We start from the raw sequence: 57671 nt of genomic DNA, 5'->3' as shown, positions 1-57671 counted from the left end.
CTCTCCATCGAGCACTCCATCGCGCGGCGGAGGTTGGGCAGCTCGCTGTCGACCCGGGCGGCCGCCTCCGCCTGCCGGGGGCTGAACCAGTCGAGCTCGCACCAGGTGGCGAGCCCCAGGTACCAGTCCCGGTGCCTGCGGCGCAGCCGCTCCGCGTCCCCGGTCGCCCGCAGCCACTCGGCGCCGTACTCCCGCACGGTGTCCAGCAGCCGGTAGCGGCTGCCGACGGGGGAGTCCTCGCGCAGCACCACGGACTGCGCCAGCAGTTCGTCCAGCACGTCCAGCACGGAGTCGGCCGGCAGTCCCGGACCGCTGCAGATGTACTCGACGGCCTCCAGGTCGAACTGCCCGGCGAACACCGAGAGCCGCGCCCACAGCAGCCGCTGCTCGGGAGCGCACAGCTCATGGCTCCAGCCGATGGCCGTACGCAGCGTCTGGTGGCGGGGGAGCGCGCTCGGACTGCCTCCGGTCAGCAGCCGGAAGCGGTCGTCGAGACGGTGCAGCACCTGCTCCATCGTCAGGGCCCGCAGCCGTCCCGCGGCCAGCTCCAGGGCCAGCGGGATGCCGTCGAGACGGCGGCAGAGCTCGCGCGCGGTCTCCCGGTCGGCGCCCGTCAGTACGAACCCGGGGCGCACCGCCGCGGCGCGCCGGGCGAAGAGCTCCAGGGCGTCGTCGTCGTTCATCGGCATCAGCGGGTAGGTGAGTTCGCCGTCGACCCGCAGGGGGCGGCGCCCGGCGGCGAGGACTTGGAGGCGGGGCGCCCGGCGGAGCAGCTCCCGTACGAGACCGGCGCACGCGTCGGCGAGGTGCTCGAAGCCGTCGATCACGAGCAGCAGTCGGCGCCCCGCGCAGTGCTCGACCAGGACGGCGCGCGGCGGCCTGCCCGTGTGGTCGGTGAGGCCCAGGGCGTCGACCAGGGCGTGTTCGAGCAGCTCCGGGTCCTGGACGGCCGACAGCTCCGCCAGCCAGACACCATGGCAGTACCGTTTCTCCATCAGGGCGGCCGCCCTGGTCACGAAGCGGGACTTGCCGACCCCGGCGACCCCGGCCACGGTGACGAGCCTCGACTCCCGCAGCAGCGGCTCGATCCCGGTCAGTTCGTCGTCGCGTCCCACGAAGGCGTTCAGCTCCGCCGGGAGATTTCCGCGTACGGGGGCGGGCTCCGCGTCGTCGGGCACGGGGGAGGGGCGCTGAGGGCGTCGCATGAAACACGCAGAGTACTGGCACATAAGCTCTCCGTACAATCTCCCCGCCCCCAGGACCCGCGCCCCGCGCCCGTAATGCGGTACGGGGTGCGACGCCCGGCGCGATAGGCTCGGGTGACGACGATCGGCAGGGGTGGCAGCACGCACCGGCCGAGCCGTGACAGGCAGACACCGGCCGGGAGAGGTCCCGGCCGATGCGGGCGACGAGCAGAGAGCGGTGCACTGTGTCCGGTGGAGAGGTGGCCGGCATCCTGGTGGCTGTCTTCTGGGCGATCCTGGTGTCCTTCCTCGCCGTGGTACTGGTGAGACTGGCCCAGACGCTCAGGGCGACCACCGCGCTGGTGGCGGACGTGACGGAGCAGGCGGTCCCGCTGCTCGCCGACGCCTCCGCGACGCTGCGCTCCGCGCAGACCCAGCTGGACAAGGTCGACGCCATCGCGAGCGACGTCCAGGAGGTCACCTCCAACGCCTCGGCGCTCTCCACCACCGTCGCGTCGACGTTCGGCGGCCCGCTCGTGAAGGTGGCCGCGTTCGGCTACGGGGTGCGGCAGGCGATCGGCCGCCGCACCGCCGCGGAGCCCGAACCGGCCCGCCGGACCTCCCGCCGCACCGTGATCGTCGGCCGTACCGTGCCGTCCGCCCGCGACAGGAAGCGGAACGGCCGCAGCTCCCGTGGACAGAAGGACTGAACCAGCGATGTTCCGCCGTACGTTCTGGTTCACCGCCGGCGCAGCCGCCGGTGTCTGGGCCACCACCAAGGTCAACCGCAAGATCCGCCAGCTGACCCCCGAGAGCCTCGCGGCGCAGGCCGCCGACAAGGCGCTCGAAGCGGGTCACAAGCTGAAGGACTTCGCCCTCGACGTCCGCGAGGGCATGGTCAGGCGCGAGGCCGAACTGGGCGGCGCCCTCGGTATCGAGGCACCCGCCGAACCCGAACCGGCCCTCCACCGCACACTCCCCTACAACCCGAACAACCGGAATGAGGACTACTGATGGAGTCGGCTGAAATTCGCCGCCGCTGGCTGAGCTTCTTCGAGGAGCGCGGTCACACCGTCGTGCCTTCGGCGTCGCTCATCGCGGACGACCCGACTCTGCTGCTGGTCCCCGCGGGCATGGTTCCCTTCAAGCCCTACTTCCTCGGCGAGGTCAAGCCGCCCGCTCCGCGCGTCACCAGCGTGCAGAAGTGCGTGCGTACGCCGGACATCGAAGAGGTCGGCAAGACCACCCGGCACGGCACGTTCTTCCAGATGTGCGGCAACTTCTCCTTCGGGGACTACTTCAAGGAAGGGGCCATCCAGTTCGCCTGGGAGGCCCTCACCAACTCCGTGGCGGACGGCGGCTTCGGCCTCGACCCGGAGCGCCTCTGGATCACGGTCTACCTGGACGACGACGAGGCCGAGCAGATCTGGCGCGAGAAGATCGGCGTCCCGGCCGAGCGCATCCAGCGCCTGGGCAAGAAGGACAACTTCTGGTCCATGGGCGTCCCCGGCCCCTGCGGCCCGTGTTCCGAGATCAACTACGACCGCGGCCCGGAGTTCGGCGTCGAGGGCGGCCCCGCCGTCAACGACGAGCGGTACGTGGAGATCTGGAACCTCGTCTTCATGCAGTACGAGCGGGGCGCCGGCGACGGCAAGGAGGACTTCCCGATCCTCGGTGACCTGCCCTCGAAGAACATCGACACGGGCCTCGGTCTCGAGCGCCTCGCCATGATCCTCCAGGGCGTACAGAACATGTACGAGACCGACACCCTGCGCGTCGTCATGGACAAGGCCACCGAGCTCACCGGCGTCCGCTACGGCGCCGAGCAGGGCTCCGACGTCTCCCTGCGGGTCGTCGCCGACCACATCCGCACGTCGGTCATGCTCATCGGCGACGGCGTCACCCCCGGCAACGAGGGCCGTGGCTACGTCCTGCGCCGCATCATGCGCCGCGCCATCCGCAACATGCGGCTCATGGGCGCCACCGGCCCGGTCGTCCGCGACCTCGTCGACGTCGTCGTCGACACCATGGGGCAGCAGTACCCGGAGCTGATCACCGACCGCAAGCGCATCGAGACGGTCGCCCTCGCCGAGGAAGCCGCCTTCCTCAAGGCCCTCAAGGGCGGCACGAACATCCTCGACACCGCCGTCACCGAGACCAAGGCCGCCGGCGGCAAGGTCCTCGCCGGCGACAAGGCGTTCCTGCTCCACGACACCTGGGGCTTCCCGATCGACCTCACGCTGGAGATGGCCGCCGAACAGGGCCTCTCCGTCGACGAGGACGGCTTCCGCCGCCTGATGAAGGAGCAGCGGGAGCGCGCCAAGGCCGACGCCAAGGCCAAGAAGACCGGGCACGCCGACCTGTCCGCCTACCGTGAGGTCGCCGACAACTCCGGCGTCACCGAGTTCACCGGCTACACCGCCACCCAGGGCGAGTCGACCATCGTCGGACTGCTCGTCGACGGCCTGCCCTCGCCGGCCGCCACCGAGGGCGACGAGGTCGAGGTCGTCCTCGACCGCACCCCGTTCTACGCCGAGGGCGGCGGCCAGCTCGCCGACCAGGGGCGCATCCGGCTCGACACCGGCGCCGTCATCCAGGTCCGCGACGTGCAGCAGCCCGTTCCCGGCGTCTCGGTGCACAAGGGCTCGGTCCAGGTCGGCGAGGTGACGGTCGGCTCCTCCGCCCTCGCCGTCATCGACGTCACCCGCCGCCGTGCCATCGCCCGCGCCCACAGCGCCACGCACCTCACGCACCAGGCGCTGCGTGACGCGCTCGGCCCCACGGCCGCCCAGGCCGGTTCGGAGAACTCGCCGGGCCGCTTCCGCTTCGACTTCGGCTCGCCCGCCGCCGTACCCGGCACGGTCCTCACCGACGTCGAGCAGAAGATCAACGAGGTCCTCTCGCGGGAGCTCGACGTCCAGGCCGAGGTCATGTCCATCGACGACGCCAAGAAGCAGGGCGCCATCGCCGAGTTCGGCGAGAAGTACGGCGAGCGGGTCCGCGTCGTCACCATCGGCGACTTCTCCAAGGAGCTGTGCGGCGGGACCCACGTCCACAACACCTCCCAGCTGGGCCTGGTGAAGCTGCTCGGTGAGTCCTCCATCGGCTCGGGTGTCCGCCGTATCGAGGCCCTGGTCGGCGTGGACGCGTACAACTTCCTCGCCAAGGAGCACACGGTCGTCGCCCAGCTCCAGGAGCTGCTCAAGGGCCGCCCCGAGGAGCTCCCCGAGAAGATCTCCGGCATGCTCGGCAAGCTGAAGGACGCCGAGAAGGAGATCGAGAAGTTCCGCGCGGAGAAGGTCCTCCAGGCCGCCGCCGGGCTCGTGGAGTCCGCCAAGGACGTACGCGGCGTCGCCCTGGTCACCGGAGAGGTGCCGTCCGGCACCTCGGCCGACGACCTGCGCAAGCTGGTCCTCGACGTGCGCGGGCGCATCCAGGGCGGCCGGCCGGCCGTCGTGGCCCTGTTCACCACGGCCAACGGCCGCCCGCTGACCGTCATCGCCACCAACGAGGCGGCCCGCGAGCGCGGCCTCAAGGCCGGTGAGCTGGTGCGCGCCGCCGCCAAGACCCTCGGTGGCGGCGGCGGCGGCAAGCCGGACGTCGCCCAGGGCGGCGGCCAGAACCCGGACGCCATCGGTGACGCCGTCGCCGCTGTCGAACGCCTCGTCACCGAGACGGCGTGACGCCGGACATGTCGCAGATGCGCCGTGGACGCCGACTCGCCATCGACGTCGGTGACGCCCGGATCGGGGTCGCCTCGTGCGACCCCGACGGGATCCTCGCCACGCCGGTGGAGACCGTGCCGGGACGCGACGTCCCGGCCGCCCACCGGCGGCTCGGCCTGATCGTCGAGGAGTACGAGCCGATCGAGGTCATCGTCGGCCTGCCCCGTTCGCTGGGCGGCGGCGAAGGCCCGGCGGCCGCCAAGGTCCGTGCCTTCGCGCAGGTCTTCGCCCGCGCCATCGCACCGATTCCTGTACGTCTTCTGGACGAGAGGATGACCACAGTGACGGCCACTCAGGGGCTGCGCGCTTCGGGCGTGAAGTCCAAGAAGGGCCGGTCTGTCATCGACCAGGCTGCCGCTGTGGTGATCCTCCAGAACGCTCTGGAGTCCGAACGGGCGTCAGGCACCCCCCCGGGCGAGGGCGTCGAAGTGGTTGTCTGATCGCGATACGGTAACGTTCCGCGCGATGCGCCGGTGTTCGAACAGACACCGCACAGCAAAGCGAAGAGACGGAGCGTTCGTCTCGCGGCTCAAGGGGATCGATGACTGAGTATGGCCGGGGCCCCGGCTCCGAACCGTGGCATCCCGAGGACCCCTTGTACGGGGACCAGGGATGGGCAGGCCGGCAGGCCGCCCACGGCCAGGGCCAGTACGAAGGCCAGCAGCAGCCCTATGCGCAGGACCCGTACGCCCAGCAGGGCTACCAGCAGGACCCGTACCAGCAGCAGCACCAGCAGCCGTACGGTGCGCAGCAGGACCCGTACCAGCAGCAGGACCCCTACGCCCAGCAGCCGCAGCACGCCCCGCACGACCCGTATGACCAGCAGGACCCGTACGCCCAGCAGCCGCACCAGCAGCCGCAGTACGACGGCGGCTGGGACACCGGCCAGCAGGCGGCGATGCCGTACGGGGCGCAGCAGCCCCGGTACGACAACAACCCCGGCTACGGCGAACAGGCGGACCCCTACGGCACCCCCGAGGCCTACCCCCCGCCGCAGCCCCCGGGCCACCGCGAGGAGCCCGCGCGTCAGCAGGGCCAGGACTGGGACCCGGACGTGCCGGAGGAGGAGACGCATCCTTTCTTCACGGGCGCCGACGAACCGGCCGACACCCGTGACTCGCGCTCCCGGTCCCGTTCCCGGGACGAGGACGACGAGTACGACGACGACCCACGCGAGTCCCGCCGGGGCGGCGGCGAGCGCCGGGGCAAGGGCAAGAAGAAGAACCGCAACGGCTGCGCCTGCCTGGGCGTCGCGGCGGTCCTGGTCGGTGGCCTCGGCGGGGTGGCCTACGTCGGGTACTCGTACTACCAGAGCCAGTTCGGCGAGGCGCCGGACTACGCGGGGTCGGGCACGGGGTCGGTCGAGGTGGAGATCCCCGAGGGGGCTCTCGGCAACGAGATCGCGAACATCCTGAAGAAGGCGGGCGTCGTCAAGTCCGTCGATGCCTTCGTCTCGGCGCAGAACGGGAATCCCAAGGGAGGGTCCCTGCAGGCGGGTGTCTATCTCCTGAAGAAGGAGATGTCCGCCGACAGTGCCATCGAGTTGATGCTGGACCCGAAGAGCCAGAATGCGCTGGTCATTCCTGAGGGAACGAGCAGTTCCGATATCTACGCGAAGATCGATAAAAGGCTCCAGCTGAAGACCGGCACCACAGCGGGGATCGCGAAGACGAAGGCCGAGAGTCTCGGCCTGCCCGAATGGGCGGATGACGATCCCAAGATCAAGGATCCGCTGGAAGGGTTCCTTTTCCCCGCTGCTTACGCGGTCCCCAAGGGTTCGAAGCCCGAGGACGTGCTGAAGAAGATGGTGACCCGGGCGAACAAGGAATACGGGAAGCTCGATCTCGAGCAGAACGCGAAGAAGATGAATCTGGACTCACCGCTCGACGTCATCACGGTGGCGAGCCTGGTCCAGAAAGAGGGCAAGTACAAGCACGACTTCGACAAGGTCGCGAGGGTGGTCTACAACCGGCTCAAGCCGGACAACCTCGAAACCGTCGGCAGGCTCGAATTCGACTCGACGATCAATTACATCCGCGCCGAGAGCACGCTGGATGTGGGTGCCGTCGACGACCTGCGAAAGATCGACGACCCGTACAACACGTACAGCATCAAGGGACTCCCGCTCGGCCCGATCTCCAATCCGGGCGCGGATGCGCTGCACTCGGCGATGAATCCCACGCCCGGCCCCTGGTACTACTTCGTGTCCGTCACCGAGGACAAGACCGTGTTCGCGGTGACGAACAAGGAACACGAGCGCAACCGCGAGAAGTACGAAGAGAACAAGGCAGACCAGTGAGTACACCCCGCAGGGCCGCCGTACTCGGCTCGCCCATCGCCCACTCCCTCTCCCCGGCCCTGCACCGCGCCGCGTACGCGGCGCTCGGCCTGGAGAACTGGTCTTACGAGCGCTTCGACGTCGACGAGGCGGCCCTCCCCGGCTTCGTCGAGGGGCTGGACTCCTCCTGGGCGGGGCTCTCCCTGACCATGCCGCTCAAGCGGGCGATCATCCCGCTGCTGGACAGCGTCAGCGATACGGCGGCTTCGGTCGAGGCGGTCAACACGGTCGTGTTCACCGAGGACGGCCGCCGCCTCGGTGACAACACGGACATCCCCGGGATGGTCGCCGCCCTGCACGAACGCGGGGTCGAGAAGGTCGAGTCCGCCGCCGTCCTGGGCGCCGGTGCCACGGCCTCCTCGGCGCTGGCCGCGCTCTCGGTGGTCTGCACCGGACCGGTCACCGCCTACGTGCGCAGCGCGGCGCGGGCCGACGAGATGCGTGGCTGGGGCGAACGCCTCGGTGTGGACGTCAGGATCGCGGACTGGGCGGAGGCCACAGAGGCCCTGCGCGCCCCCCTGGTGATCGCCACCACCCCGGCCGGCACCACGGACACACTGGCGGACGCGGTCCCCACGGCACCCGGCACCCTGTTCGACGTGCTGTACGAGCCCTGGCCGACGGCTCTCGCCGCACGCTGGTCGGCGGCCGGGGGAGCGGTGGTCGGCGGCCTCGACCTCCTGGTCCACCAGGCGGTTCTCCAGGTCGAACAGATGACCGGACGCGCCGCGCCCCTCGCGGTGATGCGCGCGGCGGGCGAGCAGGCGCTCGCGGCACGGGAAGGCCGGTAGACCCGCCCGGAAACGGGCCCGACACCGTCCGTCTGCTGGACCGGCGGCAGGGCGGCCCTTCCGATCGTGGGAGGATCGGGGGCGGCGGGCCAGGGCCGCGCACCCGGTCGCGCCGTTGCAGTTACAGGCGCGAGCATGAGGAGCACCGTTGAGCAGGTTGCGCTGGCTGACCGCCGGAGAGTCGCACGGCCCCGCACTGGTGGCGACGCTGGAGGGTCTTCCCGCCGGTATCCCCGTCACCACGGAGATGGTGGCGGACGCGCTCGCCAGGCGACGGCTCGGTTACGGGCGCGGCGCCCGGATGAAGTTCGAGCGGGACGAGGTCACCTTCCTCGGCGGGGTCCGGCACGGTCTGACCATGGGCTCGCCCGTCGCCGTCATGGTGGGCAACACCGAGTGGCCCAAGTGGGAGCAGGTCATGTCGGCCGACCCGGTCGACCCCGACGTGCTGGCCGAGCAGGCCCGTAACGCCCCGCTGACCCGTCCCAGGCCCGGCCACGCCGACCTGGCCGGGATGCAGAAGTACGGCTTCGACGAGGCCCGGCCGGTCCTGGAGCGTGCGAGCGCCCGGGAGACCGCGGCCCGTGTCGCCCTCGGCGCCGTCGCCCGCTCCTACCTCAAGGAGACCGCGGGCATCGAGATCGTCTCCCACGTCGTCGAGCTGGCCGCGGCCAAGGCGCCCTACGGCGTCTACCCGAAGCCCTCCGACGTCGAGCGGCTCGACGCCGACCCCGTGCGCTGCCTCGACGCCGACGCGTCGAAGGAGATGGTCGCGGAGATCGACCAGGCCCACAAGGACGGCGACACCCTCGGGGGAGTCGTCGAGGTGCTCGCCTACGGCGTCCCCGTCGGCCTCGGCTCGCACGTCCACTGGGACCGCAGGCTCGACGCCCGCCTCGCCGCCGCGTTGATGGGCATCCAGGCCATCAAGGGCGTCGAGGTCGGCGACGGCTTCGACCTCGCCCGGGTGCCCGGCTCCAAGGCGCACGACGAGATCGTGGCCACCCCGGACGGCATCAGGCGCACCTCCGGCCGTTCCGGCGGCACCGAGGGCGGGCTGACCACCGGTGAGCTGCTCCGGGTCCGCGCAGCGATGAAGCCCATCGCCACCGTGCCCCGCGCGCTCGCCACGGTCGACGTCGTGACCGGCGAGGCGGCCAAGGCCCACCACCAGCGTTCCGACGTGTGCGCCGTGCCGGCCGCCGGGATCGTCGCCGAGGCGATGGTCGCGCTGGTGCTGGCCGACGCGGTGGCGGAGAAGTTCGGCGGGGACAGCGTCGCCGAGACCCACCGCAACGTGCAGTCGTACCTCTCCCACCTCCAGATCCGGTGAGCGGCCCGCTGATCGTCCTGGTCGGACCCATGGGGGTGGGCAAGTCCACCGTGGGTGAGCTGCTCGCCGACCGGCTGGGCACCTCCTACCGCGACACCGACGCGGACGTCGTCGCCACCGCGGGCAAGGCGATTTCGGAGATCTTCTTCGACGACGGCGAGGAGCGGTTCCGCGCGCTGGAACGCCAGGCCGTCCGCGACGCCGTCGACCAGCACACCGGTGTGCTCGCCCTCGGCGGCGGTGCCGTGCTCGACGACGAGACCCGCGCGCTGCTCGCCGGCCGCCCGGTCGTCTACCTGTCGATGGACGTGGACGAGGCCGTCCGCAGGGTCGGGCTGAACACCGCCCGCCCCCTCCTCGCCGTCAACCCGCGACGGCAGTGGCGCGAGCTCATGGACGCCAGGCGCCCCCTCTACGAGGAGGTGGCCGCCGTCACCGTCGCCACCGACGAACGCGCCCCCGAAGAGGTCGCCCAGGCGATCGTCGAGGCGCTGGAACTGCCGGAACGTACAGGCGGACCCGTACCGTCCGACCAGGAGAAGTCACGCATGACCGAGCAGGGCACCACGCGCATCCAGATCGCCGGCACGGCAGGCACCGACCCGTACGAGGTGCTCGTCGGCCGCCAGCTCCTCGGCGAGCTGCCCAACCTCATCGGCGACCGCGCCAAGCGGGTCGCCGTCCTGCACCCCGAGGCACTCGCCGAGACCGGCGAGGCCGTCCGTGAGGACCTCGCCTCGCAGGGCTACGAGGCCATCGCGATCCAGCTGCCGAACGCCGAGGAGGCCAAGACCGTCGAGGTCGCCGCCTACTGCTGGAAGGCGCTCGGACAGACCGGCTTCACCCGCACCGACGTCATCGTCGGCATCGGCGGCGGCGCCACCACCGACGTCGCGGGCTTCGTCGCCGCGTCCTGGCTGCGCGGGGTCCGCTGGATCGCCGTCCCGACGACCGTGCTCGGCATGGTCGACGCGGCGGTCGGCGGCAAGACCGGCATCAACACCGCCGAGGGCAAGAACCTCGTGGGCGCCTTCCACCCGCCGGCCGGGGTGCTCTGCGACCTCGCCGCACTGGACTCGCTGCCGGTCAACGACTACGTCTCCGGCATGGCCGAGATCATCAAGGCCGGCTTCATCGCCGACCCGGTGATCCTCGACCTGGTCGAGTCCGACCCCCAGGGCGCCCGTACGCCCGCCGGGCCGCACACCGCCGAGCTGATCGAGCGTTCCATCCGGGTCAAGGCGGAGGTCGTCTCCAGCGACCTCAAGGAGTCCGGCCTGAGGGAGATCCTCAACTACGGCCACACGCTCGCCCACGCCATCGAGAAGAACGAGCGCTACAAGTGGCGCCACGGCGCGGCCGTCTCGGTCGGCATGGTCTTCGCCGCCGAGCTGGGCCGGCTCGCCGGACGCCTCGACGACGCCACCGCCGACCGGCACCGCGCGGTCCTGGAGTCCGTCGGGCTGCCGCTCACCTACCGCGGTGACCAGTGGCCCAAGCTCCTGGAGAACATGAAGGTCGACAAGAAGTCCCGCGGCGACCTGCTGCGCTTCATCGTCCTGGACGGCATCGGCAAGCCCACCGTGCTGGAGGGCCCCGACCCCGCCATCCTGCTCTCCGCCTACGGGGAGGTCTCGGCGTGACGACCCGCAGGGTCCTCGTGCTCAACGGCCCGAACCTCGGACGCCTCGGCTCCCGCGAGCCCGACGTGTACGGGGCGACGTCCTACGCCGGTCTGGTCGACACCTGCCGGACCCTCGGCAAGGAGCTCGGCTTCGACGTCGACGTCCGGGAGACCAACGACGAGGGCGAGCTGATCCGCTGGCTCCACGAGGCGGCGGACGGTTCGATTCCGGTCGTTCTCAACCCCGGTGCCTTCACGCACTATTCGTACGGGATGCGCGACGCGGCAGCCCAGCGCACCGCCCCGCTCATCGAGGTGCACATCTCGAATCCGTACGCACGGGAGGAATTCCGCCACACCTCGGTGGTCGCCCCGGTGGCCACCGGGACCGTGGCAGGCTTCGGGATCGGCTCCTACCGGCTCGCCCTGCGGGCCCTGGCCGACGAACTGACGGACTGACAGGCCGACCGACACCGGGCACTTCGTGCCTCCCCCGCCCGTTCACAGCGTGGCGGCCGGGGGAGGTACGGTTGCCGTCGACCAGCGCCAGTTGCCTGCACGAGACGGAGTGGCACCGGATGCAGCACGCAGTGGGGGCCCCGCTGCCGCCGCCCCAGGGTCCCGGGAACGGGCCGTGGACGCACCAGGCCCAGCACTCAGGCCACCCCGGACAAGCGGGGCCGCCGCCCCCTCCCATGGCACCGGGGCCGCAGCCCCAGGCGCCCGCGCCCCAGCACGCCCCCGTGCCGCCCTCCCGGGAGACCACGGGGCACATCCAGCTGCCGCCCGGCGGCCCCGTGCCGCTGCCCGCGCCGCCCGCCGAGCCGGGCACCGGCGCCGCGACCCTGGCCGTGCTGCTGATCGGGCCCGCCGGAGCCGGCAAGACGACGGTCGCCAAGCTCTGGGCGGGCCGCCGCCGGGTCCCCACCGCGCACGTCTCCCTGGACGACGTCCGCGAATGGGTCTGCTCCGGCTTCGCCGACCCGCAGGCCGGCTGGAACGACCACTCCGAGGCGCAGTACCGCCTGGCCCGGCGCACCTGCGGCTTCGCCGCCCGTAACTTCCTCGCCAACGGCATCTCCTGCATCCTCGACGACGCCGTCTTCCCCGACCGGCCCGTCGTCGGCCTCGGCGGCTGGAAGCGCCACGTGGGCCCGGGACTGCTGCCCGTGGTCCTCCTGCCCGGCCTGGAGGTCGTCCTGGAGCGCAACGCGGCACGCAGCGGGAACCGCAGACTCTCCGACGAGGAGGTCGCCCGGATCCACGGCCGCATGGCCGGCTGGTACGGCTCCGGGCTGCCGATCATCGACAACTCCACCTACGACGTCGAGACGACCGCCCGGGTCCTCGACGACGTCCTGGCGCGCTCCATAGCCAGCCCGCCCGCCTGGTAGCAGCCGCGGTCCACCGGCCCTTTTCCCGGTCGGGTGCGCTGACCGGGCGGGGCCCGCCGCGCGCTCGTAGGCTCGGAAACATGTCAGAGGTGTACGCCGTCCGACGCGGGCTGCTGCGTGACCGGTACGCCGCCGCCGGATCCGCGGCCGCCCTGGTCTCCCGCCCCGCCAACGTCCGCTATCTCGCGGGCGGGGCCCCGCCCGGCGCCGTGCTGCTGCTCGGCCCCGGCGAGGATGTCCTGCTCTGCCCCCGCGCCCTGACGGGCGACCCCGCCCACGGGCGCCCCGACGAGGCCCTTCGGCTGACCGTCCTGCCCGACGCCGACAGCGACCCGGTCGTCACGGCGGCCGGTCTCGCCGGCGGCCTGGGCGTCGACTCCCTCTCGGTCGAGGAACACGACCTGACGGTCTCGCGCCACCGCGCCATGAGTTCCGTCGCCCCGCGCCTGCGCCTGGGCGACCTCGGCACCACGGTGGAGCAGCTCCGCCTCGTGAAGGACGAGGAGGAGATCGCCTGCCTGCGGATCGCCGCCGAGATCACCGACCAGGCGCTGGGGGAGCTCCTCGAATCCATCCTGGTGGGCCGTACCGAACGCCACCTCGCCCTGGAGCTGGAGCGCCGGCTGGTGGACCACGGCGCCGACGGCCCGGCCTTCGCCACCTCCGTGGGGACCGGCCCCCACTCCGGTCTCGGCCGCCACCGGCCCACCGACCGCAGGGTCGAGGAAGGCGATTTCCTCTCCGTCTGCCTGGGGGCGAACTACCGCGGCTACCGCTGCGAGATCGGCCGGACCTTCGTCATCGGGACCAGCCCCGCGGACTGGCAGATCGAGCTCTACGACCTTGTTTTCGCCGCTCAGAGGGCCGGACGGGAGGCTCTCGTACCCGGCGCCGCCTACCGTGACGTGGACCACGCGGCCCGCCATCTCCTGGACTCGGCGGGTCACTCGGAGTGCCTCCAGCCCAGCACCGGGCACGGGGTCGGGCTCGAAATCGACGAGGACCCGCAGTTGGCACCGGCAGCCATGGGTAAACTGGACGCTTGCGTGCCGGTCACCGTCGAACCGGGGGTCCACCTCCCGGGCCGGGGCGGTGTCCGGATCGATGACACGCTCGTCGTACGCCCCGAGGCGGACGGCGGACCCGAGCTACTCACCATTACGACCAAGGAGCTGCTCGCGCTCTAGGGGAACTCCTCGCGGAGGCTCCGGCGCGCATCCTTTGTCGTCCACCAGCTTCAGTCCAGGAGATTCCGCAACCGTGGCTTCCACGAACGACCTCAAGAACGGCCTGGTGCTCAAGCTCGACGGAGGCCAGCTCTGGTCCGTCGTCGAGTTCCAGCACGTCAAGCCCGGCAAGGGCCCCGCCTTCGTGCGCACCAAGCTCAAGAACGTGCTCTCCGGCAAGGTCGTCGACAAGACGTTCAACGCCGGCGTGAAGGTCGAAACGGCCACCATCGACCGCCGCGACATGCAGTTCTCGTACATGGACGGCGAGTACTTCGTCTTCATGGACATGGACACGTACGACCAGCTGATGGTCGACCGCAAGGCCGTCGGCGACGCCGCCAACTTCCTGATCGAGGGCTTCACCGCCTCCGTAGCCCAGCACGAGGGCGAGGTGCTCTACGTCGAGCTGCCCGCCGCGGTCGAGCTGACGATCCAGCACACCGACCCGGGTGTGCAGGGCGACCGCTCCACCGGTGGCTCCAAGCCCGCCACCCTGGAGACCGGCTACGAGATCGGTGTCCCGCTCTTCATCACCACCGGCGAGAAGATCAAGGTCGACACCCGTACGGGCGACTACCTCGGCCGGGTGAACAGCTAACCGTGGCTGCCCGGAACAAGGCCCGCAAGCGCGCCTTCCAGATCCTTTTCGAGGCCGACCAGCGCGGTGAGTCCGTGCAGACGGTCCTCGCGGACTGGGTACGGCTCTCGCGGACCGACGACCGTCAGCCGCCGGTCGGTGAATTCACGATGGAGCTGGTCGAGGGGTACGCGCAGTACGCGGACCGCATCGACGACCTCATCGTCACCTACGCCGTGGACTGGGAGATCGACCGCATGCCGGTCGTCGACCGGAGCATCCTGCGGCTCGGGGCGTACGAGCTGATCTGGATGGACTCGACGCCGGACGCCGTGGTGATCGACGAGGCGGTCCAGCTCGCCAAGGAGTTCTCCACGGACGACTCCCCGACCTTCGTGAACGGCCTGCTGGCCCGGTTCAAGGACCTCAAGCCGAACCTCCGCCGGGAGCAGTAGCCCCCCGGCGGCATCGAGCCGAACGAAGGGCCCACGGTCGCACGCGACCGTGGGCCCTTCGGCGTACCGGCCCGGCCGGAACACGGAAAACGCCGGACCGGCGGGGCCCGAGGGCCCCGCCGGTCCGGCGTAGGTGTCTGGGTGGGGCGGGTCAGCCCTCGTCGTGGGCGACCGCGCGACGCGCGTCGGCGTCCAGCACGCCCCAGCTGATCAGCTGCTCCGTGAGGACCGAGGGCGACTGGTCGTAGATCACGGCCAGGGTGCGCAGGTCGTCCTGGCGGATGGAGAGCACCTTGCCGTTGTAGTCGCCGCGCTGGCTCTGGATCGTCGCCGCGTAACGCTGCAGCGGTCCGGCCTTCTCCGGCGGCACGTGGGCGAGGCGCTCCAGGTCGAGGACCAGCTTCGGCGGGGGCTCGGCGGCACCGCCGGGGGTCGTGCCGGGCAGGAGCTCCTGCACCGGGACGCCGTAGAAGTCGGCCAGCTCGGCAAGGCGCTGAACGGTCACGGCGCGGTCGCCGCGCTCGTAGGAACCGACCACGACGGCCTTCCAGCGGCCCTGCGACTTCTCCTCCACGCCGTGGAGGGAGAGGCCCTGCTGGGTGCGGATGGCGCGGAGCTTGGCCCCGAGCTGCTTTGCGTATTCGCTGGACATAAGGCTCCCCGGACGCTGGAACATTCTGCGGCTGGGCCGCGTGGCTGGTAACTCACTGTGAGGTTACGCAGCGTTACTTGGCTGCGTCAAGCCGAAAGGTCCGGACTGCGGCCTCCCGGGGGCGGGGCCAGGGCCTCGCACAAGCCCTGGTAACGTGGATGACGCAATTTCGACGTCCTTTAACGTCCGTCCAGTGAGGCGGAGAAGGAGGTCCGTTTCTTATGGACGCACAGCATGACCACACCGGCAATGCGGCACGCCCCGTTCTCGAGGCTCCCGACATCGCCCGGGTACTGACCCGGATCGCCCACGAGATCGTCGAACGCGCCAAGGGCGCCGACGACGTGGTGCTCCTCGGCATCCCGACGCGAGGGGTCTTCCTCGCCCGCCGGCTCGCCGGAAAGCTCGAAGAGATCACCGGCCGGAAGACGCCGGTCGGGTCACTCGACATCACGATGTACCGCGACGATCTGCGGATGCGCCCCGCGCGTGCCCTCGCACGCACGGAGATCCCCGGTGAGGGCATCGAGGGCCGTCTCGTCGTGCTCGTCGACGACGTGCTCTTCTCCGGCCGCACGATCCGCGCCGCACTCGACGCGCTCGGCGACATCGGCCGGCCCCGTGCCGTACAGCTCGCGGTCCTCGTCGACCGGGGACACCGCGAACTCCCGATCCGGGCCGACTACGTCGGCAAGAACCTCCCCACGTCGCTGCGGGAGACGGTCAAGGTCCAGCTCTCCGAGGAGGACGGCCGCGACGCCGTGCTGCTCGGCGTCGAGCAGGCCGTCCCGGCAGGCGAGCAGTAGCCGAGTCACGTCCCGTGCCGCCCCTCCGGGCCGCACGGCTGCTTCCGCACGCCTGCCTGCCTGATCCCTCCACCCTTCACGGAGACTCCCAGATGCTGCGCCCTCCCGGCGACAACCCCAGGTCCCCCCGTCACCTCATCTCGGCCGCAGACCTCACCCGCGACGACGCCGTCCTGATCCTCGACACCGCCGAGGAGATGGCCCGGGTCGCCGACCGGCCGATCAAGAAGCTTCCCACTCTGCGTGGACGAACGGTCGTGAACCTTTTCTTCGAGGACTCGACCCGGACGCGGATCTCCTTCGAGGCCGCCGCCAAGCGCCTCTCCGCCGATGTCATCAACTTCTCCGCGAAGGGCTCGTCCGTCTCCAAGGGCGAGTCGCTCAAGGACACCGCCCTCACCCTGGAGGCCATGGGCGCCGACGCGGTCGTCATCCGGCACGGCGCCTCCGGGGCCCCGTACCGCCTGGCGACCTCGGGCTGGATCGACAGCGCCGTCGTCAACGCCGGCGACGGCACGCACGAGCACCCCACCCAGGCACTGCTGGACGCGTTCACGATGCGCCGCCGGCTGGTCGGGCCCGACGCGGGGATCGGCCGCGACCTCGAAGGCCGCCGGATCACGATCGTCGGCGACATCCTGCACAGCCGTGTGGCCCGCTCCAACGTGCACCTGCTGCACACGCTCGGTGCGCACGTCACCCTGGTGGCCCCGCCCACCCTCGTGCCCGTCGGCGTCGAGCAGTGGCCCTGCGACGTCAGCTACCGCCTCGACGACGTGCTCCCGAAGTCGGACGCGGTCATGATGCTCCGTGTGCAGCGCGAGCGGATGAACGCCGCCTACTTCCCGACCGAGCGCGAGTACTCCCGCCGCTACGGCCTGGACGGCGAGCGCATGGCCCGGATGCCCGAGCACGCCATCGTGATGCACCCCGGCCCGATGGTCCGCGGCATGGAGATCACGGCCGAGGTCGCCGACTCCGACCGCTGCACCGCCGTCGAACAGGTCGCGAACGGCGTCTCCACCCGCATGGCCGTCCTGTACCTGCTGCTGGGCGGTTCCGAGACCGCCCTGCCCTCCGCCTCCGCCCGTACCGAGGAGAACAAGTAACCATGAGCAAGATCCTGATCCGCGGTGCGAAGGTCCTCGGCGGCGAGCCGCAGGACGTCCTCATCGACGGCGAGACGATCACGCGGACCGGCACCGGCATCGAGGCCGGCGACGCCACCGTGATCGAGGCGGCGGGGCAGATCCTGCTGCCCGGCCTCGTCGACCTCCACACCCACCTGCGCGAGCCCGGCCGCGAGGACTCCGAGACCGTCCTCACCGGCACCAAGGCCGCGGCGGTCGGCGGCTTCACCGCCGTGCACGCCATGGCCAACACCTTCCCGGTCGCCGACACCGCCGGCGTCGTCGAGCAGGTCTGGCGGCTCGGCAAGGAGTCCGGCTACTGCGACGTGCAGCCGATCGGCGCCGTCACCGTCGGCCTGGAGGGCAAGCAGCTCGCCGAGCTCGGTGCCATGCACGACTCCGCCGCCGGGGTGAAGGTCTTCTCCGACGACGGCAAGTGCGTCGACGACGCGGTCATCATGCGCCGCGCCCTGGAGTACGTGAAGGCCTTCGACGGCGTCGTCGCCCAGCACGCCCAGGAGCCCCGCCTCACCGAGGGCGCCCAGATGAACGAGGGCATCGTCTCGGCCGAGCTCGGCCTGGGCGGCTGGCCCGCCGTCGCCGAGGAGTCGATCATCGCCCGCGACGTCCTCCTCGCCGCGCACGTCGGCTCCCGGGTGCACATCTGCCACCTGTCGACCGCCGGCTCCGTGGAGATCGTCCGCTGGGCCAAGTCCAAGGGCTGGAACGTCACCGCCGAGGTCACCCCGCACCACCTCCTCCTCACCGACGAGCTCGTACGGACCTACAACCCGGTCTACAAGGTGAACCCGCCGCTGCGCACCGAGGCCGACGTCATGGCCCTGCGCGAGGCCCTCGCCGACGGCACCATCGACTGCGTGGCCACCGACCACGCCCCGCACCCGCACGAGGACAAGGACTGCGAGTGGGCCGCCGCCGCCATGGGCATGGTGGGCCTGGAGACCGCGCTCTCCGTGGTCCAGCAGACGATGGTGGACACCGGTCTCCTCGACTGGGCGGGCGTCGCCGACCGCATGTCGGCCCGCCCCGCGGCCATCGGCCGGCTCGAAGGACACGGCCGGCCCGTCTCGGCGGGTGAGCCCGCCAACCTCACCCTGGTCGATCCGGCATACCGTGGAGCTGTGGACCCCGCGGGCTTCGCCTCCCGCAGCCGCAACACTCCGTACGAGGGTCGCGAGCTGCCCGGCCGAGTGACCCACACCTTCCTGCGGGGCCGTGCCACGGTCGTCGACGGGAAGCTCGCGTGACAACACTCAACCGCCTGTACCAGCTGGCCGCCGAAGAGAAGTCGGCCGAAGTGACGGACTGGTCCGCCCGCATCAGCTGGGTCCTCGGACTGGTCGTCCTCATCGCCTTCGTCTACTGGCTGATGCGCCAGGGATGGAAGTGGCGGGGGAGCCTGCAGTCCGGCCTGCCCGAGCTCGCGACCACCCCCGACGGGTTCGCGGACGGTGAGAAGCTGCTCACACTGACCGGCCGCTACCACGCCTCGACGACCGCGGGCCAGTGGCTCGACCGGATCGTGGCGCACGGCCTCGGCACCCGCAGCAGGGTCGAGATGACCCTCACCGAGCAGGGCCTCGACGTCGTACGCCCCGGGGCAGCCGACTTCTTCGTACCGGCCGCCGCACTGCGCGAGGCCAGGCTGGAGAAGGCGCTCGCCGGCAAGGTCCTGCCCGAGGGCGGCCTGCTGGTCATCACCTGGGCGCTCGGCGACCGGCTGATCGACTCCGGCTTCCGCTCCGACCACGCGGCCGAGCACCCGGCCTGGGTCGACGCCGTCAACCACCTCACCGGCGCAGCAGCCGGTGACCACCTCACCAGCACCACCACCAGCACGACGGAAGGCACCGCACGATGACGATCTCCACCCGGGGAGCAGCACAAGCTCCCGCCGTACTCGTCCTGGAGGACGGCCGCTCCTTCCGCGGCCGCGCCTACGGGGCCGTGGGGGAGACCTTCGGCGAGGCGGTGTTCTCCACCGGCATGACCGGCTACCAGGAGACGCTGACCGACCCCTCGTACCACCGCCAGGTCGTCGTCATGACCGCCCCGCACGTCGGCAACACCGGCGTGAACGACGAGGACCCCGAGTCCGGACGGATCTGGGTCTCCGGCTACGTCGTCCGCGACCCCGCCCGGACCCCCTCCAACTGGCGCTCGCGCCGGTCCCTGGACGAGGAGCTCGCGAGCCAGGGCGTCGTCGGCATCAGCGGCATCGACACCCGCGCGCTCACCCGCCACCTGCGGGAGCGCGGCGCGATGCGCGTCGGCATCTTCTCCGGCAACGCCGTCGAGGACGAGGGCGTGCTCCTCGCCAAGGTGCGCCAGGCCCCCGAGATGAAGGGCGCCGACCTCGCGGCCGAGGTCGCCACCAAGGAGGCGTACGTCGTCCCCGCCGTCGGCACCAAGAAGTTCACCGTCGCCGCGATCGACCTCGGCATCAAGGGCATGACCCCGCACCGCATGGCCGAGCGCGGCATCGAGGTGCACGTCCTGCCCGCCACCGCCACCCTCGACGAGGTGTACGCCGTGCAGCCCGACGGAGTGTTCTTCTCCAACGGCCCCGGCGACCCCTCCACCGCCGACCACCCCGTCGCCCTCATGCGGGGCGTCCTGGAGCGGAAGACCCCGCTCTTCGGCATCTGCTTCGGCAACCAGATCCTGGGCCGCTCGCTCGGCTTCGGCACCTACAAGCTGAAGTACGGCCACCGCGGCATCAACCAGCCCGTGCAGGACCGCACGACCGGAAAGGTCGAGGTCACCGCGCACAACCACGGATTCGCCGTCGACGCCCCGCTCGACAAGGTCTCCGACACGGACTTCGGCCGCGCCGAGGTCTCCCACGTATGCCTGAACGACCAGGTCGTCGAAGGACTGCAGCTGCTCGACCAGCCGGCCTTCAGCGTCCAGTACCACCCCGAAGCAGCCGCGGGCCCGCACGACGCCGCGTACCTCTTCGACCGCTTCGTATCCCTGATGGAGGGCCAGCGTGCCTAAGCGCTCCGATATCCAGTCCGTCCTGGTCATCGGCTCCGGTCCGATCGTCATCGGGCAGGCCGCCGAGTTCGACTACTCCGGCACCCAGGCCTGCCGCGTGCTCAAGGCCGAGGGCCTGCGCGTCATCCTGGTGAACTCCAACCCGGCGACGATCATGACCGACCCGGAGATCGCCGACGCCACGTACGTCGAGCCGATCACCCCCGAGTTCGTCGAGAAGATCATCGCCAAGGAGCGCCCCGACGCGCTGCTCCCGACCCTCGGCGGCCAGACCGCGCTCAACACCGCGATCTCCATGCACGACAACGGTGTGCTGGAGAAGTACGGCGTCGAGCTCATCGGCGCCAACGTCGAGGCCATCAACAAGGGCGAGGACCGCGACCTCTTCAAGGGCGTCGTCGAAGCCGTCAAGGCCAAGATCGGTTACGGCGAGTCCGCCCGCTCCGTCATCTGCCACACCATGGACGACGTCATCGCGGGCGTCGACACCCTCGGCGGCTACCCCGTCGTCGTCCGTCCCTCCTTCACCATGGGCGGCGCCGGCTCCGGCTTCGCCCACGACGAGGAGGAGCTGCGCCGCATCGCCGGACAGGGCCTCACGCTCTCGCCGACCACCGAGGTGCTCCTGGAGGAGTCCATCCTCGGCTGGAAGGAGTACGAGCTGGAGCTGATGCGCGACAAGAACGACAACGTCGTGGTCGTCTGCTCCATCGAGAACTTCGACCCGATGGGCGTCCACACCGGCGACTCCATCACCGTCGCCCCGGCGATGACGCTCACCGACCGTGAGTACCAGCGGCTGCGTGACATCGGCATCGCGATCATCCGCGAGGTCGGCGTCGACACCGGCGGCTGCAACATCCAGTTCGCGATCGACCCGTCCGACGGCCGGATCATCGTGATCGAGATGAACCCGCGCGTCTCCCGCTCCTCGGCGCTCGCCTCCAAGGCCACCGGCTTCCCGATCGCCAAGATCGCCGCCAAGCTGGCCGTCGGATACACGCTCGACGAGATCCCCAACGACATCACCGAGAAGACGCCGGCCTCCTTCGAGCCGTCCCTCGACTACGTCGTGGTCAAGGCCCCGCGCTTCGCCTTCGAGAAGTTCCCGTCCGCCGACTCCACCCTCACCACCACCATGAAGTCGGTGGGCGAGGCCATGGCGATCGGCCGCAACTTCACCGAGGCCCTGCAGAAGGCCCTGCGCTCCCTGGAGAAGAAGGGCTCGCAGTTCGCCTTCACGGGGGAGCCGGGCGACAAGGCCGAGCTGCTCGCCGAGGCGGTCCGCCCCACGGACGGCCGCATCAACACCGTGATGCAGGCGATCCGGGCCGGAGCCACCCAGGAGGAGGTCTTCGACGCCACGAAGATCGACCCCTGGTTCGTCGACCAGATGTTCCTGATCAAGGAGATCGCCGACGAGCTGGCCTCCGCCGAGCGCCTGGACGCCGACCTGATCGCCGAGGCCAAGCGGCACGGCTTCTCCGACGCCCAGATCGGTGAGATCCGCGGGCTGCGCGAGGACGTCGTACGCGAGGTCCGGCACGCCCTCGGTATCCGCCCGGTCTACAAGACGGTCGACACCTGTGCCGCCGAGTTCGCCGCGAAGACGCCGTACTTCTACTCGAGCTACGACGAGGAGAGCGAGGTCGCGCCGCGCACCAAGCCGGCGGTGATCATCCTCGGCTCCGGCCCGAACCGCATCGGCCAGGGCATCGAGTTCGACTACTCGTGCGTCCACGCCTCCTTCGCGCTGAGCGACGCGGGCTACGAGACCGTGATGGTCAACTGCAACCCGGAGACCGTCTCCACGGACTACGACACCTCCGACCGGCTCTACTTCGAGCCGCTCACGCTCGAGGACGTCCTGGAGATCGTGCACGCCGAGTCCCTCGCGGGCCCGATCGCCGGCGTCATCGTCCAGCTCGGCGGCCAGACCCCGCTCGGCCTCTCGCAGGCCCTCAAGGACAACGGCGTCCCGGTCGTGGGCACCTCCCCGGAGGCCATCCACGCCGCCGAGGACCGCGGCGCGTTCGGCCGGGTGCTCGCCGAGGCCGGTCTGCCGGCCCCGAAGCACGGCACCGCCACCACCTTCGCCGAGGCCAAGGCCATCGCCGACGAGATCGGCTACCCCGTCCTCGTACGCCCGTCGTACGTGCTCGGCGGCCGCGGCATGGAGATCGTCTACGACGAGATCCGGCTGTCCTCGTACATCTCCGAGTCCACCGAGATCAGCCCCACCCGGCCGGTCCTGGTCGACCGCTTCCTCGACGACGCCATCGAGATCGACGTCGACGCGCTCTACGACGGCACCGAGCTCTACCTCGGCGGCGTCATGGAGCACATCGAGGAGGCCGGCATCCACTCCGGCGACTCCGCCTGCGCGCTGCCCCCGATCACCCTCGGCGGCTACGACATCAAGCGGCTGCGGGCCTCCACCGAGGGCATCGCCAAGGGCGTCGGCGTCCGCGGACTGATCAACATCCAGTTCGCCCTCTCCGGCGACATCCTGTACGTCCTGGAGGCCAACCCCCGCGCCTCGCGGACCGTCCCCTTCACCTCGAAGGCGACCGCGGTGCCGCTGGCCAAGGCCGCCGCCCGCATCTCGCTCGGCGCCACGATCGCCGAGCTCCGCGCCGAGGGCCTGCTGCCGAGGAACGGCGACGGCGGCACCCTGCCGCTGGACGCGCCGATCTCCGTCAAGGAGGCCGTCATGCCCTGGTCGCGCTTCCGCGACATCCAGGGCCGCGGCGTCGACACGGTCCTCGGCCCGGAGATGCGCTCCACCGGCGAGGTCATGGGTATCGACTCCGTCTTCGGCACGGCGTACGCCAAGTCGCAGGCCGGCGCCTACGGACCGCTGCCCACCAAGGGCCGCGCCTTCATCTCCGTCGCCAACCGTGACAAGCGCACGATGATCTTCCCGGCCCGCGAGCTGGTCGCCCACGGCTTCGAGCTGATGGCCACCTCCGGCACCGCCGAGGTCCTCAAGCGCAACGGCATCAACGCCACGGTCGTGCGCAAGCTCTCCGAGGGCGAGGGCCCGAACGGCGAGCGGACCATCGTCCAGCTGATCCACGACGGCGAGGTCGACCTCATCGTCAACACGCCGTACGGAACGGGCGGCCGGCTCGACGGCTACGAGATCCGCACCGCGGCGGTCGCCCGGTCCGTGCCGTGCCTCACGACGGTCCAGGCGCTCGCCGCCGCCGTCCAGGGCATCGACGCGCTCAACCACGGAGGCGTCGGCGTACGTTCCCTCCAGGAACACGCGGAACATCTGATCGCGGCCCGCGACTAGGAAGCCAGCAGCAGGGGGACACCGGAAACGGTGTCCCCCTCTTCATGAGGACACCGTGATGTACAAACTCTTCTTCCAGCTGGTCTTCAAGCGGATGGACCCCGAGCAGGCCCACCACGCCGCGTTCCGCTGGATCCGCCTCGCCGCCCGCGTCCCCGTGCTGCGCACCTTCGTCGCCGCCGCTCTCGCCCCCCGCCACAAGGAGCTGCGGACCGAGGCCCTCGGCCTGCGGATGCACGGTCCCTTCGGGCTCGCCGCCGGCTTCGACAAGAACGCCGTCGCCATCGACGGCATGTCCATGCTCGGCTTCGACCACATCGAGATCGGCACGGTCACCGGCGAGCCGCAGCCCGGCAACCCGAGGAAGCGGCTGTTCCGCCTCGTCGAGGACCGGGCGCTCATCAACCGCATGGGCTTCAACAACGAGGGCTCCGCGGCCGTGGCCGAGCGCCTCGCCGCCCGTAACCCTGTCTTCCGCACCACGGTCGGCGTCAACATCGGCAAGACCAAGGTCGTGCCGGAGGCCGAGGCCGCCGCCGACTACGTGAAGTCCACCGAGCGGCTCGCCGCCCACGCCGACTACCTCGTCGTGAACGTGTCCTCGCCCAACACGCCCGGCCTGCGCAACCTCCAGGCCACCGAGTCGCTCCGCCCGCTGCTCACCGCGGTGCGCGAGGCCGCCGACCGCACGGTCACCACCCGGCGGGTCCCGCTGCTCGTCAAGATCGCCCCGGACCTCGCGGACGAGGACGTCGACGCGGTCGCCGACCTCGCCGTCGAGCTCGGCCTGGACGGCATCATCGCCACCAACACCACCATCGCCCGCGACGGCCTCGGCCTGAGGTCCGACGCCTCCCTGGTCCAGGAGACCGGAGGACTCTCCGGCGCACCCCTCAAGGAGCGCTCCCTGGAGGTCCTGAGCCGCCTGTACGCCCGTGTGGGGACCCGGATCACCCTGGTGGGCGTCGGGGGCATCGAGAACGCCGAGGACGCCTGGCAGCGCATCCTGGCCGGTGCCACGCTCGTCCAGGGCTACAGCGCCTTCATCTACGAGGGCCCGTTCTACGCCCGCGCGATCCACAAGGGCCTGGCCGCCCGCCTGGCCGCATCCCCGTACGCCACCCTCGCCGAAGCCGTCGGCGCCGAGACACGGAAGGTCATGCAGTGACCCTTGAACCCTTCGGCGCGCGCCTGCGCCACGCCATGGACACCCGCGGGCCGCTCTGCGTCGGTATCGACCCGCACAGCTCCCTGCTCACCTCCTGGGGCCTGAACGACGACGTCGCGGGACTGGAGCGCTTCACGCGTACGGTCGTCGAGGCCCTGGCCGACCGGGTCGCCGTGCTCAAGCCGCAGTCCGCGTTCTTCGAGCGCTTCGGCTCGCGCGGCATTGCCGTCCTGGAGAAGGCCGTGGAGGAGGCCCGCGCGGCCGGCGCCCTCGTGCTGATGGACGCCAAGCGCGGCGACATCGGCTCCACGATGGGGGCCTACGCGGCCACCTACCTCGACAAGGACTCGCCGCTCTTCTCCGACGCGGTCACCGTCTCGCCGTACCTCGGCTTCGGCTCGCTGCGGCCCGCGCTCGACGCCGCCGCGGTCTCCGGTGCCGGTGTCTTCGTGCTCGCCCTCACCTCCAACCCGGAGGGCGCGGAGGTCCAGCGCGCCACCGTGGCGGACGGACGGCCGCTGGCCCAGGTGATGCTCGACCACCTGGCCGCCGAGAACGCGGGTGCGACACCGCTCGGCTCCGTCGGCGCGGTGGTCGGCGCCACGCTCGGGGACACCGGTGTCGATCTGTCGGTCAACGGCCCGCTGCTCGCCCCCGGCATCGGCGCCCAGGGTGCGACGCCGGCGGATCTGCCCCGCGTCTTCGGTGCCGCGGTGCGCAATGTCGTGCCCAGCGTGAGCCGGGGCGTGCTGCGCCACGGACCGGACGCGTCAGGGCTGCGCGAAGCCGCCGGACGGTTCGCGGACGAGGTCCGTACGGCCGTCCCGGAAAGCTGACCATGCCACGTAACTGCCTGTTGACGGAATCCTGACCAAAATTCCGGGTTGTTATGGCCGGAATGTCCGGGTCGGCTCAGGCTGACCAGGACTTTTCGTCTGTTCTCGCTGACTCAGGCGGTCTTGCCCGCTAGTCTCCGTCGAGAGCCAACGAGCACACGTTGTTCGTTGCTCACCAGGTGTGGGGCTACCAGGTTCCTCACCGGTCCGTATCCGACAGATCGACATCCGAGGTGACGTAGGCGTGGCTCTTCCGCCCCTTACCCCTGAACAGCGCGCAGCCGCGCTCGAAAAGGCCGCCGCGGCTCGCCGGGAGCGGGCCGAGGTCAAGAATCGACTCAAGCACTCCGGCGCCTCGCTCCACGAGGTCATCAAGCAGGGCCAGGAGAACGACGTCATCGGCAAGATGAAGGTCTCCGCTCTTCTCGAGTCCCTGCCGGGCGTGGGCAAGGTCCGCGCCAAGCAGATCATGGAGCGTCTCGGCATCTCCGAGAGCCGCCGTGTCCGGGGTCTTGGCTCCAACCAGATCGCATCCTTGGAGCGTGAGTTCGGCGGCAGCGCCGCCTGACGTTCTCAGGCACTCCTGAGAACCTGGATAATCGCCCCATGGCTGCAACATCCCGGGGGACGTCCCCCGTACCCCCGGACGTACGTCCGCGGCTGACCGTGCTCTCCGGCCCCTCAGGGGTCGGCAAGAGCACGGTCGTCGCTCATATGCGCAAGGTTCACCCCGAGGTCTGGCTCTCGGTGTCCGCCACGACCCGTAAGCCACGCCCCGGCGAACGCAACGGCGTCCACTACTTCTTCGTGGACAACGAGGAGTTCGACAAGCTGATCGCCAACGGCGAACTGCTGGAGTGGGCCGAGTTCGCCGGCAACCGGTACGGCACGCCCCGGCAGGCCGTGCTCGACCGCCTGGAGGCGGGCGAGCCGGTGCTGCTGGAGATCGACCTCCAGGGCGCCCGGCTGGTCCGCCAGTCGATGCCCGAGGCGCAGCTCGTCTTCCTGGCTCCGCCGGGCTGGGACGAGCTGGTGCGCCGGCTCACCGGCCGTGGGACGGAGTCGCAGGAAGTGATCGAGCGCCGCCTCGCGGCGGCGAAGGTCGAGCTGGCCGCCGAGGCCGAGTTCGACACGACCCTCGTCAACACCTCGGTCGAGGACGTGGCACGCGAGCTGCTAACGTTGATGCTGCAGGCTTCCGGCCTCCGTGGTACCGACGACTGACCTCAGGTCCTGACCGGTCCGCGGACGCAGAGCATCACCACTGCGGAACCAGCACGATCAAAGATCTCTTTGATCTCTATCCCCTTCGGAAGGCAGAGAGTGTCCTCTTCCATCACCACGCCCGAGGGCATCATCAACCCGCCGATTGATGAGCTCCTCGAGGCCACCGACTCGAAGTACAGCCTTGTGATCTACGCCGCCAAGCGCGCGCGTCAGATCAACGCGTACTACTCGCAGCTCGGCGAAGGCCTCCTCGAGTACGTCGGTCCGCTCGTCGACACCCACGTGCACGAGAAGCCGCTCTCGATCGCGCTCCGCGAGATCAACGCGGGTCTGCTGACCTCCGAGGCCATCGAGGGCCCCGCGCAGTAGGCAGACGGCAGGAAAAGCACCTTCACCACAGGCCCGGCGGTCGGTATCCGCCGGGCCTGTGGTGTGCCCGGCACCGGACCCGCCGGACCGCGCTCCGGGCGGTGAGGCAGCATGGAGGGCGTACGTCATGAGGCCGCACGCGAGTGCGCGGAGACACGAGTGACACGAGTGCGGGGAGACGCAGTGGAGAAGCCGAAGGTCGTCCTGGGGGTCAGCGGGGGCATCGCCGCGTACAAGGCGTGCGAGCTGCTGCGCAGGCTGACCGAGTCCGGGCACGACGTACGGGTCGTCCCGACCGACGCGTCGCTGAACTTCGTCGGGGCGGCCACCTGGTCCGCCCTCTCCGGGAACCCCGTGTCGACCGAGGTCTGGGAGAGCGTGCACGAGGTGCCGCACGTCCGGATCGGCCAGGGCGCCGACCTCGTCGTGGTGGCCCCCGCCACCGCCGACCTGCTCGCCAAGGCCGCCCACGGCCTCGCCGACGACCTCCTCACCAACACCCTGCTCACCGCGCGCTGTCCGGTCGTCTTCGCCCCCGCGATGCACACCGAGATGTGGGAGCACCCCGCCACCCAGGAGAACGTCGCCACCCTGCGCCGCCGCGGCGCCGTCGTCATCGAGCCCGCCGTCGGCAGGCTCACCGGCGTGGACACCGGCAAGGGCCGGCTGCCCGACCCGGGGGAGATCTTCGAGGTCTGCCGCCGCGTCCTGACCCGGGGGCCCGCCGCCCCCGACCTCGCGGGACGGCACGTGGTGATCAGCGCGGGCGGCACCCGTGAGCCGCTGGACCCGGTGCGCTACCTGGGCAACCGCTCCTCCGGAAAGCAGGGGTACGCCCTGGCCCGCACCGCCGTCGCCCGCGGCGCCCGGGTCACGCTGGTCGAGGCCAACACGGGCCTGCCCGACCCTGCGGGCGCGGACGTGGTGCGCGCCGGGACCGCCGTACAGCTGCGCGAGGCCGTGCTGAAGGCGGCGGCCGACGCCGACGTGGTGGTGATGGCCGCGGCGGTCGCCGACTTCCGGCCCGCCGCGTACGCGACGGGGAAGATCAAGAAGAAGGACGGCCAGGAACCGGCCCCCATCACGCTCGTCCGCAACCCCGACATCCTCGCCGAGGTCGCCGCGGACCGCGCCCGGGAGGGGCAGATCGTCGTCGGCTTCGCCGCCGAGACCGACGACGTCCTCGCCAACGGCCGTGAGAAGCTCCGCCGCAAGGGCTGCGATCTGCTCGTGGTGAACGAGGTGGGGGAGCGCAGGACCTTCGGTTCCGAGGAGAACGAAGCGGTCGTGCTCGGGGCCGACGGCGGTGAGACCCCTGTGCCGTACGGGCCCAAGGAAGCGCTTGCCGACACGGTGTGGGACCTGGTGGCGGCTCGATTCGGTTAGATTGCGCAGATCCCCGTTCCGGCGGGAGCAACTCAAGAGATCGGGCCCCATCTCGCCACGGAAGGAGTGATTGTCGTACTGCCGTCAACAGTGCCGCAGGTCACAGACCTCCCAAGGGGCGAGACACGTGCCCCGATCACCGGAAGCGACCGATAAACTGTTGGACGGAATGTGCCGGGCGCAGCTCCCGGAGTTCCATCAATGATCAGCCAGCAGCCGCTGCAACCCCAGGGAGCGATGTGTCCCGCCGTCTCTTCACCTCGGAGTCCGTTACCGAGGGCCACCCCGACAAGATCGCTGACCAGATCAGCGACACGATTCTCGACGCCCTCCTGCGCGAGGACCCCTCCTCGCGCGTCGCCGTCGAGACCTTGATCACCACCGGTCTGGTGCATGTCGCGGGTGAGGTCACGACCAAGGCCTACGCCGACATCCCCAACCTCGTGCGCAACAAGGTGCTGGAGATCGGCTACGACTCCTCCAAGAAGGGCTTCGACGGAGCCTCCTGCGGCGTCTCGGTGTCCATCGGGGCGCAGTCCCCGGACATCGCCCAGGGTGTCGACACCGCGTACGAGAAGCGGGTCGAGGGCGACGAGGACGAGCTCGACAAGCAGGGCGCCGGCGACCAGGGGCTGATGTTCGGCTACGCCTGCGACGAGACGCCCGAGCTGATGCCTCTGCCGATCTACCTCGCGCACCGGCTCTCGCGCCGGCTCTCCGAGGTGCGCAAGAACGGGACCATCCCGTACCTGCGTCCCGACGGCAAGACCCAGGTCACCATCGAGTACGACGGTGACAAGGCCATCCGCCTCGACACGGTCGTCGTCTCCTCGCAGCACGCCTCCGACATCGATCTGGACTCGCTGCTCGCGCCCGACATCCGTGAGTTCGTCGTCGAGCACGTGCTGAACCAGCTCATCGAGGACGGCATCAAGCTGGACACCGAGGGCTACCGCCTGCTGGTCAACCCGACCGGACGCTTCGAGATCGGCGGCCCGATGGGTGACGCCGGTCTCACCGGCCGCAAGATCATCATCGACACCTACGGCGGCATGGCCCGCCACGGCGGCGGCGCCTTCTCCGGCAAGGACCCGTCCAAGGTCGACCGCTCGGCGGCGTACGCCATGCGCTGGGTCGCCAAGAACGTCGTCGCGGCCGGGCTCGCCGCCCGCTGCGAGGTCCAGGTCGCCTACGCGATCGGCAAGGCCGAGCCGGTCGGTCTGTTCGTCGAGACCTTCGGCACCGCCGCGGTCGACACGGAGAAGATCGAGCACGCGATCGGTGAGGTCTTCGACCTCCGCCCGGCCGCGATCATCCGTGACCTCGACCTGCTCCGCCCGATCTACGCCCAGACCGCGGCGTACGGGCACTTCGGCCGTGAGCTCCCCGACTTCACCTGGGAGCGCACCGACCGCGTGGACGCGCTGCGCGCGGCGGCGGGCATCTAGCACCACCGCACGTCCTTCACGCCGGGGCCCGGACACCGTACGAGGTGTCCGGGCCCCGGCGTGTGACAGCGGTTCCGGGCCCCCTGGGCCTGTCAGTGGCGTCTGGTAGGAATGTGGCTGTGAGCAGCGACGACGAGCGGTCCGAGGAGCCCGGGTCCGGGGCGCCGGAGCAGCTTGCGCTCATCCGGGAGTCGGTGCGCCGGGCCCAGGTGCCGCGCGCCAAGCCCCGGACCTGGCGGGGCGCCGCGCTCGCCGAGGAGCTGCCCGTGGCCCGTGTCCTGGTGAACAAGGGCGCGCTCCACCTCGACCAGTACTTCGACTACGCCGTCCCCGAGGAGCTCGACGCCGACGCGCAGCCCGGCGTCCGGGTCCGGGTGCGGTTCGGGGCCGGAGGGCGCCAGGTCCGCGGCGGCCGGCGCGAGGGCGGCGGCCTGATCGACGGCTTCCTGATCGAGCGGCGGGCCTCCTCGGACTACCAGGGCGCCCTTGCTGCCCTCGCCTACGTCGTCTCGCCCGAGCCGGTGCTCGGCCCCGAGCTGCTGGAGCTCTCGCGGGCCGTCGCCGACCGGTACGCCGGCAGCCTCGCCGATGTGCTGCAGCTGGCCGTGCCGCCGAGGAACGGCCGCGCCGAGGGCAAGCCCTCGCCCGAGCCGCTGCCACCGCCGCCCGCCCCCGCGCCCGGGACCTGGGAGCGGTACGCCCAGGGGCCCGGCTTCCTGCGCGCCCTGGCCGAGGGCGGGGCGCCCCGGGCCGTGTGGACGGCGCTGCCGGGACCGCACTGGCCCGAGGAGATCGCCCGCGCCATGGCCGCGACCCTGGCCTCGGGCCGGGGCGCGCTCGTCGTCGTACCCGACGGGCGGAGCGCCGGGCGGGTCGACGCCGAGCTGACGGCGGTGCTGGGGGAGGGGCGCCACACGCTGCTGACCGCCGACTCCGGCCCCGAGAAGCGCTACCGGCAGTGGCTGGCGGTCCGGCGCGGCTCCGTGCGCGCGGTGGTCGGGACCAGGGCCGCGATGTTCGCCCCGGTCGCCGACCTGGGCCTGGTGGCCCTCTGGGACGACGGCGACTCCAGCCACAGCGACGACAACGCCCCCTTCCCGCACGTCAGGGAGGTCCTGGAGCTGCGGGCCGCGCACGGCCGCTGCGCGTTCCTGCTCGGCGGCACGAGCTGCACGGTGGAGGCCGCCCAGCTGGTCGAGAGCGGCTGGGCCCTGCCGCTGCGCGCGGAGCGGGACCAGCTGAGGCTCGCGGCCCCTCTCGTGCGTACGGTCGGCGACGGGGAGCTCGCGCGGGACGGCGCCGCCCGCTCGGCCCGGCTGCCCAGCCTGGCCTGGCAGACCGTGCGGGACGGACTGCGCACCGGCCCCGTGCTCATCCAGGTGCCCCGCCGGGGTTACGCGCCCAGGCTGGCCTGCGAGCGCTGCCGTGAGCCTGCCCGGTGCCGGCACTGCGCGGGGCCGCTCCAGGCGCCGGACCAGCAGGACCTCGACTGCGCCTGGTGCGGGCGGGCCGAGACGGCGTGGAGCTGCCCGGCCTGCGGCGGGGTCCGGCTGCGGGCCCGGATCGTCGGCGCCCGCCGGACCGCGGAGGAGCTGGGGCGGGCGTTCCCCGCCGTCCCGGTGCGGACCTCGGGGCGGGACCATGTGCTGGACTCCGTGCCCGACCAGCCCGCTCTCGTCGTCAGCACCCCCGGCGCGGAGCCGGTGGCCGAGGGCGGTTACGCGGCGGCGCTGCTGCTGGACGGCTGGGCCATGGTCGGCCGGCCCGACCTGCGGGCGGGCGAGGAGGCGCTCCGGCGCTGGACGGCCGCCGCCGCGCTGGTGCGGGGCCAGCCGGAGGGCGGCACCGTGGTGATCGTGGCCGAGCCGACGCTGCGGCCCGTGCAGGCCCTGGTCCGCTGGGACCCGGTCGGCCACGCCCGCCGCGAGCTCGCGGAACGCGCCGAGCTCGGCTTCCCGCCGGTGTCCCGGATGGCCTCGGTCACCGGCCCGCCGGAGGCCGTGGCCGCCTACCTCGCCGGTGCGGAGCTGCCGCCCGAGGCGGAGGTGCTCGGCCCGGTGCCGGTGCCCGGAGCCACTCCCGGCAGGCCCCGCAGACAGGGGGACGCGCCCCCCGGGGAGACCTGGGAGCGCGCGCTGGTCAGGGTCCCGCCGGGGCGGGGAGCGGCGCTGGCGGCCGCCCTGAAGACGGCACAGGCGGCGCGGACCGCGCGGGGCACGGGGGAGCCCGTACGGATCAGGATCGACCCCCCGGACATCGGCTGACGCCGGCGGGAGGGACGGGGCGCGGGGCCGGGGAGTCACCGGAGGCCCGTCCGGCGGCTGGGCGTCCCCGGCCGCCGGATCCTGCCGCACCGGGGGGCCCGGGGCTGTCCGGCGGCCGCGCGGCCGCCGGGCCATCGGGTCCTGCCGCACTGCGGGCCCGGGCCTTCCGGCGGCCGTCGCGGCCCGGGACATCGGGCCCTTCCGCACCGGGCCCGGCCCGGTCAGCCGTCGCGCCGTATGCTCCGGTCATCCGTAGAGCCGCACACTCCGGTCAGCCGTTGCGCGGGCCGGGGAAGGCGCCCGGCCGGTCCGACGGCTGCGGCGGCATCGAGCGGGCCGCGGGCACGGCCGGCAGCACCGAGGAGCCCTGCGCCGCGGGCACCGTACGGTTCGTGTTCTCGGAGGCGGCTTCCGACGACCCTGGCTGCGGGGTCGTACGCCGTGCGCCGTAACGGCGGTGCACCGCCTGCTTGGTGACCCCGAGCGCGGAGCCCACCGCGTCCCACGAGAAGCCCAGCGAGCGGTCGAAGTCCACCGCCGCGGTGACCAGCGTCTCGACACTGTCCCGCAGTTCCTGGGCGAGCCGGACCGTCGGGGCCGGAGCCCTCCCGTAGACGACGAAGCCCGCGGACGGGCCGGAGCGGCGCGGACGGTAGACGTTGCCCAGCTGCGCAGTGAGGGTGCGCAGCGCGTCCACCTGCCGCCGGACCCGCTCGATGTCCCGCACCAACAGGTGCAGACTGGCACGCGCTTGGGCGTCGTGGGTTGCGTGGTCGGCCATGAACAAGCCTCTCGAACCGGCGTTGAAAGGGATCGGGCCGCGCGGCGGCGGCCCACTTCGGTCAATCTCACTTGACCAACGCGTCACCCGGCCATGTGGTCACGCAATAGGGGCGTATGTGCATATGCGCGGGGCGCCCGTGACCCGCGTACGCCCCCCGGCCACGGGCTCGCGGGGCGAGGCGGAGGGAAGACCCTAGACTGGTGTGCTGCTCGCCACGTACGTTCCGGCCCGAGAGGCAGTCCGCCACCCATGAAGCTCGTCTTCGCAGGCACCCCCGAGGTCGCCGTTCCCGCTCTGGACGCCCTGATCGCCTCCGACCGCCACGAGGTGGCCGCCGTGGTGACCCGCCCCGACGCACCGGCCGGGCGGGGACGCCGGCTGGTCGCCAGTCCCGTGGCCGAACGCGCCGAGGAGGCGGGCATCGAGGTGCTCAAGCCCGCCAGGCCGCGTGACGAGGACTTCCTGGCGCGGCTGCGGGAGATCGCCCCGGACTGCTGCCCCGTCGTGGCCTACGGCGCGCTGCTGCCCAAGAGCGCGCTGGACGTGCCGGCCAGGGGCTGGGTCAACCTGCACTTCTCGCTCCTGCCCGCCTGGCGCGGGGCCGCGCCCGTGCAGCACGCGGTCATGGCCGGCGACGAGGTGACCGGCGCCTCCACCTTCCTGATCGAGGAGGGGCTGGACTCGGGCCCGGTCTACGGCGTCCTGACCGAGGAGGTCCGGCCCACCGACACCAGCGGCGATCTGCTCACCCGGCTCGCCTTCGCGGGCGCCGGGCTGCTCGCGGCGACCATGGACGGCATCGAGGACGGCACCCTGCACGCCGTCCCGCAGCCCGCCGAGGGCGTCACCCTCGCCCCCAAGATCACCGTCGAGGACGCCCAGGTGCGGTGGTCGGACCCCGCGCTCCGGGTCGACCGCGTGGTGCGCGGCTGCACCCCCGCCCCTGGGGCCTGGACGCTCTTCCGCGGCGAGCGGCTCAAGCTGGTCCAGGCCGTGCCCGTCCTGGACCGGACCGACCTCGCCCCGGGCGAGCTGTCCGCGGGCAAGAACAACGTGTACGTGGGGACCGGCTCGCACGCCGTGGAGCTCCTCTGGGTCCAGCCGCAGGGCAAGAAGCCGATGCGGGCCGCCGACTGGGCCCGCGGTGTGCGCATCGCCCACGGGGAGCTGCTGGGGCTCTGAGGCCTGGGGGCGGGGTGCGGTCCCGGCGGACGTACGCTGGACGGGTTCGTCCCCTCACCATCAGCGGAGCACCTTTCACGTGAACGACCAGCCGCGTCGCCGTCCCGCCAAGCCCCATCGCCGTCCCCAGAAGGACCCGGTCCGGTTCCTCGCCTTCGAGGTGCTCAGGGCCGTCGACGAGCGCGACGCCTACGCCAACCTCGTCCTGCCCCCGCTGCTGAAGAAGGCGCGCGCCAAGGGCGACTTCGAGGGCAGGGACGCGGCGCTGGCGACCGAGCTGGTCTACGGGACGCTGCGCCGCCAGGGCACCTACGACGCGATCGTCGCGGCCTGTATCGACCGGCCGCTGCGGGAGGTCGACCCGCCGGTGCTCGACGTGCTCAACATGGGCGTCCACCAGCTGCTCGGCACCCGGATCCCGACCCACGCGGCCGTCTCCGCCAGCGTAGAGCTGGCACGGGTGGTGCTGGGCGAGGGCCGCGCCAAGTTCGTCAACGCGGTGCTCCGCAAGGTCTCCGCGCACGACCTCGACGGCTGGGTGGAGCGCGTCGCGCCCGCGTACGACGAGGACGCCGAGGAACACCTCTCCGTCGTCCACTCGCACCCCCGCTGGATCGTCTCCGCCCTCTGGGACGCCCTGGGCGGCGGCCGCGCGGGCATCGAGGACCTGCTGGAGGCCGACAACGAACGGCCCGAGGTGACGCTGGCGGCCCGCCCCGGCCGCTCCACCACCGAGGAGCTGCTTGACGCCCTCGGCGAGGAGAGCGGCCTTCCCGGCCGCTGGTCGCCCTATGCCGTACGGATGGCCGAGGGCGGCGAGCCCGGTGCGCTGGCCGCCGTACGGGACGGCAGCGCCGGTGTGCAGGACGAGGGCAGCCAGCTCGTCGCCGCCGCGCTCGCCGCCGCCCCGGTCGAGGGCGACGACACCCGGTGGCTGGACGGCTGCGCCGGCCCGGGAGGCAAGGCCGCGCTGCTGGCCGCGCTCGCCGCGCAACGCGGCGCGACCCTGCTCGCCGCGGAGAAGCAGCCGCACCGCGCCCGGCTCGTCGAGCGCACGCTGGCCGGCAACCCGGGGCCGTACCAGGTGATCACCGCCGACGGCACCAGGCCGCCGTGGCGTCCCGGTTCCTTCGACCGGGTCCTCATGGACGTACCCTGCTCCGGCCTCGGCGCGCTGCGCAGGCGCCCGGAGTCCCGCTGGCGGCGCCGCGCGGAGGACCTGGAGAGCTTCGCCCCGCTGCAACGGGGGCTGCTGCGCGAGGCGTTGAAGGCCGTACGCGTCGGCGGGGTCGTCGGTTACGCGACCTGCTCCCCGCACCTCGCGGAGACCAGGGTCGTCGTCGAGGACGTGCTCAAGGGGCGCGGCGGTGAGCCGTTCGAGGCCGAGTGGATCGACGCACGCCCCCTGCTGCCCGGGGTCCCCGCGCTGGGCGACGGGCCCGACATCCAGCTCTGGCCGCACCTGCACGGCACGGACGCGATGTACCTGGCCCTGCTGCGACGCACGGCCTGACCCGGAGGCGTACCCGCACGGGCTGACCCCGAGGCGTACCCGCGTGGGCGGACTCCCAGGGGCGGCCCGCGCGGGCGCCGGACCTCAGTACGGGCGGTCGCCCGCGACGGCGACGCGCTCGGCCACCCTGCGGTGCGGGGCGTAGTCGTTCACCGCGTAGTGCTGCGTCGCCCGGTTGTCCCAGAACGCGACGTCCCCCGCGCGCCAGCTGAAGCGCACCTGGTACTCGGGCACATGGGCCTGCTGGAACAGCAGACGCAGCATCCGGTCGCTCTCCTCCTGGTCCCAGCCCACGATCCGGGTGGTGAACGAGGTGTTGACGAAGAGCATCCGGCGTCCGGTGGCCGGATGCGTCCGCACCACCGGGTGCTCGACCGGCGGGAAGCGGTCCTGGAAGGCGATCAGCCGCTCCTCGGGGGTGAACCGCGCGAAGCCCGGCACGAAGTCGTGCACCGCGCGCGCCCCCTCCAGGCGCGCCTTCACCTCCTGCGGAAGGTTGTCGTACGCGGCGGCCATGTCGGCCCACATAGTGTCGCCGCCGTACGGGGGCACCTCGCGCAGCTGGAGGACCGCGCCGAGCGCGGGCCGCTCCCGGAACGTCACATCGGTGTGCCAGACGTTCTCGAAGCTCGGCGCGGCCGAGCGGTCGAAGCGCGCCACCGCAGGATCGTCCCCGACGGCCAGCAGCGGGTTGGTCTCCAGCTCGCCCCAGTTACGGGCGAAGGCCCGCTGCTCGGCCGAACTCGGGTGCTGCCCGCGGAAGAAGAGCACCTTCCACTCCAGCAGCGCCCTGTCGAGCTCCTCGCGCACGGCAGGCGTGAGCGGCCGGGTCAGGTCGACACCGCCGATCTCGGCCCCGATCAGCGGGCCGAGCGGTACGACGTCGAACAGCGTGTAGGGCCGGTCGGGCTGCCCCGGGGCCAGCCTGCGCAGCTCGCGGGGGCCTTCGTACAGCCCGTCCGGAGGCAGCCGGTGGGCGCGCAGCGCGGGGCGGGACTCGATGGAAGCGGTGGGGGACATGGGAGCTCCTGTTCTGCGTGGGGGCGTGCGGGGCCGTCCGCCAGGGACGGGCGGCCCCGTCGGCTCAGCGGGCCGCGTCGCGTACCGCCGCTCCGATCTCGGCGCGCAGTGCGGCGTACTCGGGCAGTCCCCGCAGCCCGTCCGGGTCGTCACTTCCGGTACGGGGCAAGGGGATCGGGACATCCAGAGCGACCGTACCCGGCCCCGCGCTCAGCACGACCGCGCGGGTGCCGAGGAAGACGGCCTCGTCCACGCTGTGCGTCACGAAGACCGAGGTGATCCCGGTCAGGGAGCTCACCGTCCGCAGGTCCTCCTGGAGCCGCTCCCGGGTGAGCGCGTCCAGGGCGGCGAACGGCTCGTCCAGCAGCAGCAGGTCCTTGCCGCCGGCCAGGGCCCGGGCGATGGCCACCCGCTGCTGCTGGCCCCCCGATATCTGCCAGGTCCTGCGCCCGGCGGTGCCGGCCAGTCCGACCCGCTCCAGCAACTCCTCGACGCGCGCGGGGCGTTCGGCCCGGGGGACTCCGGCGTAGCGCAGCGCCAGGGAGATGTTCTCGCCGACCGTACGCCAGGGGAACAGCCGAGGCTGCTGGAAGACGACCCCCGCCTGGCGTCCGGGCTCCGGTGTCCGGCCGTGCACGGTGACCTCGCCGGACGAGGCCTGCTCGAAGCCGGCGATCAGCCGCAGCAGTGTGCTCTTCCCGCTCCCGGACGGGCCGACGAGCACCAGGAACTCGCCGGCCGGGATGTCGAGGGACAGCGGGCCGAGAGCCGTCACGGCGTCCGCCCCCCGCCCGTAGCGGTGGGTCACCTCACGGACGGCCACGGCGGGTGTCACGGTCGCCGTGGCGGCCTCCCCGCCACCGTCCGGGGCGTCCTCCGTGGCGTCGGCCGTACGGTCACTTGGAGACGGCATCGCTGAGTCCTTCCACGTACACGGCCTTCTCCAGGTCGGAGAGTTCCGGGGCGGCCGGGATCTGCTTCTGCCCGGCCAGGAACTCCGCCGCGCTGAGCAGGTTCTGCGCCAGGTCGCCGACCTTGCCCGGGCGGCCGAGCCACTTGTCGTCCGCCTGGTCGGCCGGCTTCAGGAAGATGCCCTGCTTCAGCTGGGCGGCGGCGTCCTCGGGGCTGGTGCCGAGCTGCTTGCCGACGGCCTCCGCCGCGGCCGAGGGGTCGTCATGGATCAGGTCCAGTGCCTGTGCCTGGGCCTTGCGCCAGGCGGTGATGACCTCGGGCCGCTTCTCGATGAACGAGGTGGAGGCCACCCCCAGGTCGAGCGTGGGCTTGCCCGACGCGGCCAGTTCCCGGCTGGTCAGCAGGGTCTTGCCGGTCTTCCCGAGCTCGTCGAGGGTGGGCAGCCAGAGATAGGCGGCGTCGATGTCCCCGCGCGACCAGGCCGCGACGATGTCCTGCGGTTCGAGGTCGAGGAGGTCGACCTTCGACGGGTCCACGCCCGCCTTGTCGAGCGCGGCGAGCAGGCTGTAGTGCGAGGTGGAGCTGAAGGGCGTGGCGACCTTGTGGCCCGCGAGATCCTTGACGTCCTTGATGCCGGACCCGTTACGGGCGACGAGCGCCTCGTTGTCACCGGCGACGTCCAGCACCCAGGTGACCTTGTACGGGATGTTCAGCGGCTCCGACAGACCGCGCGCCACCGGACTGGAGCCGATCGCGGCCAGATCGACCGCGCCCGAGACGAAGGCGGTGTTGACGGTCGCGCCGGAGTCGAACTTGATCCACTTGATCGTGTACTCCGGCAGGGCCTTCTCCAGCAGGCCCTTCTCCTTCACGATCAGGTCGCCGCTGGGGAAGGCCTGGTAGCCGATCCGGATCGTCTTGCCGCCGCCCTGGTCGTCGCCGCCCCCGCCGCCGGTCCCGCAGGCGGTGACGACGACGAGCGCTCCCAGAGCCGCGACGAGCGTGGAGGTGCGGCGCAGACCGCGTGTTCCGGGCATGGGGTGGTCCTTCGTTCGTGGGTCGGAGGGGGAAGCGTCGGGGAGGGGAGCGGGGGGCGAGGAGGACGGGACGGTGGGTACGGGGCGGGCAGGGGTCACGACAGCCCGCGCCAGGGCGCGAGCCGGTTCTCGGCTCCCCGCAGCAGGGCGTCGATCAGCAGGCCGGAGACGCCGATCGCGAAGAGCCCGAGGACGACCACGTCGGACTGGTTGTAGCGCTGGGCGTCCCGGATCATCCCGCCGATGCCGGGCAGCCCGTTGACGGTCTCCGCCGCGACCACCGAGGAGTACGCGATCCCGAACGCCAGCCGTACGCCGACGAGGATCTCCGGCAGCGCGGACGGCAGGACCACGGAGGCCACCACCTGGGAGCGGCGTGCCCCGATGGCCCGTGCGGCCTCCACCAGCGAGGCGGGCGCCGAGGCGACCGCGGAGGCGGTGGCCACGGCCACGGGCGGCATCGCGGCGATCGCCAGCAGCCAGAGTTTGGGCGCCTCGTCGATGCCGAACCAGATGATCAGCAGGCTGAAGTAGGCGAGCGGCGGCAGCGTGCGGAGGAAGGCCACCGCCGGTTCGAACACCACCCGCACCCACGGCAGGGTGCCCATCAGCACCCCGGCCACGAGCCCGGCGAGGACACCGGCGCCCGCGCCGATCGCGATCCGGCGCAGGCTGATGCCCAGATGCTCGATCAGGGTGTGGCCCTGGTAGCCGCGTACCCCGTCATGGGTGCCGGACGTCTGGACGAGCGCGTCCCAGACCGCCGACGGCGGCGGCACCAGCACCGGCGACCACAGCCGCAGGGACGTGACGAGCTGCCAGAGGGCGAGCAGCACGACCAGCGCGAGCAGCCGCAGCCCCACCCTGCGCAGCCGCGCGTTCCTCTCCGGCGAGCGGCGGGGCGGCGGGGGCGCGGGAGCGGGCTCACCGGAGAGCGCGGGGCCGGACGGCTGCTTCTCCGCGGTGGATGTGGTCATGACGGACTCCGTCGACAGGTACGCGGACACCGCGCCGCGGGCAGGGCGGACGGGTCCGGGCAGGGGAGGCGGGGCGCGGACGGGGGTCCGCGGCAACAGGGGAGGGCCGGTCCCCCGGAAGGAACGGCGTGCGCCGCACACGGACGGCAACCGTCCGGTCCGGTGCACGGACAGGGTTCCGGGGAGACCGCCGGCTCACCCGAGGGGCGGCCGGAAGGCGGGCGGACGACGCCGCACAGTTCTGGAAGCGCTCAGCGCTGCCGGGCCAGGCTCAACAGGAGCAGCTGGTCACTCGGCAGAGATCGATGCTGAGGCGCGCCGTCAGGAACTGGTCGCTGGTCACGGGGTTTTTCTAACACAGCCGCCAGGCCGGCACCAGGGGCTGTCCGCGCCCTGGTACGGACCGGGCGGTCCGACAGGAGGAGGCGGAAGCACGGCGCGGACAGGCGCGGACGGGAGCGGACAGGATCGGAGGGCTGAAAAGCCGGGAATGTACGAACCGTAATGATCCCGTGAGGCTTTGAGGCTCACCGAGGCGGGGAAGTGGCGCCCGGCATGGCAGGCTTGGGTCCATGGCCCAGATCAACCCCAGCATCCTGTCCGCCGACTTCGCCCGCCTCGCCGAGGAGGCGAAGGCCGTGGAGGGCGCCGACTGGCTCCATGTCGATGTCATGGACAACCATTTCGTGCCCAACCTGACGCTCGGCGTGCCCATCGTGGAGGCGCTGAGCAAGGCGACGGACACCCCGCTGGACTGCCACCTCATGATCGAGGACGCGGACCGCTGGGCCCCTCAGTACGTCGAGGCGGGCGCGGGCTCCGTCACCTTCCACGCGGAGGCCGCGGCGGCGCCCGTACGGCTGGCACGGGAGATCAGGGCGAAGGGCGCCCGTGCCTCCATGGCCCTCAAGCCCGCGACGCCCATCGAGCCGTACGAGGACCTGCTCCCCGAGCTCGACATGCTGCTGATCATGACGGTGGAGCCGGGCTTCGGCGGTCAGGCGTTCCTCGACATCATGCTGCCGAAGATCCGCCGTACCCGTGAGCTGATCTCCAAGCACGGCCTGGAGCTGTGGCTCCAGGTCGACGGCGGCGTCTCCGCCACCACCATCGAGCGGTGCGCCGAGGCCGGTGCGGACGTGTTCGTCGCCGGCTCCGCGGTGTACGGGGCCGAGGACCCCGCCGAGGCGGTGCGGGCGCTGCGCGCGCAGGCGGACACCGTCACGGCTTCCGCACCCTGGGCATGCGGCCACTGAACAAAGCCGAGATGAACGCGGCCCGACGGGCCTGATCAAGGATCGCCGGATCTGACAGGATGAACGGCGTATCGAGCGTGTGAACAGCAGTGAGGAGATCGCGGTGTCTGGCATCTCGGCGGGTCGGTCAGCCATGCGGATGGGACCCGCGGAGCTGGTGCAGGCGGCGGCCATGGCCCGCCGGTTCTACCTGGAGGGAAAGTCCAAGATCCAGATCGCCGAGGAGTTCGGCGTCAGCCGCTTCAAGGTGGCCCGGGTCCTGGAGACTGCCCTGGAGCGTGATCTCGTACGCATCGAGATCCGGGTACCGGCGGAGCTGGACGCGGAGCGCTCCGACGCGCTCCGGGCCCGCTACGGCCTGCGGCACGCCGTGGTCGTCGAGTCCCCGGCGGAGGAGCAGGACGACGCGGCCGATCCGGAGAACCTGGGTGAGGTGGCGGCCGAGCTGCTCGGCGAGCTGGTGAACGAGGGCGATGTGCTGGGCCTGGCCTGGGGCCGCTCCACCATCCACATGGCGGCGGCCCTCGACCGGCTGCCCCCGTGCACGGTCGTGCAGCTGACCGGCGTCTACGACGCGGGGACGGCCGAGCGCGGCTCGGTCGAGGCGGTCCGCCGCGCCGCGCAGGTGTCCGGCGGCGAAGCCCACCCGATCTACGCCCCGATGCTGCTGCCCGACCCGGCGACGGCGGCCGCGCTGCGCCACCAGACGGGCATCGCCCGCGCCTTCGAGTACTTCGACAAGGTGACGGTCGCCGCGGTCTCCATCGGTTCCTGGGAGCCCGGCATCTCCACCGTCCACGACATGCTCTCGGACGAGGAGCGCGGCCACTACGCCTCGCTCGGTGTGGCGGCGGAGATGTCCGCCCACCTCTTCGACTCCGACGGGCGCCGGGTCGGCCGGGACCTCGGCGAGCGGTGCATCACCGTGGAGGCCGACCGGCTGCGCCGCATCCCCGAGGTGGTCGCCATCGCCGGCGGGCAGCGGAAGGCGGCGGCGATCGGCGCGGTGCTCCGCTCGGGACTGGTCACCAGCCTCGTCACGGACACGGCCGCGGCGGACTACCTCCTGACGGAGTCGGCAGCCGGGCAGCGCCCCGCGCTGGAGCGGGCCGACCCCGACGACTGAGCCCCCGGGCAGGGGTGAGGCCGGGCGCCGGCCTCACCCGCACCCCCGGAGTCAGTCGCCGCCGCCCGAGCCCAGCCGTGCGTGGTCCGGGCTCACGCCGAGGACGGACTCCTCCAGATACGCCCCGGGCTCCGCGTACTGGCTGACCTCCGCGGGGTTGTAGCGGGGGGTCTGCCGCGACCAGTCCAGATTGCCGCGCATCCAGCTGCGCATCCCGTCGAGGTAGGGCACGAGCAGGCCCGCCAGCTCCGGGTACAGGGCGAGCAGCTCGGCCTCCGCCGTGAGGAACCGCTCCGTCTCCCTCGCTATCTCCACGCACACATGTTCGAGAGCCTGGTGCTTCCCGTAGCCGCGGTGGTGCCGGACCAGATGGACGAGATTGTGGATCTCGCCCAGCACCTGCTCCTTCTCGTACGAATAGACGTCGTTCGCCCAGCACACGACGTTGCAGGACGCCTCCAGCGCCGTGATGAAGTCGGCGTCGTTGTGGAGCGACTCGGGCGCGGCGATACCGGCCACGATCTCTATCAGGTCCATGCACACATGGATCGCCCCGGTGTGCCGCCGCTTGGCGATGTACGTCGCCTCCGACGGCACGACCCCGTCGGCGCGGTTCCCCGCCTCCCAGGTGGTGGCCGTCGTCAGGTAGGTCATGAGGTGCCAGGTGAAGCGGGTGCGCCAGTGCGGGGCGGCCCGCGGAACTGTACGTTCCCACAGATCGGTCAGGGCGATCAGCGCCGCGGGGGCGTCCTCGCCCGGGCGCGGGCCGGGAGCCGTGCCCTCGACCACGGCGCGCATCCGCTCCACCACGTCGCGTACGCGGTCGGGGCTGCGGCCCAGGTGCCCGTCGTCCAGCTGGTCGTCGACGAGGAAGAGCCAGACGAACCAGTCGGCGACCAGGTCGAGATCCTCGCTGCCGGCCGTCGGATAGACCATGCCCACGAACGCGCCGAAGTCGGCCTGCTCGAAGCGTGCCCTGGCCGATTCCCGGTGCACCAGACCGGTGCGCCGCGTCCAGGTGTCGAGGTGCTCACGGGTGTGACCCACGTGCGGATTGCTCCGCTGGGGGAACGGGCAGTAGATGTCGGGCAGTTCGCTCTCCACAGGCGGATCCCCATCCTCTCCGGCCAAACGCGTGACAGGTGTTCCGGGCTGGTGGGCGGCATCGCGCCTACCGCGGGGACCTGCGAATTTGAAGCTACCTGACCCTTCGTCACCCGGTCCAGGGATAGTGATCACGAAGGAGCGAATCCCGTTCGGGTAGGGTCCATGGGTAAGGCAGGTTTCCACTTGCCCGGCCCCCGGGCGGTTCCCTTGGAGGAACTGACGAACGCGGGGGTCCATTGCTGTGTCTTCGTGGAAACGACCTGCACCGTTTCGTATGAAAAAATGGGTGTTATGCGTTTTCTTGAGCCCGGCACGGGGCGCTACACGGCCTCCCCCTCGGTCCCCTACGACCTCACGTACGACGACGTCTTCATGGTCCCCGGCCGTTCGGCGGTCGGATCCCGCCAGGCCGTGGATCTCTCCTCGCCGGACGGCAGCGGCACCACCATCCCGCTCGTCGTCGCCAACATGACCGCCATCGCGGGCCGCCGGATGGCCGAGACCATCGCCCGCCGGGGCGGTCTGGTCGTGATCCCGCAGGACATCCCGATCGAGGTCGTCACCGAGGTCATCGGCTGGGTCAAGAAGCGTCATCTGGTGCTCGACACGCCGATCGTGCTGGCCCCCGGGCAGACCGTCGCGGACGCGCTCTCCCTCCTGCACAAGCGGGCCCACGGGGCCGGCGTCGTCGTCGACGCCGAGCACCGGCCGGTCGGTGTCGTCACCGACCACGACCTCACCGGGGTGGACCGCTTCACCCAGCTGTCCGAGGTCATGTCCAAGGACCTGGTCGTCCTCGACGCGGAGATCGACCCGCGCGAGGCGTTCAACACCCTCGACGGCGCCAACCGCAAGCTCGCCCCCGCGGTCGACGCGGACGGCCGGCTCGTCGGCATCCTCACCCGCAAGGCCGCGCTGCGCGCGACGCTCTACACCCCCGCGACGGACGCGGACGGCAAGCTGCGGATCGCGGCCGCCGTCGGCATCAACGGTGACGTGGCGGGCAAGGCCAAGCAGCTCCTCGACGCCGGCGTCGACACCCTCGTCGTGGACACCGCCCACGGCCACCAGGAATCCATGATCAGCGCGGTCGCCGCCGTCCGGGCGCTCGACCCGGGCGTGCCGATCGTCGCGGGCAACGTCGTGGCGGCCGAGGGCGTGCGCGACCTGATCGAGGCGGGCGCCGACATCATCAAGGTCGGCGTGGGCCCCGGCGCGATGTGCACCACCCGCATGATGACCGGCGTCGGCCGGCCGCAGTTCTCCGCCGTGCTGGAGTGCGCCGCCGAGGCGAAGAAGCACGGCAAGCACGTCTGGGCCGACGGTGGTGTCCGGCACCCGCGCGACGTCGCGATGGCGCTCGCCGCCGGCGCGTCCAACGTCATGATCGGTTCCTGGTTCGCCGGTACGTACGAGTCGCCGGGCGACCTCCAGCAGTCCGCCGACGGGCGGTACTACAAGGAGTCGTTCGGGATGGCCTCGGCGCGCGCGGTCAAGAACCGCACCTCGGAGGAGTCCGCCTACGACCGTGCCCGCAAGGCGCTGTTCGAGGAGGGCATCTCCACCTCGCGGATGTTCCTCGACCCCACCCGCCCCGGTGTGGAGGACCTGATCGACTCGATCATCGCCGGTGTCCGCTCCTCCTGCACCTACGCGGGCGCGTCCTCGCTGGAGGAGTTCGCGGAGAAGGCGATCGTCGGCGTGCAGAGCGCCGCCGGTTACGCGGAGGGCAAGCCGCTCCACGCCAGCTGGAGCTGATCCCAGGGGCCCCGGGCGGGCCTGTGACACGGGTGCCTCTTCCCGCCGTTCGTGCGGGGAGAGGCACCTTTCGCATGTGCGCCCGAGGCCATGGACGGGCGGTCCGTTTCGGGGTCGACCACTTCCGGACTCCCCTTCAACCTGATTGAAGGATAAGTAATATGAGCCGCAATCAGCTGCCCGCCCCTCTGCGGTAAGGGATTTCATGTCTTCCTTCTTCACCGACCTGGCCCAGCAGTACATCGACGGTGAGTGGAGGCCGGGGAAGGGGTCCTGGGACATCATCGACTTCAACCCGTACAGCGGGGAGAAGCTCGCCTCGGTCACCGTCGCGACGGCCGACGAGGTCGACCAGGCCTACCGCGCCGCCGAGCGGGCCCAGCCGGGCTGGGCGGACACGAACCCGTACGCCCGGCGTGCGGTGCTGGAGAAGACGCTGCGGGTCGTGGAGGAGCGCGAGGCGGAGATCGGTGAGGCGATCGTCGCGGAGCTCGGCGGCACCCGGCTGAAGGCGGGCTTCGAGCTGCACCTGGCCAAGGAGTTCCTGCGCGAGGCGGTCCAGCTCACGCTGCGGTCCACCGGGCAGATCCTGCCCTCGCCGACCGAGGGCAAGGAGAACCGCGTCTACCGGCTGCCCGTCGGCGTCGTGGGGGTCATCAGCCCCTTCAACTTCCCCTTCCTGCTGTCGCTCAAGTCGGTCGCGCCCGCGCTGGCCCTCGGCAACGCCGTGGTCCTCAAGCCGCACCAGAACACCCCGGTCTGCGGCGGCACCCTGATCGCCAAGGTGTTCGAGGAGGCGGGGCTGCCCGCCGGCCTGCTGAACGTCGTGGTCACCGACATCGCGGAGATCGGGGACGCCCTGCTGGAGCACCCCGTCCCGCAGGTCATCTCCTTCACCGGCTCGGACCGGATCGGCCGCCACGTGGCGACGGTCTGCGCGGCCAACCTCAAGCGCGCGGTGCTCGAACTGGGCGGGAACAGCGCGCTGATCGTCCTGGACGACGCCGATGTGGACTACGCCGTCGACGCGGCCGTCTTCAGCCGTTACGTCCACCAGGGCCAGGTCTGCATGGCGGCCAACCGCATCCTGGTGGACCGCGCGGTGGAGCAGGAGTTCACCGAGAAGTTCGTCGCCAAGGTCGCCTCCCTCCGCGTCGGCGACCCGGCCGACCCCGCCACCCACATCGGCCCCCTGATCAGCTCCTCGCAGGCCGACGCGGTGTCCAAGCTCGTCGACGAGACCGTGGAGGCGGGCGCCACGGCGCTGCTGCACGGCCGGGCCGACGGCAATGTGGTGAGCCCGTCCGTGCTGACCGGCCTCGCCGCCGATTCCCCCGTCCTCCAGCAGGAGATATTCGGGCCGGTCGCCCTGCTCGTCCCCTTCGACGGTGAGGACGAGGCCGTACGGATCGCCAACGACACCCCGTACGGGCTGAGCGGCGCGGTCCACACCGGGAACATCGAGCGCGGCGTACGGGTGGGGCAGCGGATCCGCACCGGAATGATCCACATCAACGACGGCACGGTCCACGACGAGCCCCTCGTCCCCTTCGGCGGCGAGAAGAACTCGGGCCTCGGGCGGCTGAACGGCGAGTCGATGCTGGAGGCGTTCACCACGCAGAAGTGGATCTCGGTCCAGCACGGCCGCTCCGAGTTCCCCTTCTGACCGGCGCTTCCCGGCGGCACGCGCGCTCCGGACGGGGCGCGCGTGTTCTACTTCGGGGGCGGCCCCAGGGTCTTGGCCCGGCCGCCCCCGAACCCTTCCGCCGCAGAGAAGTGATCCACCCGACGTGCGCCTGAACGACCTCGACGAACGCATCGTCCACGCCCTCGCCGAAGACGCCCGCCGCTCCTACGCGGACATCGGCGCCCTCATCGGCCTCTCCGCCCCCGCGGTGAAACGCAGGGTGGACCGGCTGCGCGCCGAGGGCGCCATCACGGGCTTCACCGTGCGGGTCGACCCGGCGGCGCTCGGCTGGCAGACCGAGGGGTTCATCGAGATCTACTGCAGCCGCAACACCGCCCCCGAGGCGATCAAGCGCGGCCTCTCCGCCTACCCCGAGGTCGCCTCCGCGTCCACGGTGACGGGCGAGGCCGACGCGGTCGTGCAGGTCTTCGCCGCCGACATGCGGCACTTCGAGCAGGTGCTGGAGCGGATCGCCGGCGAGCCCTACGTCGAGCGCACCAAGTCCGTCCTCGTGCTCTCCCCGCTGCTGCGGCGCTACTCCTCCTCCGGCCCGCCGGCCTGACGGCGCCCGGGCGGGCCCGCTCCAGGCACGGCGGCCTCAGGCGGTCCCGATACGAGGCCGCCCGGGGGTTTCCGGCGGTCACCGGGACATGACTGCCCGGCGGCCTCAGGCGGTCCCGGGACGAGACCGAAATCACTGCTCCGACCTGCGAAGACGTCCCGCGCAACGAATCGCCGCCCCGGCGGCTTCGCGCGCAACGGATCGACGGTGTACGCGCAACAATCGCGCCTTGTCGGCCGTGATCCCCGCCCCGTACCTTCGATACGTCTCCCCACCCCGCCCGTCCCGCCCGAGGTCAGCCATGCCGCCGTTGCGTACCGCCCTGCTCCAGAGCTCCGGACGAGCCGGTTCCGTGGACGACAACCTCGCCGCGCTCGACGCGGCCGCCGCCCGGGCCGCCGCCGCGGGCGCCCGGCTGCTGGTCTGCCCCGAGCTGTTCCTCACCGGCTACGCCATCGGGGACGCCGTCCCGGAGCTGGCCGAGCCCGCGGACGGGCCCGCCGCGCGGGCGGTCGCCGACATCTGCGTACGCCACGGTCTGGCCGTGCACTACGGCTACCCGGAGCGGGCCGGCGAGGCGGTCTTCAACGCGGCGCAGCTCATCGGCCCCGACGGGACGCCGCTCGCCAACTACCGCAAGACCCACCTCTTCGGCAGCTTCGAGGAGAAGTGGTTCACCCCCGGCGTCCGGCCGGTGGTCCAGGCCGAGCTGGACGGCGTACGGGTCGGGCTGCTGATCTGCTACGACGTCGAGTTCCCGGAGAACGTACGCGCGCACGCCCTGGCCGGCACCGAGCTGCTGCTCGTCCCGACCGCGCTGATGCACCCCTTCCCGTTCGTCGCCGAAGCCGTCGTGCCGGTCCGCGCCTTCGAGAGCCAGCTCTACATCGCGTACGTCAACAGGGCGGGCGTGGAAGGCGAGTTCGACTTCACCGGGCTGAGCTGCCTGGCCGGCCCCGACGGCACGGTCCGGGCCCGGGCCGGCCGCGGCGAGGAACTGCTCGTCGGTGAGGTCGACCCCGCCCTGCTCGCCACGTCACGCGCCGTCAACCCGTATCTCCGGGACCGCCTCCCGGGCCTGTACGGCTCCCTGGTCTGAGCACCCCCCGATCCACGCTTCCCCCGCGTTCCCCCGCAAGGAGTCCGTACCCCATGACGTCCACGGTGCCCAACGCCGTCCAGCACACCGACGCGCAGCCGCCGATCACCATGTTCGGCCCGGACTTCCCGTACGCCTACGACGACTTCCTGGCCCACCCGGCGGGCATCGGGCAGATACCGGCCACCGAACACGGCACCGAGGTCGCGGTCATCGGCGGCGGGCTCTCCGGCATCATCACCGCGTACGAACTGATGAAGATGGGCCTGAAGCCCGTCGTCTACGAGGCGGACCGGATCGGCGGGCGGCTGCGCACCGTCGGCTTCGATGGCTGCGACCCCTCGCTGACCGCCGAGATGGGCGCCATGCGCTTCCCGCCCTCCTCGACGGCGCTCCAGCACTACATCGACCTGGTGGGTCTGGAGACCAAGCCGTTCCCCAACCCCCTCTCCCCGGCGACCCCCTCGACCGTGGTCGACCTCAAGGGCGCGTCCCACTACGCGCGCACCATCGACGACCTGCCCCCGGTCTACCGCGAGGTGATGGACGCCTGGAACGCGTGCCTGGAGGAGGGCGCCGACTTCTCGGACATGAACCGCGCGATGCGCGAGCGCGACGTCCCCCGCATCCGGGAGATCTGGGCGAAGCTCGTCCAGAAGCTCGACGACCAGACGTTCTACGGCTTCCTCTGCGGCTCCGAGGCCTTCGCCTCCTTCCGGCACCGCGAGATCTTCGGGCAGGTCGGCTTCGGCACCGGCGGCTGGGACACCGACTTCCCCAACTCGATCCTGGAGATCCTCCGCGTCGTCTACACCGAGGCCGACGACCACCACCGGGGCATCGTCGGCGGCAGCCAGCAGCTTCCGCTGCGCCTGTGGGACCGCGAGCCGCAGAAGACCGTGCACTGGCCGTCGGGCACCTCGTTGTCCTCGCTGCACGACGGGCAGCCCCGCCCCGCCGTGACCCGGCTCCACCGCACCGCGGGCAACCGGATCACCGTCACCGACGCCGCGGGCGACATCCGCACCTACCGGGCGGCGGTCTTCACCGGACAGTCCTGGCTGCTGCTCTCCAAGATCGCCTGCGACGACGCGCTCTTCCCCATCGACCACTGGACGGCGATGGAGCGCACCCACTACATGGAGTCCTCCAAGCTGTTCGTGCCCGTCGACCGGCCGTTCTGGCTCGACAAGGACGAGCTCACCGGCCGGGACACGATGTCCATGACGCTCACGGACCGGATGACCCGGGGGACGTACCTCCTGGACGACGGGCCCGACAAGCCGGCCGTCATCTGTCTCTCCTACACCTGGTGCGACGACAGCCTGAAGTGGCTGCCGCTCTCCCCGAACGAGCGCATGGACGTCATGCTCAAGTCGCTCGGCGAGATCTATCCGGGCGTCGACATCCGCAAGCACATCATCGGCAACCCGGTCACCGTCTCCTGGGAGAACGAGCCGTACTTCATGGGCGCGTTCAAGGCCAACCTGCCGGGCCACTACCGCTACCAGCGCCGCCTGTTCACCCACTTCATGCAGGACCGGCTGCCCGCCGACAAGCGCGGCCTGTTCCTCGCGGGCGACGACATCTCGTGGACGGCGGGCTGGGCCGAGGGAGCCGTGCAGACCGCGCTGAACGCCGTATGGGGAGTGATGGCGCAGTTCGGCGGCGCCACCGACCCGGCGAACCCCGGCCCGGGCGACGTGTTCGACGAGATCGCGCCGGTCGAGCTCCCGGAGGGCTGAGGGAGGGGCGTTTTCTCAGAGTCTTCTCAGCGACTTCTCAGCGGCGGCACGGAGTGAGCAGGAAGCGCCCCACCAGCCCCGCCCCGGCATCCATCCGCACCCTGAACTCCTCGGCCAGGGGCGGCACTCGACGCAGCTGCCACAGCATCCGGGCAGCCGTCCACGACGCCTCACGGGCCCGCTCCAGGCTCCAGGAACCCGCGAGGTGGACGAGGGGATCGGCGACCTCCAGCAGATCGGGACCGGGCATCAGATCTTCGCGGATCTGCTCCTCCAGCATCACGAGGAGATCACCCACCCGGTCGAACTCCTCCTTGAGGTCGGCCGGAGCGCAGCCGAGCGTACGGCAGGTGTCCACCACGGCCAGTGCGAGGTCGTGCCCGATGTGCGCGTTGACACCGGCCAGGGCGAACTGCAGCGGACGTACGCCCGGATGGCGCCGGTACTGGAAGAGCGGGCGCCAGCACGCGGGCGGGGTGCCGCCCGACGCAGCCGTGTCGACCGCCGTCAGATAGAGCTCGGCGAACCGCACGTCCAGCGCGGACACGGCCTCGTGGTCCCGGAACACGCCGTCCGTGAGGTGCCGGGCGACGGCCTCCGTGACCGTCAGATAGACCTGGTTGAACACCGCCACGCCGTCCCCGGGCGGCCAGCCGGAGCGGAACGCGCGCATCCGCTCGATCACCGCGCCGACATCGGTCACCGTGCCGGCCAGGCCGGCCGGAGTTGCGAACTGCTCGATCCGGTCCATGCGGGCAGCGTCCCAGCCATAGGCTCGCCACGGCGCCGACCGGCCGGAGACTTCATCGGAACGGACGAACACCGGGCGCCGGGGGAGGGGACGAGGCGTGCCGGGCGTACGAGCGGGAGGCAGGACCGCGGCGAGACGGCGCAGGCGCGCCGCACGCCGTCACACCATGGCCGCGCTGGCGTCGGCCGTGGTGGCGGCCGGTGCGGCGACGGGGGTGATAGCCGCCGGAGCGCATGACGGCGGGCGCACGACCGCGCTCCCGGACACGACCGCGTCCCCGGTCCTGGAACCGCTGCCCGCCGTGCCCACCCCCACCGCGTCGCCCTCGGCCTCCGCGACGGCCGCGCCGTCCCCGAGCCCCAGCAGGACGCCGCGCAGGAGCCCGGCCCCGTCCCCGGCGCCGAAGCGGTCCTCGGCCCCCGCCGCGTCCGCCGGGCTCTACCGCCACCCGCAGTCCCAGGTCCTGGACTGGGTCGGCGCCCACCGGGACGATCCGCGCCGCCCGCTGATCGAGTCCAGGATCGCGGCGCAGCCCGCCGCCGTGTGGTTCCCCGCCCACAACCCGGGCGCCGTCACCGGCCAGGTCCGGGGCGTGACGTCCGCCGCGGCGGCCGCCGGCCGTACGCCCGTCCTCGTGCCGTACGCGATCCCCGACCGGGACTGCGGCGGGGCCTCCGAGGGAGGGGCGCCGAGCCTGGACGCGTACGACGGGTGGATCGCCGACTTCGCCGCGGGGCTCGGCAGCGGGCCGGTCATCGTCATCCTGGAACCGGACGCGATCGCCCTGTCGGACTGCCTCTCCGCCGCACAGCGGGACGCACGCTTCGCGTCCCTGGCCCGCGCCGGCCGTACCCTGCACGCCGCGAACCCACGGGCCAAGGTCTACTTCGACGGCGGACACTCCGGCTGGCACAGCGCCGCCAAGCAGGCCGCGGCGCTCCGCGAGGCGGGCGCCGCGACCAGCGGCGACGGCATCTTCACCAACGTGTCCAACTTCCACAGCACCGCCGACGAGACCGCGTACGCCCGGCGGGTGCTCGCGGCGCTCGGCGGGCCGCCCGGCCTGGGCGCCGTCATCGACACCAGCCGCAACGGCAACGGGGCACCGCAGGAGGGGGAGTGGTGCGACCCGGCGGGCCGGGCGCTCGGCAGGGCCCCGACGACGGACACCGGCCTGACCGGCATCGACGCGTACCTCTGGGTGAAGCTGCCGGGGGAGTCCGACGGCTGCAAGGGATCGGCCGGCTCGTTCACCCCGGACTACGCCTACGAGCTGGCCACCGGCTGAGCGCGGCGGGGGCCGCCACCGGATGCCCGGTCAGGGCGCCCGAAACGGCGGTTTCCGTGTGGCGTATGTGCCCGGATGCCGGTTTCCGGACCGGAGTTGGTGATTTCTGGACGCATTGACCGACCGTTCTTTACAGGGTGGTCGGCACCGATCGAAAATGATCGGAGGCTTCACGTCCGTTTCATTGCTCGGTGCGGATCAGCTCACCGCTCACGTTCAGAACCTCGTGGCATCCCTGGGCCTTGCGGCCGGTGGCCGGAGTGCCCGGCTCGGAACAGGTCACGTCGATGGTCACGGTGTCGTTCGCAGGGATCTTGATGGGGGTGACCCAGTGATAGTCCTGGTTGCGGAAGGTCTCCAGAGCGATCGTGGTGATCTTGCGGTCACCGAAGCTGATCGTCATCACGCCCTCGTCGCCCTGGAAGTTGGCGACAACGATGTCCGTCACACCGAAGACGCTCTTCTCGGGCACCTTGTACGTACCGGTCTTCGTCTGCCCGCTCGAGGTCTTCAGGTCGATGGTCGCCGAACTCTGCTGACCACCCGTGCCCGCGGTGCCGTCACCGCCCTCCCCGGGCCCCTGCCCCTGACCCGAGCCCGGGCCGGTGGGCGAAGGGCTCGCCCCGCCGGGACCGCTGCCAGGTGTCTCCCCCTCGCCGCCCTGCTCCCCGGGGGGTGTGGGGCGCAGCTGGACCACCTCGTCGGCCGCCTCCTTGGCGGCGCTGCGCACCGCCGGGCGGACCAGCGCGAACCAGGCGATCAGCAGCGCGAGCAGCGCCGCGAGCACCGCGATCAGCCACTTCGGGAAGATGGGGATCTGGACGAACTCCGCGTCCAGCACCGGCTGTACGGTGCTGTCGTCCGTCCGGGCCTCGTCCTGGTCACCGGTCTCGGCGGTGGTCAGTGTGAACGGCCACACCACCGGGGCCCCGAACCAGACGGGCTTGCCCGTCCGGACCCGCAGCCCGACCTCGGCCGACTCGCCGGGTTCGAGTTTCGGCCCGGCCGGACTGAAGGCGAACGCCAACTCCTCGCCCGCCTGGCCGGGAGTGAAGCCCGCCTGCACCGGGGTGTTGCCCTCGTTGCGCACCGCCAGCCGGTACCGGCCGCGCAGCCAGCCGCGGCGACGGCGCGGCCGCACCTCGGTGCGCAGCTCGTGGAACTCCTCGACGTGCACGGTGGTCTCGGGAACCCGTACCGCCTCGGGATGCTCGGTCGGCAGGACCCGTATCGCGAGGGGCATCTCGCCGGCCCGGATGTCCGGGGAGCGTGGCGGATCCAGACGGATCGTCACCGTCTCGGAGGTGCCGGGGTAGAGGGAGACCCGCGCGGGTTCCACGGTCGTCCAGGAAGCACAGTCCCCGACGACCTCGAGGCTGTACGCCTCGACGATGTCGCTGTCGTTGCGGACGGTCAGACCGGTCGTGGCGGTGCCGCCCGGGGTCACGGTCACGGCCGGGATGTCGAGTCCGGGCGCACCGGGACCGGAAGAGGCTGGAGAAGGCGTCACACCGCCACGGTAGGGACGCCCTCAGGGGAGCGCCGAGGGGTGCGAGGGCAACACCCGGGCAGTCGTGGTGCCCGCGGAGCCACCGCCGGCCCGCCCGTGTCCGTGGGTGGCTGATGCCACCTCCCGGACCCCGCGCGCCGCCTTCCGGTGGCCGTCGCGCCCTTGCGATCCTCCCCTACGAACATATGAACAGGTAACCCTCATGTCCTGCGCAGAGGAGAACACCCCGGCCATGCCTGCCTCCCCCACACACACGCCTGCCGCCGCCGGTTCCGGGCACCGGGTCCCACCCGCCGCAGGGCCGGAGCGGGTGACCGTGGCGGTCTACGCCGCCGATCCCATCCTGCGCGTCGGCGTCGTCCAGCAGTTACGCCAGCGCCCCGAGGTCGACCTGCTGGCCGAGGCCGACGCGGAGGACGCCCAGGTGTCGCTGGTGGTCGTGGACCACGTCGAGGACGACGTGATCGCCCTGCTGCACCGGCTCCGGCTCAACTCCGCCACCCGAGTCGGCCTCGTGGTCGGCACCCTCGGCTCCGGCGCCCTGCAACGCGTCATCGAGTGCGGCGTCCCCGCGGTGCTGCGGCGCTCCGAGGCCGACCAGAACCGGCTCGTCCACCTGGTCCTCGCGACGGCCAACGGCGAGGGGGTGCTCCCCGGCGACCTGCTCGGCAAGCTGCTCTCCCACGTCGGCAGCCTCCAGCGCTCGGCGCTGGATCCGCAGGGCCTGTCCCTGTCGACCCTGACCACACGGGAGGCGGACATGCTGCGGCTGGTGTCGGAAGGACTGGACACCGCCGAGATAGCCCGTAAGACCGCGTACTCCGAGCGGACCGTCAAGAACGTCCTCCACGAGATCATCAACCGCCTCCAACTGCGCAACCGGGCCCACGCGGTGGGCTTCGCGCTGCGGAACGGCCTCATCTGACGACGGCCGGTGCGCCGATGCTGCCCGAAAGCACACCCCACGTTTCCCCCGGGTACGGCCCCACCGCCCTGCCGTCCCGTCCACGGCCGCCGCAGGGTGGCGGGGGCACATCCACGTGCCGCACCGGACCGCGAGGGGGATCTCCATGGGAACCGCTGGCCGAGGCGGACGCTACCGCCTCGGGAGACTCGGCATGTCGTTGCTGCTGCTGACCCCGCTGCTCGGGGCGGCGGCGGCTTCCGGGAACAGCGGCGCCGGGTCCGCGCCGCGGGCCGTGGCCGAGGACACCACGGACACCCGGATCGCCTTCGCCGGCACCCGGCACCGCAGCCTCGGCACCGTGGCCACCACGACCTCCAGCACCCCGCTGTTCGGCGAGGGCCCGGCCCACCAGGACGTCCAGCCGTCCGCCCTCGGCGACCGGATGGTCTTCGCGAGCCTGCGCGACGAGGCGACCCCGCAGATCTACCTCCGGTCCGCCGACGGCTCCGTACGGCGGCTGACCGCCGGCATGGACGCCGCGCACCCCCGGCTGACCCCCGACGGCGCCTCCGTCGTGTTCGACGCGGCCGAGTCCGGCGGGCCGGGGAGCGGGACGCAGCGCGACCTGTGGCGGGTGCGCACCGACGGCACCGGTCTGACCCGGCTGACCGACACCCCCGCCGACGAGGAGAGCCCGAGCGTCTCGCCCGACGGGCAGCGGCTGGCGTACGCGAGCGACAGCGACCCGGCGGCCGGTGAGCAGATCTACGTACGGTCCCTGAACGGCGGCACCGCCACCCGCGTCACCTCCCCCGCGAACGGGACGGCGACCGAGCCGGCGTGGAACCCGGTGGACGACGACGAGAACCGTGACTGGATCGCGTACACCGCCACGACCGCCGCCGACGGGCGGAGCGTGCCCCGGTTGCGGGTGACGAACGCGAACGGAACCGGTGACGGGCCGCTGCTCGGGGGTGACCGGGCACAGTGGCGTGCCCACGGGGCAGCGTGGCTGCCCGACGGGGACCAGGTGCTGTTCCTGAGCCCCGAGATCACGTGCGAGTGCGAAGGCGACTGGGACCATGTGTTCAGGGCGACCGTCCACGACGACGTCCAGGTCCCCCCGCTCGTGCTGAACGAGGACCGGGAGGTCTCCTCGGTCACCTGGTCCGGTTCGCTCGAAGGCGGCGGCGCGGTGGTCGAGCGCACCTCGGCGCCGGCCCCCGACGAGACGCACTCCGGCGCGCACGTGGTGACGCTCCAGGACGTCCGGACGGACGGGTCCGACCCCCGCGACCTGGGGCTGCCGATTCTCGACGAGGACCCGGCCGCCGACACCAACACCGATCCCGCCAAGGACCCGCTGTTCGAGCCCGGAGCCGGGTACGACCCCTGGACCGAGCGGCAGAACTACACACCCGACGGCCGCCGGATCGTGCTCACCCGCTTCGAGGACGGCGCCCAGGGCCGGATCGAGCGGATCTGGACGGCGGACGCCGACGGAACGAACGCCCGGCCCATGCGGCTCGCGGGCCGCGGTGAGACGGACCGGGACACCGACCCGACGTTCTCCCCGGACGGCAAGTACCTCGCCTTCACCCGGACGTCCCCCGGCGTCGGAGGTCCCAGCCGGATCCTCGTCGCGGACGCGGCCACCGGTGCGATCACCGGACGGATCATCCCGCCGGCCGGGCAGCAGACGGGCGGTGACGCCCAGCCGACCTGGTCCTCCGACGGCACCACCCTCGCCTTCACCCGTAACACGGTGATCGACGGCAACGGCGGCAACAAGCACATCTGGACCGCGCCCGTCGACCGTCCGGACGAGCAGCGCGACCTGAGCGCCACGAACTGCCCCGGCGCCTGCGAGGTCATCGACGACAGCCCGGCGTTCTCGCCGGACGGCACCACCCTCGCCTTCAACCGCAAGAGCGGCGGCGGCCAGGTCGACCAGGGCGGCGGCATCCTGCTCACCTCCCTCACGGGCGACGACTGCCGGGTGCTGACGCCCGCCGCCGTCCTCGACCTGCCCGGGGCCTGCGGCCGGCAGTTGCCGGACCCCCCGGCCACCGGCCCGTTCCAGCCGCGCGACGCCGCGTGGACGGCCGACGGCGAGAGCCTGGTGATCAGCTCGCGGGCCGAGGCGGCGGTCAACAGCCCTGAGAAGCTCGGCCTGCTGGACGTCGAGTCCGGCGGCCTCACCTCGCTCACCGGCGCGCTCCCGGGCCGGCAGAAGGAGCCGAGCGTCCAGCAGTCCGTGAACCTCGCCGTCGACGCGCCCGCCACCACCCCCGAGGTCACGGCCGGCGAGGACACCACGGTCCGGATCGGCCTGGTGAACAACGGCCCCGCCGCCTCCCCGGGCACCACCCTGACCATCGCCCCGCCGCCCGGCGTACAGATCACCGGGGTGACCCACCCCGGCGGCACCTGCGACGCCGCCGCCCTCCGGTGCGACGTCGGCGTGGTGAGGCCCGGCACCACCGTCACGGTGGACGTCACCCTCACCGGACTCACCACAGGTGACCAGCCCGTCGACTGGTCGGTCGCCGGTACGGTCATCGATCCCGAGCCCAGCGACAACGCCGGCCGGACCGTGGTCCCGGTGGGCGAGGCGGAACCGACCCCCACCCCGACACCACCGCAGCCGAGCCCGGACCCGCCGGCCCCGCCCCCCACCGTGCCCGCGGAGCCGCCCGCGCCCGACGCCGGGCCCGGCGTGCGGGTCACCGCCCAGCCGAACCCGGGCTACGTCGGCGGACGCGTCGTGGTGACCTACACCGTCCGCAACGGCCGTAACGCGCTCGCGACCGGGCTGCGGCTGCGCATCGGCCTGCCCCGGGGCATCCCGGACAACGGGCGGCCGCAGGGCTGCGACAGCTCCTGGGTGTGCGCGCTGCCGGACCTGGAACCGGGCGCGAGCACCGTCGTACGCGTGGTGCTCAGCCCGGACAAGGCGCTGACCGGCCGTGTAACGGGTGAGCTCACCACGACCGGCACCGACGCCGACAGGAGCGACAACACCGCACAGCAGCGGCTGCGCATCCTCCAGCCGCGCATCGTCGCGGTGCCCGACATCGGCAAGCCCGGCTTCGTCACCTCCGTACGGGGCAAGGACTTCCCGCCGGGAGCGCCGGTGCGGTTCAGCTGGAAGCCGGGGATCACCGCGGCGGCGGCGCCGACCGTTCCACT

Annotated in this window: 50 protein-coding genes (2 of these 50 running past the window's edge); 39 read left to right on the top strand and 11 right to left on the bottom strand. The window is 71.8% G+C overall.

From position 1 onward, the window contains the following. On the bottom strand, window positions 1-1205 hold the 5' portion of the coding sequence (locus tag JKV81_RS11110; RefSeq protein WP_129261353.1) for an ATP-binding protein. It extends 1063 nt beyond the left edge of the window; the window shows 1205 of its 2268 coding nt (coding positions 1-1205); its start codon is at window positions 1203-1205; the stop codon falls past the left edge of the window. Between the two features lie 239 nt (window positions 1206-1444). On the opposite strand from JKV81_RS11110, the gene JKV81_RS11105 reads away from it, so the two are divergent. The 13 genes from JKV81_RS11105 (at window position 1445) to nusB (ending at window position 14650) form a co-directional block, all read left to right on the top strand. Next, the gene (locus JKV81_RS11105) at window positions 1445-1894 is read left to right on the top strand and encodes a DUF948 domain-containing protein (protein ID WP_124279737.1); all 450 of its coding nucleotides are present in this window, start codon (window positions 1445-1447) and stop codon (window positions 1892-1894) included. Between the two features lie 7 nt (window positions 1895-1901). Beyond that, window positions 1902-2198 carry a hypothetical protein gene (locus JKV81_RS11100; protein ID WP_129261351.1) on the top strand — a complete coding sequence of 99 codons (297 nt, stop codon included), beginning with the start codon at window positions 1902-1904 and terminating at the stop codon, window positions 2196-2198. Continuing rightward, the gene (gene alaS, locus JKV81_RS11095; protein ID WP_129261349.1) at window positions 2198-4867 is read left to right on the top strand and encodes an alanine--tRNA ligase; all 2670 of its coding nucleotides are present in this window, start codon (window positions 2198-2200) and stop codon (window positions 4865-4867) included. Before JKV81_RS11100 ends, alaS begins: the two co-directional genes overlap by 1 nt. Window positions 4868-4875: 8 nt before the next feature. Continuing rightward, window positions 4876-5349 (top strand): Holliday junction resolvase RuvX, encoded by a 474-nt coding sequence (gene ruvX, locus JKV81_RS11090; RefSeq protein ID WP_187327287.1) that lies wholly within the window; start codon window positions 4876-4878, stop codon window positions 5347-5349. A gap of 101 nt (window positions 5350-5450) precedes the next feature. Continuing rightward, window positions 5451-7208: an endolytic transglycosylase MltG gene (gene mltG / locus JKV81_RS11085; RefSeq protein ID WP_202075580.1), complete on the top strand. Its 1758-nt coding sequence runs from the start codon at window positions 5451-5453 to the stop codon at window positions 7206-7208. Beyond that, window positions 7205-8038: a shikimate dehydrogenase gene (locus JKV81_RS11080; protein WP_202075578.1), complete on the top strand. Its 834-nt coding sequence runs from the start codon at window positions 7205-7207 to the stop codon at window positions 8036-8038. The genes mltG and JKV81_RS11080 overlap by 4 nt, the downstream gene beginning before the upstream one ends. Window positions 8039-8186: 148 nt before the next feature. Continuing rightward, the gene (aroC, locus tag JKV81_RS11075) at window positions 8187-9371 is read left to right on the top strand and encodes a chorismate synthase (protein ID WP_124279743.1); all 1185 of its coding nucleotides are present in this window, start codon (window positions 8187-8189) and stop codon (window positions 9369-9371) included. Beyond that, complete coding sequence (gene aroB / locus JKV81_RS11070; RefSeq protein WP_129261343.1) at window positions 9368-11014, top strand: 3-dehydroquinate synthase; 1647 nt, start codon at window positions 9368-9370, stop codon at window positions 11012-11014. The genes aroC and aroB overlap by 4 nt, the downstream gene beginning before the upstream one ends. Then, the gene (gene aroQ / locus JKV81_RS11065) at window positions 11011-11454 is read left to right on the top strand and encodes a type II 3-dehydroquinate dehydratase (RefSeq protein WP_124279745.1); all 444 of its coding nucleotides are present in this window, start codon (window positions 11011-11013) and stop codon (window positions 11452-11454) included. The genes aroB and aroQ overlap by 4 nt, the downstream gene beginning before the upstream one ends. Before the next feature lie 119 nt (window positions 11455-11573). Next, window positions 11574-12389 carry a Pro-rich N-terminal domain-containing protein gene (locus JKV81_RS11060; protein ID WP_099176867.1) on the top strand — a complete coding sequence of 272 codons (816 nt, stop codon included), beginning with the start codon at window positions 11574-11576 and terminating at the stop codon, window positions 12387-12389. An 80-nt stretch (window positions 12390-12469) separates the two neighbouring features. Continuing rightward, window positions 12470-13576, top strand: coding sequence for a M24 family metallopeptidase (locus tag JKV81_RS11055; protein WP_147985623.1), 1107 nt, complete (start codon window positions 12470-12472; stop codon window positions 13574-13576). A 73-nt stretch (window positions 13577-13649) separates the two neighbouring features. Further along, window positions 13650-14216 carry an elongation factor P gene (efp, locus tag JKV81_RS11050; protein ID WP_014044814.1) on the top strand — a complete coding sequence of 189 codons (567 nt, stop codon included), beginning with the start codon at window positions 13650-13652 and terminating at the stop codon, window positions 14214-14216. Window positions 14217-14218: 2 nt separating this feature from the next. Then, window positions 14219-14650 carry a transcription antitermination factor NusB gene (gene nusB / locus JKV81_RS11045; RefSeq protein WP_073751719.1) on the top strand — a complete coding sequence of 144 codons (432 nt, stop codon included), beginning with the start codon at window positions 14219-14221 and terminating at the stop codon, window positions 14648-14650. Window positions 14651-14801: 151 nt separating this feature from the next. Here nusB and bldD read toward each other — a convergent pair whose 3' ends face one another. Next, window positions 14802-15302: a transcriptional regulator BldD gene (gene bldD / locus JKV81_RS11040; RefSeq protein ID WP_014157378.1), complete on the bottom strand. Its 501-nt coding sequence runs from the start codon at window positions 15300-15302 to the stop codon at window positions 14802-14804. Window positions 15303-15523: 221 nt separating this feature from the next. Between bldD and pyrR the strand changes: the two genes are divergently transcribed. From pyrR to JKV81_RS10970, 14 genes are all read left to right on the top strand, one after another. Continuing rightward, window positions 15524-16108, top strand: coding sequence for a bifunctional pyr operon transcriptional regulator/uracil phosphoribosyltransferase PyrR (gene pyrR, locus JKV81_RS11035; protein ID WP_099176869.1), 585 nt, complete (start codon window positions 15524-15526; stop codon window positions 16106-16108). A gap of 92 nt (window positions 16109-16200) precedes the next feature. Beyond that, window positions 16201-17217: an aspartate carbamoyltransferase catalytic subunit gene (locus JKV81_RS11030; RefSeq protein WP_099176870.1), complete on the top strand. Its 1017-nt coding sequence runs from the start codon at window positions 16201-16203 to the stop codon at window positions 17215-17217. 2 nt (window positions 17218-17219) lie between these two features. Beyond that, window positions 17220-18506 carry a dihydroorotase gene (locus JKV81_RS11025; RefSeq protein ID WP_124279748.1) on the top strand — a complete coding sequence of 429 codons (1287 nt, stop codon included), beginning with the start codon at window positions 17220-17222 and terminating at the stop codon, window positions 18504-18506. Beyond that, on the top strand, window positions 18503-19120 hold the full coding sequence (locus JKV81_RS11020) for a PH-like domain-containing protein (protein ID WP_129261339.1): 618 nt from the start codon (window positions 18503-18505) through the stop codon (window positions 19118-19120). Before JKV81_RS11025 ends, JKV81_RS11020 begins: the two co-directional genes overlap by 4 nt. Continuing rightward, a complete protein-coding gene (carA, locus tag JKV81_RS11015; RefSeq protein WP_129261337.1) occupies window positions 19117-20259 on the top strand; it encodes a glutamine-hydrolyzing carbamoyl-phosphate synthase small subunit in 1143 nt (380 codons plus the stop codon). Before JKV81_RS11020 ends, carA begins: the two co-directional genes overlap by 4 nt. Further along, on the top strand, window positions 20252-23560 hold the full coding sequence (gene carB / locus JKV81_RS11010) for a carbamoyl-phosphate synthase large subunit (RefSeq protein ID WP_124279751.1): 3309 nt from the start codon (window positions 20252-20254) through the stop codon (window positions 23558-23560). The genes carA and carB overlap by 8 nt, the downstream gene beginning before the upstream one ends. A gap of 58 nt (window positions 23561-23618) precedes the next feature. Continuing rightward, a complete protein-coding gene (locus tag JKV81_RS11005) occupies window positions 23619-24728 on the top strand; it encodes a quinone-dependent dihydroorotate dehydrogenase (protein ID WP_202075576.1) in 1110 nt (369 codons plus the stop codon). Further along, the gene (gene pyrF / locus JKV81_RS11000; protein ID WP_124279753.1) at window positions 24725-25564 is read left to right on the top strand and encodes an orotidine-5'-phosphate decarboxylase; all 840 of its coding nucleotides are present in this window, start codon (window positions 24725-24727) and stop codon (window positions 25562-25564) included. The genes JKV81_RS11005 and pyrF overlap by 4 nt, the downstream gene beginning before the upstream one ends. Window positions 25565-25808: 244 nt before the next feature. Further along, window positions 25809-26132 carry an integration host factor gene (locus JKV81_RS10995; RefSeq protein WP_014157387.1) on the top strand — a complete coding sequence of 108 codons (324 nt, stop codon included), beginning with the start codon at window positions 25809-25811 and terminating at the stop codon, window positions 26130-26132. 38 nt (window positions 26133-26170) lie between these two features. Continuing rightward, window positions 26171-26788, top strand: coding sequence for a guanylate kinase (gene gmk / locus JKV81_RS10990; RefSeq protein WP_099176877.1), 618 nt, complete (start codon window positions 26171-26173; stop codon window positions 26786-26788). 99 nt (window positions 26789-26887) lie between these two features. Further along, on the top strand, window positions 26888-27160 hold the full coding sequence (rpoZ, locus tag JKV81_RS10985) for a DNA-directed RNA polymerase subunit omega (protein ID WP_003970369.1): 273 nt from the start codon (window positions 26888-26890) through the stop codon (window positions 27158-27160). 183 nt (window positions 27161-27343) lie between these two features. Further along, window positions 27344-28546, top strand: a complete 1203-nt coding sequence (gene coaBC, locus JKV81_RS10980) for a bifunctional phosphopantothenoylcysteine decarboxylase/phosphopantothenate--cysteine ligase CoaBC (RefSeq protein ID WP_129261333.1) — start codon at window positions 27344-27346, stop codon at window positions 28544-28546. Window positions 28547-28785: 239 nt separating this feature from the next. Next, window positions 28786-29994: a methionine adenosyltransferase gene (gene metK, locus JKV81_RS10975; protein WP_124279755.1), complete on the top strand. Its 1209-nt coding sequence runs from the start codon at window positions 28786-28788 to the stop codon at window positions 29992-29994. Between the two features lie 119 nt (window positions 29995-30113). Beyond that, entirely contained in the window at window positions 30114-32258 is a 2145-nt protein-coding gene (locus JKV81_RS10970) for a primosomal protein N' (protein ID WP_202075574.1), read from the top strand. Window positions 32259-32529: 271 nt separating this feature from the next. Here JKV81_RS10970 and JKV81_RS10965 read toward each other — a convergent pair whose 3' ends face one another. After that, complete coding sequence (locus JKV81_RS10965) at window positions 32530-33039, bottom strand: hypothetical protein (RefSeq protein WP_124279757.1); 510 nt, start codon at window positions 33037-33039, stop codon at window positions 32530-32532. A 252-nt stretch (window positions 33040-33291) separates the two neighbouring features. Between JKV81_RS10965 and fmt the strand changes: the two genes are divergently transcribed. Both fmt and JKV81_RS10955 read left to right on the top strand, forming a co-directional pair. Next, window positions 33292-34224 (top strand): methionyl-tRNA formyltransferase, encoded by a 933-nt coding sequence (gene fmt / locus JKV81_RS10960; RefSeq protein ID WP_202075573.1) that lies wholly within the window; start codon window positions 33292-33294, stop codon window positions 34222-34224. 79 nt (window positions 34225-34303) lie between these two features. Continuing rightward, the gene (locus JKV81_RS10955; protein WP_124279759.1) at window positions 34304-35737 is read left to right on the top strand and encodes an RsmB/NOP family class I SAM-dependent RNA methyltransferase; all 1434 of its coding nucleotides are present in this window, start codon (window positions 34304-34306) and stop codon (window positions 35735-35737) included. Between the two features lie 84 nt (window positions 35738-35821). On the opposite strand, the gene JKV81_RS10950 is transcribed toward JKV81_RS10955, so the two are convergent. The 5 genes from JKV81_RS10950 to JKV81_RS36790 all read right to left on the bottom strand — a co-directional run bounded on the left by JKV81_RS10950 (window position 35822) and on the right by JKV81_RS36790 (window position 40026). Next, window positions 35822-36757 (bottom strand): TauD/TfdA dioxygenase family protein, encoded by a 936-nt coding sequence (locus JKV81_RS10950; RefSeq protein WP_129261329.1) that lies wholly within the window; start codon window positions 36755-36757, stop codon window positions 35822-35824. A 64-nt stretch (window positions 36758-36821) separates the two neighbouring features. After that, window positions 36822-37670, bottom strand: coding sequence for an ABC transporter ATP-binding protein (locus JKV81_RS10945; protein ID WP_129261327.1), 849 nt, complete (start codon window positions 37668-37670; stop codon window positions 36822-36824). Continuing rightward, entirely contained in the window at window positions 37654-38706 is a 1053-nt protein-coding gene (locus JKV81_RS10940; protein WP_129261325.1) for a taurine ABC transporter substrate-binding protein, read from the bottom strand. Before JKV81_RS10940 ends, JKV81_RS10945 begins: the two co-directional genes overlap by 17 nt. A 95-nt stretch (window positions 38707-38801) precedes the next feature. Beyond that, window positions 38802-39683, bottom strand: a complete 882-nt coding sequence (locus JKV81_RS10935) for an ABC transporter permease (RefSeq protein WP_202075571.1) — start codon at window positions 39681-39683, stop codon at window positions 38802-38804. 271 nt (window positions 39684-39954) lie between these two features. Beyond that, window positions 39955-40026 (bottom strand): putative leader peptide, encoded by a 72-nt coding sequence (locus JKV81_RS36790; protein WP_355682468.1) that lies wholly within the window; start codon window positions 40024-40026, stop codon window positions 39955-39957. 229 nt (window positions 40027-40255) lie between these two features. Here JKV81_RS36790 and rpe point away from each other — a divergent pair, with 229 nt between their 5' ends. Then, window positions 40256-40939: a ribulose-phosphate 3-epimerase gene (gene rpe / locus JKV81_RS10930; protein ID WP_014157399.1), complete on the top strand. Its 684-nt coding sequence runs from the start codon at window positions 40256-40258 to the stop codon at window positions 40937-40939. Between the two features lie 133 nt (window positions 40940-41072). After that, window positions 41073-42065: a sugar-binding transcriptional regulator gene (locus JKV81_RS10925; protein WP_443067275.1), complete on the top strand. Its 993-nt coding sequence runs from the start codon at window positions 41073-41075 to the stop codon at window positions 42063-42065. Between the two features lie 51 nt (window positions 42066-42116). Here the strand turns inward: JKV81_RS10925 and JKV81_RS10920 are convergent, their stop codons facing one another. Next, on the bottom strand, window positions 42117-43169 hold the full coding sequence (locus JKV81_RS10920; RefSeq protein WP_202075569.1) for a terpene synthase family protein: 1053 nt from the start codon (window positions 43167-43169) through the stop codon (window positions 42117-42119). Window positions 43170-43463: 294 nt separating this feature from the next. Between JKV81_RS10920 and JKV81_RS10915 the strand changes: the two genes are divergently transcribed. The 5 genes from JKV81_RS10915 (at window position 43464) to JKV81_RS10895 (ending at window position 50023) form a co-directional block, all read left to right on the top strand. Beyond that, window positions 43464-44930, top strand: a complete 1467-nt coding sequence (locus JKV81_RS10915; RefSeq protein ID WP_124279764.1) for a GuaB1 family IMP dehydrogenase-related protein — start codon at window positions 43464-43466, stop codon at window positions 44928-44930. Window positions 44931-45135: 205 nt separating this feature from the next. Next, complete coding sequence (locus JKV81_RS10910; protein ID WP_202075564.1) at window positions 45136-46596, top strand: aldehyde dehydrogenase family protein; 1461 nt, start codon at window positions 45136-45138, stop codon at window positions 46594-46596. 124 nt (window positions 46597-46720) lie between these two features. Next, complete coding sequence (locus JKV81_RS10905) at window positions 46721-47179, top strand: Lrp/AsnC family transcriptional regulator (protein WP_099176893.1); 459 nt, start codon at window positions 46721-46723, stop codon at window positions 47177-47179. Between the two features lie 301 nt (window positions 47180-47480). Then, a complete protein-coding gene (locus JKV81_RS10900) occupies window positions 47481-48278 on the top strand; it encodes a carbon-nitrogen hydrolase family protein (RefSeq protein WP_129261317.1) in 798 nt (265 codons plus the stop codon). Window positions 48279-48331: 53 nt separating this feature from the next. Continuing rightward, window positions 48332-50023 carry a flavin monoamine oxidase family protein gene (locus JKV81_RS10895; RefSeq protein WP_129261315.1) on the top strand — a complete coding sequence of 564 codons (1692 nt, stop codon included), beginning with the start codon at window positions 48332-48334 and terminating at the stop codon, window positions 50021-50023. A gap of 37 nt (window positions 50024-50060) precedes the next feature. On the opposite strand, the gene JKV81_RS10890 is transcribed toward JKV81_RS10895, so the two are convergent. Beyond that, window positions 50061-50774 (bottom strand): DUF5995 family protein, encoded by a 714-nt coding sequence (locus tag JKV81_RS10890; protein WP_202075563.1) that lies wholly within the window; start codon window positions 50772-50774, stop codon window positions 50061-50063. Window positions 50775-50871: 97 nt separating this feature from the next. Here JKV81_RS10890 and JKV81_RS10885 point away from each other — a divergent pair, with 97 nt between their 5' ends. Next, window positions 50872-52062 (top strand): glycoside hydrolase family 6 protein, encoded by a 1191-nt coding sequence (locus JKV81_RS10885; protein WP_241748415.1) that lies wholly within the window; start codon window positions 50872-50874, stop codon window positions 52060-52062. A 181-nt stretch (window positions 52063-52243) separates the two neighbouring features. Here the strand turns inward: JKV81_RS10885 and JKV81_RS10880 are convergent, their stop codons facing one another. Then, window positions 52244-53572, bottom strand: a complete 1329-nt coding sequence (locus tag JKV81_RS10880; RefSeq protein WP_307820517.1) for a COG1470 family protein — start codon at window positions 53570-53572, stop codon at window positions 52244-52246. Between the two features lie 202 nt (window positions 53573-53774). On the opposite strand from JKV81_RS10880, the gene JKV81_RS10875 reads away from it, so the two are divergent. Together JKV81_RS10875 and JKV81_RS10870 are read left to right on the top strand one after the other, a co-directional pair. Then, window positions 53775-54497: a helix-turn-helix transcriptional regulator gene (locus tag JKV81_RS10875; RefSeq protein WP_236056242.1), complete on the top strand. Its 723-nt coding sequence runs from the start codon at window positions 53775-53777 to the stop codon at window positions 54495-54497. 193 nt (window positions 54498-54690) lie between these two features. Continuing rightward, on the top strand, window positions 54691-57671 hold the 5' portion of the coding sequence (locus JKV81_RS10870; protein WP_236056238.1) for a hypothetical protein. 160 nt of this gene lie beyond the right edge of the window; only the first 2981 of its 3141 coding nucleotides appear in the window; its start codon is at window positions 54691-54693; its stop codon lies beyond the right edge, outside the window.

Source organism: Streptomyces silvae (assembly GCF_016745505.1).
Classification (GTDB): Bacteria; Actinomycetota; Actinomycetes; order Streptomycetales; family Streptomycetaceae; genus Streptomyces; species Streptomyces silvae.
Note: the sequence above shows the minus strand (reverse complement) of the source record. Positions and strands in the feature narration are given on the sequence as shown.

Bases quoted from the DNA above. Each gene is read 5' to 3' on its own strand.
- JKV81_RS11100 (WP_129261351.1), top strand. From the start codon at position 1,902: ATGTTCCGCCGTACGTTCTGGTTCACCGCCGGCGCAGCCGCCGGTGTC.
- alaS (WP_129261349.1), top strand. From the start codon at position 2,198: ATGGAGTCGGCTGAAATTCGCCGCCGCTGGCTGAGCTTCTTCGAGGAG.
- ruvX (WP_187327287.1), top strand. From the start codon at position 4,876: ATGTCGCAGATGCGCCGTGGACGCCGACTCGCCATCGACGTCGGTGAC.
- mltG (WP_202075580.1), top strand. From the start codon at position 5,451: ATGACTGAGTATGGCCGGGGCCCCGGCTCCGAACCGTGGCATCCCGAG.
- JKV81_RS11060 (WP_099176867.1), top strand. From the start codon at position 11,574: ATGCAGCACGCAGTGGGGGCCCCGCTGCCGCCGCCCCAGGGTCCCGGG.
- JKV81_RS11055 (WP_147985623.1), top strand. From the start codon at position 12,470: ATGTCAGAGGTGTACGCCGTCCGACGCGGGCTGCTGCGTGACCGGTAC.
- bldD (WP_014157378.1), bottom strand. From the start codon at position 15,302: ATGTCCAGCGAATACGCAAAGCAGCTCGGGGCCAAGCTCCGCGCCATC.
- pyrR (WP_099176869.1), top strand. From the start codon at position 15,524: ATGGACGCACAGCATGACCACACCGGCAATGCGGCACGCCCCGTTCTC.
- JKV81_RS11030 (WP_099176870.1), top strand. From the start codon at position 16,201: ATGCTGCGCCCTCCCGGCGACAACCCCAGGTCCCCCCGTCACCTCATC.
- JKV81_RS11025 (WP_124279748.1), top strand. From the start codon at position 17,220: ATGAGCAAGATCCTGATCCGCGGTGCGAAGGTCCTCGGCGGCGAGCCG.
- carA (WP_129261337.1), top strand. From the start codon at position 19,117: ATGACGATCTCCACCCGGGGAGCAGCACAAGCTCCCGCCGTACTCGTC.
- JKV81_RS11005 (WP_202075576.1), top strand. From the start codon at position 23,619: ATGTACAAACTCTTCTTCCAGCTGGTCTTCAAGCGGATGGACCCCGAG.
- gmk (WP_099176877.1), top strand. From the start codon at position 26,171: ATGGCTGCAACATCCCGGGGGACGTCCCCCGTACCCCCGGACGTACGT.
- JKV81_RS10965 (WP_124279757.1), bottom strand. From the start codon at position 33,039: ATGGCCGACCACGCAACCCACGACGCCCAAGCGCGTGCCAGTCTGCAC.
- fmt (WP_202075573.1), top strand. From the start codon at position 33,292: ATGAAGCTCGTCTTCGCAGGCACCCCCGAGGTCGCCGTTCCCGCTCTG.
- JKV81_RS10950 (WP_129261329.1), bottom strand. From the start codon at position 36,757: ATGTCCCCCACCGCTTCCATCGAGTCCCGCCCCGCGCTGCGCGCCCAC.
- JKV81_RS10945 (WP_129261327.1), bottom strand. From the start codon at position 37,670: ATGCCGTCTCCAAGTGACCGTACGGCCGACGCCACGGAGGACGCCCCG.
- JKV81_RS10940 (WP_129261325.1), bottom strand. From the start codon at position 38,706: ATGCCCGGAACACGCGGTCTGCGCCGCACCTCCACGCTCGTCGCGGCT.
- JKV81_RS10935 (WP_202075571.1), bottom strand. From the start codon at position 39,683: ATGACCACATCCACCGCGGAGAAGCAGCCGTCCGGCCCCGCGCTCTCC.
- rpe (WP_014157399.1), top strand. From the start codon at position 40,256: ATGGCCCAGATCAACCCCAGCATCCTGTCCGCCGACTTCGCCCGCCTC.
- JKV81_RS10925 (WP_443067275.1), top strand. From the start codon at position 41,073: ATGCGGATGGGACCCGCGGAGCTGGTGCAGGCGGCGGCCATGGCCCGC.
- JKV81_RS10915 (WP_124279764.1), top strand. From the start codon at position 43,464: ATGCGTTTTCTTGAGCCCGGCACGGGGCGCTACACGGCCTCCCCCTCG.
- JKV81_RS10910 (WP_202075564.1), top strand. From the start codon at position 45,136: ATGTCTTCCTTCTTCACCGACCTGGCCCAGCAGTACATCGACGGTGAG.
- JKV81_RS10900 (WP_129261317.1), top strand. From the start codon at position 47,481: ATGCCGCCGTTGCGTACCGCCCTGCTCCAGAGCTCCGGACGAGCCGGT.
- JKV81_RS10895 (WP_129261315.1), top strand. From the start codon at position 48,332: ATGACGTCCACGGTGCCCAACGCCGTCCAGCACACCGACGCGCAGCCG.
- JKV81_RS10890 (WP_202075563.1), bottom strand. From the start codon at position 50,774: ATGGACCGGATCGAGCAGTTCGCAACTCCGGCCGGCCTGGCCGGCACG.
- JKV81_RS10875 (WP_236056242.1), top strand. From the start codon at position 53,775: ATGTCCTGCGCAGAGGAGAACACCCCGGCCATGCCTGCCTCCCCCACA.